The following is a 57,671-nucleotide window of genomic DNA, read 5'->3' as shown; positions in this document are numbered from 1 at the left end:
GCGTACCAACATCTGAAGGAATTAGTCGAGCAACTACCAATACAGTTGTTTATTCATCATTAGTTATTTTGGGGTTAGATTTTATTTTAACCGCATTAATGTTTAGTCATTGAGGTCATTAAACATGAGTCGTAAAGTCGAAATTACAGTTGGATTATTCATGGTACTAGTCATTTGCTCAGTACTATTTTTATGTTTTCGCGTTACCGATCCTACATCTTTTACTAGCCATAATTCATATCGAGTATACGCCGTATTTGACAATATTGGCGGATTAAAAGTTAGATCACCAATTAAAATTGGTGGGGTGGTAATTGGGCGAATAACCAATATTAGCTTAACATCATCAGGAAGTGATATTTATAAACCGTATGTAACAATGGATATCGATAGTCAGTACAATAAAATTCCAAGCTCCAGCTCACTATCAATCAAAACCTCAGGAATTTTAGGTGAACAATTTATTGATATCAATTTGGGGTTAGATCAATCGACCGAATTCGCCATTGACGCATTAGATGCTCCTGATGCCACTAATACAACGGCTCAAAAAAATGACAAACCACCTTATTTTCAAGAAGGATTTGTTGTTAGCAATACTAAACCAGCAATGGTGTTAGAAGATTTAATTGGTCAGTTTCTTTATAGTATGGGTGATTCATCAAATAAAGAAAAGAAACAAAATACGCAAGATACAAATGAACAGTAAGGAGTTGTCATTATGTTAACCAAATTTAAGCAAACTATTTTTTTAATTTTCGCTTTAGCAGTTAGTATGTCAGCTTTTGCTGATAATAATCCTTATGATGAAATGCAAGTGGCCGCTGACAAAATTTTTAGTACCATGAAAGCACAACAATCAGCAATTAAATCAAATCCTAATTTGCTCAAAGATATTGTGAGATCTGACCTATTGCCTTATGTACAAGTCAAATATGCGGGTGCGCTAATTCTAGGCAACGCCTATAAAGATGCGACCGATGCGCAACGTACAGCCTATTTTAATGCTTTTGAAAACTATCTCGTTCAAGCTTTTGCACAAGCACTATCTATGTATAATGGGCAATCTTACCAAGTTGAAAAAGCAAAAGATTTAACTGGAAAAACATTAATTTCTATTCGAGTATTATTAAATCAACCAGACAAAGGTCAACAACCATTACGTATTGATTTTCAATGGCGAAAGAACTCGGTGACGGGTGAATGGAAAGCTTACGATTTAATTGCCGAAGGGGTAAGTATGATTACTACCAAGCAAAATGAATGGTCAACTATTTTAAGACAAAATGGTATTGATGCATTAACGAAGCAATTAAATGACCTTTCCAATCGTAAAATAGACCCGAATCAAAAACCTAAAGGTTAACTTAACATGTCACGAATCACAACCGAAAAGCAACAAGATATATTATATCTAAAGGGTGAGCTTGATGCTCACTCCTTAAGTGATATATGGTCAATACAAAATACACTATTAAAAGAGGTGAAAAAAATTGATGTGGCACAGCTGATTCGTGTTGACTCTTCGGGACTTGCCACACTTGTCTATTTTTGTAATAAATATAATGTTACTTTAGACAGTGTGAATCCTCAGTTACTTACTTTAATTGCGCTTTATGATTTACAACCAGTGATACTAAAATAAGTTACACTCATCTTTAATCAAAAGACAAATTAAGATAATATGAATAATATTCAACATAAAATCACAAAAAATAATGAGTTTTAATAATGGACAAACAGCAAATAATAGATAAATTAAAAAGTTCACTTGATCTTGAGGAAGTGCATGTCATGACTAATGATGGTAGTCATTTTCAGGTCATTGCTATTGGTGAATTATTTGCAGATCTAAGCAGAGTAAAAAAGCAACAAGCTATTTATGCTCCTCTCGCAGAATTTATTAATGATAACCGTATTCATGCCTTATCAATTAAAACTTATACTCCAACAGAATGGCAACGTGAGCGGAAATTAATGGGATTATAGTGCCCTCTTCATCAAAACTAAATGAATGGCTATTTCCATAACCTGATGTTCTATAAAACAACAATATCATTGTACAAAGGTATCGCAACATGACAAACCCATTACTAAAAACTACACCACTTCCTTTATTTTCACAAATCAAGCCTGAACATGTTTTACCTGCAATTCAAGAGGCTTTGAAAAATTGTCGTCATACGATTGAAACAGTATTAACTAAAAATAGTCAATACACTTGGGATAATTTAATCCAACCCATTGATGAAATGGACGAAAAATTTAGTCGAGCATGGTCTCCTGTGAGCCATCTTAATTCTGTAAAAAATAGCCCTGAACTTAGAGAAGCCTATGAAGCTTGTTTGCCATTATTATCAGAATACAGCACATGGGTTGGACAGCATAAACCGCTTTATCAAGCCTATAAACAGATTAAAGAAAGTGAAGAGTATACCAAACTGACTAAAGCGCAAAAAAAGGTGATCGATAATGCATTACGTGACTTTGAGTTATCCGGAATCGGATTACCGGAAGATGAACAAAAGCGCTATGGTGAAATCGTTGCTAAACTTTCGGAACTCTCCTCTAAATATAGTAACAATGTTTTAGATGCGACCATGGGGTGGACAAAATTAATCACAAATTTAGATGACCTTACAGGCATGCCAGAAAGTGCATTAGCAGCAGCTAAAGAGCAAGCCAAAGCCAAAGGTCAAGAAGGCTGGTTACTCACCCTTGATATCCCAAGTTATTTACCTATTATGACTTACTGTGATAATCGTGATCTGCGTTTTGAGCTTTATCAAGCTTATAATACAAGAGCATCAGACCAAGGACCCAACGCGGGTAAATGGGATAATACTGAAATAATAAAACAAATTTTATCATTGCGTGATGAGCTAGCACATTTATTAGGCTTTGAGACTTATGCCGATAAATCCTTGGCAACTAAAATGGCTGAATCTACACAGCAAGTCATCGAATTTTTAACTGATTTAGCAAGTAAGGCAAAACCGCAAGGCGAAAAAGAACTCGCCGATTTAAAACGTTATGCTTACGAATTTTTTGGCGCTAGTGATATTAAACCTTGGGACATAGCTTATTACAGTGAAAAACAAAAACAATATCTTTATACCATCAATGATGAAGAGTTGCGCCCTTATTTCCCAGAGCAAACTGTTATAAATGGTCTATTTGAAGTTGTTCATCGTGTATTTGGCATTACAGCAAAACAACGACAAGGCGTCGAAGTTTGGGATCCTGAAGTTAAATTTTATGACCTCTATAATACAGATGGTGAATTAAAAGGTAGCTTTTACCTTGACTTATATGCTCGTGAACATAAACGAGGAGGCGCATGGATGGATGATTGTATTGGTCGTATGCGTTTTGCGGATGGTCACGTGCAAAAACCAGTTGCTTATTTAACCTGCAATTTTAACCGCCCTATTGGCGATAAACCTGCACTATTTACACATAATGAAGTCACAACGCTATTTCATGAGTTTGGACATGGACTTCATCATATGCTGACTGAAATTGATGTCTCTTCAGTTGCAGGAATCAATGGTGTGCCATGGGATGCAGTTGAATTACCAAGCCAATTTTTAGAAAACTGGTGCTGGGAACCCGAAGCATTAGCGTTTATTTCTGGACATTATGAAACAGGTGAACCTTTACCTGCTGAAATGCTTGAAAAAATGTTAGATGCTAAAAATTATCAAGCAGCGCTATTTATTTTACGTCAGTTAGAGTTTGGGCTGTTTGATTTTAAACTTCACAGTCAAAAAGATCCTGATATTTTAGAAACATTAAAGCAAGTTCGAGAGTTAGTTGCTGTGGTACCAACTGTTGAATGGGGGCGATTCCCTCATGCCTTTAGCCATATTTTTGCAGGGGGCTATGCCGCAGGTTATTACAGCTATCTCTGGGCTGAAGTATTATCAGCAGACGCCTTTTCTCGTTTTGAAGAAGAAGGCATTTTCAATACGAAAACGGGAAATGCTTTCCTTGATAATATTTTATCGCAAGGTGGAAGCGATGAACCTATGACACTGTTCAAAAACTTCCGAGGTCGTGAACCCCAACTAGAGGCTTTACTTCGTCACTATGGTATCCACTAGTACTTATTCTGCTCAGCTAAGCCAATTAGCTGAGCAGTGGTTATCCACACATGCAGATCTTCCTTTTGTCCTACTTAATCAAAATGATCAGCTAGCGCTACAAAAAACAGATGAGCCTAAATTAGGTGCCATCGCTGTTGATTTTACCTCTGGCGCCATGGCGCATCGCCGTCAATTTGGTGGAGGACGCGGTGAAGCGATAGCAAAAGCTGTTGGGGTAAAAGGTGATTACTTACCTACCGTCGTGGACGCAACGGCTGGGCTTGGACGTGATGCATTTGTATTAGCCGCTATAGGTTGTCATGTTACTATGTTTGAAAGACATCCTGTCGTTGCGGCTTTGTTAGACGATGGTCTACAACGTGCCTATCAAGATCCCAATATTGGTAGTTGGCTACAGCAGCATTTACATCTTATCTATCATTCGAGTATTACTGGACTTGATTCCTATCCAGATAAGCCAGATGTTGTCTATCTTGACCCGATGTTTCCACATCGTCAAAAAAGTGCGCTAGTCAAAAAAGAAATGCGCATTTTTCAACAATTGGTAGGGAGTGATAGTGATGCAGACAGTTTATTAGCACCGGCAAGGCGCTTAGCTAAAAAACGGGTTGTCGTAAAAAGACCGGATTCTGCACCTTTTCTCGCCAATGAAAAACCAACCGCTGAAATTAAAACCAAAAATCACCGATTTGATATATATACCCCTGTCAGTGCACTATAGGAATGATAAATATTATGCGATTAGATAAATTTCTCGCTCATCATTTAGGCATTAGCCGTACAATTGTTAATAAAGAATTAAAAGCGAAAAAAGTTACCGTGGATGGTGAAATCATAAAATCAGGAGCTTATCAACTTAGTCCAGAACAACTTGTCGAATACGATGGTTATGAAATCATACCCATCACACAAAACCGCTACTTTATGTTGAATAAACCTCAAGGCTATGTCTGCTCGACGGATGATCCTGATCATCCAACAATTCTCTATTTTATTGATGAACCCATGTCTGAAAAACTTCATGCAGCGGGACGATTGGATCTTGATACGACTGGACTTGTGTTATTAACCGATGACGGTCAGTGGTCACATCGCATTACGTCACCTAAACACCATTGCGAAAAAGTATATCAAGTGACGGTTGAACACCCATTAACCGATAATTTAATTGAAATATTTCACAATGGCATCCAGTTAAAAAGTGAAAAAACACTGACAAAACCGGCTAAACTGACAATTATCGATGAATTTCATGCGGAATTAATAATTAGTGAAGGACGTTATCATCAAGTTAAACGAATGTTTGCGGCGGTAAATAATCATGTTATTGCATTGCATCGCAAACAAATTGGCAATATTATTCTCGATGTTCCTGAAGGCGAATATCGTCCTCTTACGCAAGATGAGATTGAATCATTTTGTAAATAGCCAATATAAAACCGTCATTAATAAGTGAATTTAATGATCAAGCTAATTTAATCGAGCCATTATTATCAAAAAATGAAAAGTTAATAATTAATGAAAGCCAACAATCCATGAAGGAATCGCTACGTGCAGCCCTATGACAAACCAATAGAGATCAACATCTCGAAAAAAGCACTTATTTTTATTCTTGGATTATTATCTATGTTAATGCCACTATCCATAGATATGTACTTACCAAGTATGCCAACCATCGCCGAAAATTTTCATGTTTCTGATGCAACAGTACAACTCACCATTAGTTGTTATTTATTGGGATTTTCATTTGGTCAACTCATTTTTGGTCCTTTAACTGATAGCTATGGGCGCCGTTATGTCTTAATTTTTGGGTTAATTATTTTCATATTAGCTTCTATAAGTTGTGGAATTGCGGCCAACATTCATCAATTGATTACGGCTCGATTTTTTCATGGTATAGCTGCTGCTGCAACAGCTATCGTTGTGAACGCATTAATGAAAGACATTTATCGTGATCGTGATGAGTTTTCTAAAATGATGTCTTTTGTTATGTTAATCTCAAATGTCGCTCCGCTACTTGCACCGATTATTGGCGGATTTGTATTATATTGGTTTAATTGGCAAGCCAATTTTTTTGCCCTTGGATTAATTGCATTGTTGTGTTTGGTATTCGTTTTTACGGCTATTCCAGAAACATTAAGTCAATCTAAACGAGATAAATTTAGTTTAACGCGTATTCTCAGTAATTTCATAACGTTATTTCGGCATAGACAAGTATTGTCTTATATGATGATCGGGGCATTTTCAGGGGCTGGATTATTCTCATTTCTTAGTTTAGGGCCATTTGTCTATATGAACTTGCATGGTGTCGAATCAATCCATTTTGGTTATTATTTTGCGCTCAATATTACCGTAATGATTATAATGAATACGATTAATAGCCGTTTTGTTCGCCGTGTCGGTTCAATCAAAATGATGCAATTTGGGCTTTTAATTCAATTTATCATGGCTATCGCACTTACAGTGGTAACTATAACCAATTTAGGGTTTATCTATTTAGTTATCTGTGTAGCGGGTTATATTGGTTGTATATCAACCATTGGCGGAAATAGCATGGCGGTGGTGTTAGATTTTTATTCTCATATCGCAGGCACGGCATCTTCGCTGGCAGGCACGCTTCGATTTGCGGTAGCGGGGGCTATTGGTGTAATACTTTCTACGTTAGTCGCTGCTCATCCCCAGACAACCGTTAATCATAACATGAGCGAATGGCTCATGGTTGGTTCAATGGTAATCTGTAACTTTATTGCGGTCAGTTTATTTTTGCGTATAAAATCTTTCAGAAGGAATGAACAATGATCTATCAATTAGGTGATTTAAAACCACAAATTCATCAACGCTGTTTTATAGCAAATTCGGCGGATATCATTGGTAATGTAGTTTTAGAAGAAGGTGTTTCAATTTGGTTTAATGCCGTTTTACGAGGTGATATCGCACCTATTTTCATTGGTAAAAATAGCAATATACAAGATAATTCAACGATACATATTGAAACGAATATTCCGTGTATCGTAGGTGAAAATGTCACCGTTGGCCATAATGTTATTCTTCATAGCTGTACCATTGACAATAACGTTCTAATTGGCATGGGCAGTACCATATTGAATGGTGCTAAAATTGCCAAAAACTGTTTAGTCGGTGCTAATTCCCTTGTTACGCATAGCTTACCCTATGAAGAAGGTTGCTTAATTCTTGGCTCCCCAGCTAAAATCGTACGTAAATTAACGCAAGCAGAAATCGCAGCCAATATTGAAAATGCACAACATTATGTTCAAAATGGCGAAAGATTCAATAAAACGCTCAATCTTGTCGATTAATCGTAGCCCAATAAATTGTGATTTAAACATATTCACTCTGTGAGAGATTGCAATTTATGGTAAAATACCAACCATTTACTGCGATATTTTTAAGGTACATGTTTGAAAAAGCAAAAAATCACAGGAAAACAGATAATAATTGAACTTATTCTATTAGCGTTAATAGGATTATCCGTTTGCTTGTTTTTATCACTATCGACTTATAACTCATCGGATCCGGGTTGGTCACGTACGGCTTGGCATTATCCTGTCAGTAATTTTGGTGGTTTAATTGGTGCCTATGCTTCCGATATTTTGTTCCAATTTCTAGGCTATATTGCATTTAGTTTACCTGTCATTATTGCATTAATTTGTGTACAGTTAGTTGGTTATTTTTATCGACATGCTAACGAACCGATTAATTATTTCAGTGTCTCTTTTCGGATAATTGGTATTTTAGCCTTTGTTTTTAGTAGTACGGGTTTTTTTGCATTAAATATTAGTGATCCAAGCGAATTTGAAGCTGGTGGTTATCTTGGTTCAATCGTCATAGAAAATCTTTTACCTATGATGAATAACTTTGTTCTTTCTTTGATTCTTCTTGCTGTTTGTTTTGCTTGTGTAACTTTATTAACGGGGCTATCTTGGCTTTACATAATTGAAAAACTTGGTGCTTTTGTTATGGTTTTGCTTACACCAGTAAAATGGTTATTGCTATCCCGTCGTGTCAATCACGTTAATCAAATCGATACTGAACCCAAAAATCAAAAATTATCTCAAGACCAAGAACCTCAAATAACACTGTCAATCAATTCAAATAGTAGTCAATTAGATACTATGGATGATTTTCAAACAAATATAAGCAGTGAAAATAGCGAGACGTCATTAGAAACAAGCATTAATAAAACATCTGATAGTTCAACAACCTCTTTAACGGCTAACGAGAATGAACAACTCATAAAAACAGCAGCAGAGCTACTACAAACATTAGAAACATCAAAACAAACGCAATCATCCAAAAAAACATCGAGCAAAAAGAATAACACTGAACTTAATCAAAGTGATATCTTAGCTCGTATGGAATTGATTTTGAAAAACATCAATGAACAACAAAATCAAGACCAGATAATTCAAGCTGACGGTCAAGACTTTCAAGCTAAAAAGCTTGAAATAACAGAGCCTTTTGAAGAAGATAAATACACGATCACCGATGCACCGATCAAACCGTTATTTACCTTAACGCATAATGCGAACGAAACAAAACCCGATAGTCAAATCATTGCACCCCACGATGAAGCAACCAAAGAAATATCATCTTTTAAAGAAGTAGTTACACCTTTTACCACAAAAGTTGAAAATCAGAATCAATTTGAAGTTGAAAACCAAATAACACCACAATCCGAAGATGTCGATATTGATGTACTTAAACAAGAAAACCCAATCATCGATGATATATATCCAGAAGAGGTAAGGCTTGAGGAGACTCAAGTGCAAACTTTTGCTTTACGTGAAAATGACAGCGAAGAGGAAGAGAATGATGAGGGTGAAAGTTTGATTCACCCATTATTAAGACGTGATGATAAACCATTACCAAAACCAACCACACCACTGCCATCATTAAAGTTGCTTACTGCACCACCAACAACACGCATTGAAGTGGATCATGCAGCCTTAAATGCGATGTCAGAATTGATTGAAAAAAGCCTTTCTGACTATAGAGTCAAAGCGAAAGTTGTCGATTACATGCCTGGCCCAGTTATTACTCGCTTTGAAATTGAGCTTGCACCGGGTATCAAAGCTGCTCGTATTTCTACGCTAGATCGGGATTTGGCACGTTCGCTTTCAATGCCATCTGTACGTGTGGTAGAAGTCATTCCAGGCAAACCTTATGTTGGTATAGAGTTACCGAATAAAAATCGACAAACAGTCTATTTTAGAGAAGTCTTAGACAGCCCACAATTTAGAAATGCCCAATCGCCACTTACGGTTGTGTTAGGTAAAGATATCTCAGGGCAATCTGTAGTTGCCGATTTAGCAAAGATGCCACATTTATTGGTTGCCGGTACCACGGGGTCAGGTAAATCCGTTGGTGTCAATGCCATGATTTTAAGCATTTTATATAAATCATCGCCAGAAGATGTCCGGTTTATTATGATTGACCCTAAAATGCTTGAACTGTCAATTTACGAAGGGATCCCGCATCTATTAACACAAGTCGTGACCGATATGAAAGACGCCGCTAACGCCCTTAATTGGTGTGTTAATGAGATGGAAAAGCGTTACCGACTTATGTCAGTTTTAGGTGTACGCAATATTGCTGGTTATAATGAAAAAATTAAACAAGCAGAAGAAATGGGTAGACCGATTCCCGATCCACTTTGGAAACCAACCGACAGTATGGATCTCAATATGCCGACATTGGAAAAATTACCTTATATTGTCGTCATGGTTGATGAATTTGCCGATCTTATCATGGCGGTGGGTAAAAAAGTCGAAGAATTGATTGCAAGGCTTGCTCAAAAAGCACGGGCTGCTGGTATTCACCTTGTATTAGCCACGCAGCGTCCATCCGTAGATGTAATTACAGGTTTAATCAAAGCCAACATCCCTACGCGTATTGCTTTTACAGTTTCGAGTAAAATAGACTCACGCACTATTTTGGATCAAATGGGGGCAGAATCGTTACTTGGTATGGGAGATATGCTATATCTTGCACCTAATAGTTCAATTCCGATACGTGTTCATGGTGCATTTGTCCGTGATGAAGAAGTCCATGCGGTCGTTCAAGATTGGAAAGCGCGTGGTACGCCAAAATACATTGAAAATGTCACCGTAGCCACCGATGACGGCGAAAGCGGTAGTTCAGATAGTCTTGACGAAGAACTGGATCCCCTATTCGATCAGGTTGTGGAATTTGTTGTTGAAACTCGCCGAGCTTCAATTTCAAGCGTTCAGCGAAAATTTAGAATTGGTTACAACCGAGCAGCAAGAATTGTGGAGCAAATGGAAGTCGAAGGCATTATCAGTGCGCCAAGCCACAATGGAAATCGTGAAGTACTTGCTACATCATCGCATAATGATTACTAGTTATTCAATTACCAATCTATTTTTAAATAGATTGGTAATGTGCCAGTTAAATTCATTCAGTTACATTTTCTAACAATTTCAAAAAGACAAGCAAGTTTGACATTTCATATAGGTATTAATCAATAATGAACGATTATTCAAAGCAAGTGGCATTCATAGAATCAAAACTGATTAAAGATCAGCAATCTTTACCAGTACAATTTGCCATTAAAGCTTTAATCAGAGAGATATGCTTATCGCCCAAACCAGGGCTGGTTGATATGAATAATAACGGTGCGCACCATGATATGAATTTTCAAACTTTTATTGCCAGTATTGAGGCAATATCATGTTGGTTTGAACCCTTCTATCAGTATGGAATAGATTCAGCTAATAAAGATCCTCATCTTTTTTTAACTGATATAAGACCTATTGGGATACAGTGTGAACAAGCGATGTACCATGCTACACATCAAATTAATACCCATAAAGGTGGGATTTTTGCTTTTGGTTTGTTACTTGGCGCTATCGGTAGATTAACGAAACAACAACGACAAATCAATATTCAAAGTATCAACCACGAAGTGTCGACAATTTGCCAAGGCATTGTTGATCATGAGCTTAAACAAAATCATCAAATAAAATCCGTGGGTGAAAAGCTATTTAAACTACACAACCTATCTGGCGCACGAGGAGAAGCAGAATCAGGTTATGCTACAGCAATAAATATCTCACTCCCTATTTACAAACAGATGCAACATAATGGTTATAATGAAGAAGATTCCTTATTACAAGCATTGCTATACTTGCTTGCCTATAATCAGGATACCAATTTGGTATCAAGAGGTGGGCTTGAGGGTTTAAACTTTGTCAAACAACAGGCTAAGCAGATTATTTTGCAAGGTGGCATTACACACCCAGATGGCATTCAGCTATTAACTCAACTTGATGATAAGTTGATTGAACGCAATTTAAGCCCTGGTGGTTCTGCTGATCTTATTGCAATAACCTGGTTTTTATCTCATTACTAGCAAAAAATGATATTGATCAAAAAAAATTAAAAATAATATTGATTATCATTACTAATAATATATTATTTCACCCCCAAAGTATTAAATTAACTTAAAAAAACAATGAAATTGAAATCAATATCTTTATTAGTAATCAGTGCTTTTAGCGCCAATTGTGTACAAGCTTACAATCATGATGTGACTACAGACATCATTTTACCTTTCAACCAAATCGATGAACGTTATTTTTTAACAAATAGCAGCACTACACCAGTGAATATTATTGCAGAAAATGGTTTAACGATTAAAGATGATGCATCTTTCCATTTGGGTTTTAGTGGCAAAACAGCTACCGAATCCGCCTCAAATGCACAAGGTGACATTAACATGTTCATCAAAGGCAATTTTCAAATCTATAATGACACGTGGATTGGTAAATTTGATACCAAATTCTTTACCCAATATTTAGGATTACACAGTGATTTTCCTTTTGATCCTATAGAGCACGATATTAACGTTCATGTTTCGGGTGATATTAATGTTGAGTTAGGTGCAGATAAACAACGAGGTGGTTTGATGATTTTAGCCGGTAACGTAATGCGCACCGGCCCAAATTCTACAGGAAAAACAACGGTTATTGTTGACGGTGATACGAATATTCGCAGTGGCGATAATCATCTAGCTGGCACCGCCTCTGCCCCTGCAAGACTGACCACCCGTACCTTTAATTTAACGGGCGGAGACATTGAAATCATTGGTGCAAAAACAGTATTAGAAACGACAAATAAGGATTCTAATCGTTCTTCTGTTTTAATAGGTAAAACAGGCAAAATGATTGTCATGCGAGAGGGAACGGTTGACGTCAGCCGTGGTGGTAATTTCGATGTTGTAGATCAAGGAATCTTGAGTGCCAGCCGAGGTAATGGTTTTATAAAACTCGCACCAAATGGACAAGTAAATGTTGGTAAAAATGCGACAATCGAATCCTCTAAGGGTTCACTGTCAATTAGCGATCAAACCAATAAAACATCTCAACTCAATATTGATGGTATCGTTAGCTTTGGTATTTCTGATACCAAACAGGTCAATGTGATACGCGGTGATAACATCAATCTTTCATCTAATGCCAAATTTTCAGTAACAGATGACTTTATCAAAAATGGATTGAAATATACGACAACCGATGTAAATGCGACAGTTTTAGCCGCAAATAATAAATTAACGATACACTCTATTCAAGACGGTCAACTAAAACCACTTGTTCAAAATATTTATGGGGACTTGAACTTTAAGCAATCGGGAAATGAACTTGTATTTGTCAATGCGAGCAATGTCACCAATTTCGATGATGTAAAAAATGCACAAAATGCAGCTAAACGCCAAGTCTCACGTTATTATCAACAATCAGGTATTTCTTCAAAAAATGTCGCAAAACGATTGACCGATAATTTGGTAAAAGTCGCTTATGAATCAATGTATAACACAAATAATAATGAAATGATAAGTAAAACTAATACCAAAGCTGGGGAATTAAATTGGCAAATACTCAGCAATATGGCACGTGGTAATTTAGCCATTGAATCAAAAGGAACGACACTATTTTTTAATCAAAATATCGCTGGGCTTTATAATAACAATCATGGTTTACACTTAACTGAAATCGCAATGAATTCACTGAATGATACCAAAGCCATTTTAGATAAACGAGGTCACCAATTTCATCTAAACCAAGGTGAAGAAAATAATTTATGGGTTAACCTGACTCACCATTATGAAAATACCGATAATAATCAGGGCATTTCTGGATATAAATACACTTCTAATGGGTTTATGCTCGGGTTCGATAAAGAAGTTATCGATAATCTTTTAGTGGGTAGTGCCATTGGTTATTCCACTGGTAAATATAAGGATAAAGCGGCTTCATCAAATGATTCTGATATCCATCAATATCAAATTCAGTTATACAGCAGTTATAAATTTCCTAATAATATGCTTGGGTCTACATTCGCAGGCTATTCTTTCGGAAAAAATGATTTAAAAACTCACGATAGTTTTAATACTATCAAGGAAAAATTCAATAACAAAACATGGAATTTTGGCGGTGCTATTGGCTATCATTGGCAAAATACCGAAGAATTTGCAATGATTCCAAGTATTGGTTTAACTTATATTCATACCGAAAATAGTGCTCACAATGTTAGCTATAATCAAATCAACTTGGTTAAATATGGTCAAGCGACAAATTCTGCGGTATTGATGCCGCTTGATTTGACTGCAACTTATTCTTTCTTCAAAAATAAGGATAGTCAATTAACTTTAACGGGTCAAACCGGCTATACTTTTAATTTTAGTCGCAATAAATTTGATAGTGATATTACCCTTAATGGCATTAATGGATTATCTAAAATGCATAGCTATTCATCAAACAGAACGAAAAATCAATATAATTTAGGGGCTGGAATCGTTTATCAATATCAGTTGATAAATTTAAATCTTGATTATCAATACTTTGGTCAAAGTAAAAAGAATAGTCATTATTTTACAGCAAGTGCTAAGATAGATTTCTAAAATTTCAAACTTGATTGTATTAAAGTTCGCAATATAAAACTATGGTGGTAAAATGTATCACCTTAGTTTTATATTAAATAATATCTTTCAATCGTTCTTGATATTCAGTATCATTCGTAAACTGCCTTTTAATGATAAAAACGTACATTTATCACTGATGTCTTTAATAAAAATTAGCTATTTACTTATTTACTCTTCTGATTTTAGCACTTAACACTATTATCAAATATAAGGAATACGTTATGACAATCTTTGAAGAAAAAGCATTAGCATTAAGTACAAAACTGCAGTGTAAATTTCATCATGCTTTAGATAATCAGCCTCAATATATCACTTTAGCCATGGAAAAGGTTTTATTTCAGATCCAATACTGATGATAACCTTGCTTCTGAATCTATTTTACCGAATGCATTTGAATCCAAGTTTACTAACGTATTGATGAATAAGTCAACAATACAACCCATAGCCAAAAAATCATTAATTAAATCGATAGAGTATGGAGTCTGTAAATAGCGTATTTAATTAATAATTTTTATCTCATCTGCATTCATATTGTTGAACCATCAACTTTATTGCTGAAGAATAAAATATGAAATCTATGATTAATCAATTAACGCTTAAAACTAAGCTTATCAGTTTGATTTGCGCTGTATTTATATTTTCAGTTGTTGTTCAATATATTTATATTATCTATGTGATAAACAAAGAGTATTTTTATCTGTCTTCTCAACGATTTAAAAATATTGCCGAATTAGTATCAACTAATCATAATCTCATTGATCAAGTCAGTAATCCCACGTCAGACAATTTACAAGCAATCCAACATTATACCGAACAAGTTCGCCAACTTTCTTTAGTCGATTTTATTGTCATTTTTAATATGCAAGGTGTACGGTATTCGCATCCCGATATAAATAAAATAAGAGAACCTAGAGTAGGTGGCAATGAACAAAAAACGTTACAAGAAGCGCCCTATCAATCCTCATCAACAAGAACATTTGACGATTCAATTAGCGCAATGAGTCCGATATTCAATGATAAACGTCAACAAATTGGTATGGTTTTAGTTGGACAAACACGCCAAAAAATTAATTATCTGGCTTCAAAGTCAAGCCAACCAATCGGGTTATCATTATTTGTATCCTTTACGTTAGCTGTTATTTTAGCTTGTTTGTTATCGCGTCATATTTCGAAACGATTGTATGGATTTAAACCTACCCAAATGGCTCAACTTTTTGAAGAACATAATGCCATTATTAGAACCGTCAAAGAAGGCATAGTGGTGATTAACCGAAATGGATTAATTTCACAAATTAATGATGAAGCCGTTAGAATATTACATATGGATAAGAGTAAGGAAAACATTATCGGCAAGCCCATTAGCACCCTGATTCCTAATACACGTTTAAATGAAGTTATGAACAAGGGGATTGCTGAATATGATTGTGAGCAAAATATTGATGGTGTGGTAATTTTGATTAATCGTATTCCATTATATGTAAAAAATAAATTAGTTGGAGCCATTGCTTCTTTTCGTGATATAACTGAAATACGCCAGTTAACAGAGAAATTAAAAGACATTAATCGTAATGCCGACACATTACGTTCTCAATCACATGAATTTAGTAATAAATTGCATGTAATTTATGGGCTAGCCTATCAAGATAATAAAAAAGAATTAGTCAATTATCTAGAAGGTATTATTGGCAATAAACAACCAAAATTAGATGAGATTAGTCAGTACATTAAAGACCCCATTATTGCTGGCTTTCTTAATAGTAAATTGAGTCGAATAAAAGAATTAGGGGTATCGTTAACTTTTAACATTAATGGAATGCTCGCCCCTATTTCTAATCACTTAGTCATTCATAGTTTAATCACTATTCTTGGCAATCTAATCGATAATAGTTTAGATGCCGTTCATAGTTTAGCTGATAAAAAAATAGAGATAAATTTTACTGTCCAAAACGGCTATTTTTACATCGAAATCATTGATAACGGGATAGGTATTTCTGAAAAAGAGGTAAAGCATATCTTTCAAAAAGGCTATTCAACCAAAGGAGATAATCGTGGTATGGGATTATATTTGGTTTTATCTTGTGTTAATGAACTTGGCGGTAATATTCAGTTATTCAATCTTGGTAAGAAAAAAGGAACATGCTTTAAAATATCACTGCCATTAGCAGTCCTTTATCGAGAAGTATCATAATTGTAATGACCTGATAATTTATAAATATGTCTCATAAAAATGAAATTAAATAACATATAAGTTACCTAATTGTAGTTAACCGCAATTAGGCTTTAACATTTATTATTTATCTAACGTGATTTCATCCAACGATAAACTAAAACTTGGCACAAATATTTCTAAAAAATAATTCATTTCAGGACTTCCGCGTTCAGATAATGTCTTTTTCAAACGCTGCTCAGCCAATCTAAACTCATTATTACCGGCACTAAGCTCTTCAATCGTCTTAAGATAAGCACATAACGCATCAGCCTGTTTGACAATGTTTTTTTCTGTTTCATCATAAAAGTCATCATCAATGAGCGTTCTAAAATCATCTTGTAACTCTTGCGGTAACATATTAATTAGCTTGTTTTGTGCAATTTTTTCAATCTTTTTGTATTCTGTTGTAATTTGAGGATTATAGTATTTTGTCGGTGTAGGAAGGTCTCCAGTAATCACTTCAGATGCATCATGATACATAGCTAATAAAGCGATTCTTTCAGGATTAACTTTTCCATCAAAATGTTTGTTTTTGATGATTGCTAACGCATGTGCAACAAAAGCAACTTGAAGACTATGCTCAGATACATTTTCTGTTCTGACATTGCGCATTAACGGCCAACGATTAATTAATTTTAATCGTGAAAGATGAGCAAAAAAATGGCTTTTATTCATATCATCATCTCATTAGTTATAAAAACAAAAACGCTCCCATTAAAAAATGGAAGCGTTTAAATTCATTTTTAAAACAAATTGTTAAGCTAAAACAAGCTGTTTTGTACCCAATGCGAGCGGAACAGTTTGATCATCAGCAAATGTAACATATTCCCATGCACTTTGCTTAGCTAACAACGCTTGTAATAATTGATTATTTAATGCGTGTCCTGATTTGTAACAAATCACTTCACCTATCATGTTGTGACCACTCATATACAGATCGCCGATAGTATCTAGCATTTTATGGCGAACAAACTCATCCTCAAATCGTAAACCATCTTCATTGAGAACTTTATAATCATCCACCACAATGGCACAATCTAAACTACCACCTAAGCACAAACCTTTAGATTGTAATGCTTCGATATCTCGCATAAAACCAAACGTTCTCGCACGGCTAATCTGACGAATGAAAGATTCAGATGAAAAATCCAACTGATAACGTTGAGAACTATTATCAATTGCTGGGTGATGAAAATCGATTGTAAAATCCAATCTGAATCCACTATATGGTCTCACTTCAGCCCATTTATCCCCATTTTCAACACGTACCGTCTCTTTGATGCGTAAAAACTTTTTAAGCGCATTTTGTTCAACAATGCCAGCATCAAGCAGCAAATAGACAAACGGGCTTGCGCTACCATCCATAATAGGAATTTCTGGTGCATTAACCTCAATAATAATATTATCAATACCCAGTCCTGCTAATGCTGAATTGATGTGCTCAACCGTCGAAATACGCACATTATCTTCATTAACCAGACAGGTACAAAGCATTGTATCGCGAACCGATTTAGCATCCACAGGAAAATCAACATAAGGATTCAAATCAGTTCGACGATATATAACACCCGTATTTTCAGGAGCAGGACGCAACGTCAAAGTAACTTTTTTGCCAGTATGTAAACCGACACCAGTTGCTTGAATTGTCTTTTTTAATGTTCTTTGTTTCATTAGCACCTACTGTTTTTTTATTTGTTTCTATTGAACTATGACAATAAAAAATCAAATAAGTTCACTTTTAATTCGCTTGTTTACGAATAAAAGCAGGAATATCTAAAATCTTATTTTCTTCAAGCGGAGAAATTGCTTGTTCATTCACTACTTTAGCTAATTTCTCTTCTTGTTGACCCAAATTGTTATTTTGGCTAAACAATGAGTTTTGTTGAATTGGTTTGGTTATTTTCGCTTCAGGACGTTTATCCATACCAATACCCGTTGCAACCACAGTAACACGAATTTCATCTGACATATCTGGATCGAAAGTTGTACCAACAACTACTGTTGCATTATCAGAAGCAAAAGCTCTTACCGTGCTACCCACTGTTTCAAACTCTTCCAAACCAAGATCTAAACCAGCGGTTACATTAACTAATACACCACGCGCACCAGATAAGTCGATGTCTTCAAGTAGTGGACTTGAAATAGCCATTTCAGCCGCCTCTTCAGCTCGATTATCGCCACTTGCACGTCCAGAACCCATCATAGCATATCCCATCTCTGACATCACTGTTCTAACGTCAGCAAAGTCAACATTGATATGTCCTGGTTTGGTGATTAATTCTGCGATACCTTGCACAGCACCTTTTAATACGCCATTTGCTGCGGCAAATGCATCTAATAGTTTAACACCACGACCTAAAACTTTTAACAATTTATCATTTGGTATAGTAATAAGTGAATCGACGTGTTTTGCTAACTCAGCGATGCCTTGTTCAGCAAAAGCCATACGCTTTTTACCTTCAAATCCAAATGGTTTAGTCACAACAGCAACCGTCAAAATACCCAATTCTTTAGCAATTTCGGCAACAACTGGAGCAGCGCCCGTACCTGTGCCACCGCCCATACCAGCGGCAATAAACACCATATCAGCACCTTCAATTGCACTGCGGATGACCTCACGATCTTCCTCGGCAGAGTTTCTACCCACTTCCGGATTAGCACCTGCACCAAGACCTTTAGTCACATTCGTGCCGATTTGGATAGTTTGACCTACCTTAATTCTTTTCAATGCTTGCGCATCAGTATTTGCCGCAAAAAATTCAACACCTTCAATATGCTCAGCAATCATATGTTCGACAGCATTACCACCGCCACCACCGACACCAATAACTTTAATGACTGCTGCTGGTTCATCATCTGCAACCATAGGCTCAAACATAACTTATCTCCAAATATACGATCTAAGGACATTGTACATATAACCGCCAACAATGTCCACGAAGTTCTTGAAATATATTAGCTAAAATTCTTTTTTAAACCAACCGGTCAATCGTTTAGCTATCCCTTTTAATGATGACTTATGATTATCTTTGCCATCATCACTTAATAAACTTTGTTTCCCGTAATGTAATAATCCTACTGTCGTTGAACAATAAGGCTTTTGTACATAATCAGTTAATCCTGAAATATTTAACGGCTGTCCTACACGAACTTGATTTTGAAAAACTTTTTCAGCACACTCCACCATTCCTTTTATTTGTGCTGCACCACCAGTTAATACTATACCTGCAGCTAATTGATATTTTACATTTTGTTTTTTCAATTCATCTTGTAAAGATAATAATTCTTTTTGTACTAACGATAATAATTCTGAATAGCGAGGTTCAATTACGTCAGCCAGTGTTTGACGTTGTAAAGAACGGGACGGTCGACCACCGACACTTGGCACATCAATAACTTCATCTTTACCGATTAATGAACCAACAGCACATCCATAACGAATTTTGATATTTTCTGCATCCATTGGAGGAGCACCAAATGCATAAGCGATATCACTCGTCACGACATTTCCTGCATAAGGGATGACAACTGAATGGCGTAATGCTCCGCCTGTGTAAACTGTCACATCCATCGTTCCACCACCGATATCAATGACACAAACCCCTAACTCTTTTTCATCATCAGTTAATACTGCATAGCTTGATGCTAACCCCGAAAAAATAAGCTGATCAACTTTCAATCCACAACGTTCAACTGCTTTTACTATATTCCTTGCCATATCATTATGACAAGTGACTAAATGCACTTTCGCTTTCATCCGAACGCCAGATAATCCTATTGGATTTTTAATTCCTTCTTGCAAGTCAATGGAATATTCTTGCGCAATTACATGTAATATTCTGTGTTCATCTAGTATTCTTACTGATTTGGCAGTATGAACAACATTCTCAACATCTTCGGCAGTCACTTCTTCATCGGCAATTGGCACCATGCCTATCTCATTTTGACAACGTATGTGTTTGCCAGAAAGACTTAAATAAACAGAGGAAATCTGGCAATCAGCCATCAATTCAGCTTGATCAATTGCACGTTGGATTGATTTAACTACAGACTCAAGATCGTTTACACCACCTTTATCAACCCCCTTTGATGGGCAATGTCCAACGCCGATGATATTGACAATACCATCGGGAAGAACTTCGCCAACAAGAGCGAGTACTTTTGATGTACCTACTTCTAGTCCAACCACCAATTTTTTTTCTGTTGCTTTCATATTTCAGCCTTAAATTATTCCCTACTGAGCCATTTTTTCTCTTTGTACTGAAATGCCATTCTCATAACGTAAATCAGCGACCGTTATTCTTTCATCAGCTGGTATTCTTGATTGAATTTCAGGAAATAATTTGATAAATCGTTGATAACGTTGTTCGATATGTTCGTTACCTAACATCAATTTTATTTCATGATTTTCTTCACAAAAATCGGCTATACACTGTTTCACCATTAGCTGCCAAGCATTTCGCTCATCAGCTATCGCAGATTGAATATGCAAAGCTAATTGATTACTAGCTAATTTTTTTGAAAGATCATCTAATTTATAATACGTTTCTAATACTGGTTTTGCTTTACCTTCCGGACCATAAAGTCTGGGTAATTTTAACTCGCCAATACGATCTAGCGGCACACTAAATACATTTCCATTTTTATCTAGTAAAAATAAATCATTCCAATAAAAGACCGGTTTGTACTCTTCGACATAAACAATTAATTTATCTGGCCATTGCTTACGTACACTAACCTGCTTTACCCACGGAAATCTTAATATTTCTTGTTGTATATCATTTACATCTTGACCAATATAAGTATTAGGTAACCCTAATCCCAGAATCGCTTGTCTAAGGTCATCTTCGGTCGTATAAGTGTATTCGCCACTAAAATTTAATTGTGACAATACCATCTGCTCTGGATCATCCATCCAATTTTTAACACTTTGAATGACCCAAACGCTAATAACAATAATTGTTAGTAGAAACAAAAAGCCAATCAACTGCTCTTTGCTACTAAAAATAAGCAAGCGCCTAGTTTTTAGGTTTTCCCTTCTATGAGCGGCTTGCCGAATTTGTTTCATAAAATAAGGCCAGTTATATTGTTGCTGAATTCAAGATTCGACTAACAAGCTCTTTAAATGACCAGCCATATTGTTTTGCAGCCATGGGAACTAAACTATGATCTGTCATTCCTGGTGCGGTATTAACTTCTAACAAATAAGGGATTTGATTAGCATCAAACATAATATCAACTCGTCCCCAACCTCGGCAGCCAACCGCTTTATAAGCATCAAGTGCTAACTTACGGATCTCTTGCTCTTTTTCATCAGATAATCCACTTGGGCAAAAATACTGCGTAGAATCTGACAAATATTTTGCATCGTAATCATAAAACTTTGTCGCCGGTTTGATATGAATTGACGGTAAAACGTCTTCTCCAACAATAGCAACGGTAAATTCTGGGCCAGATAAAAATGATTCAACCATAACAGAATTATCATATTTAAAAGCATGTTCGAGAGCTGTCTTAAGCTCATTAGCATGATTAACTCGCGTCATTCCTACACTTGAACCTTCATGACTTGGTTTTACAAATAGAGGAAGCCCAAGCTTTTGCACAATGGCATCAGTATCAATTGAGCAGCTCTTTTCTACCATAACATAATCAGCAACTGGTAAACCTAGCGCTTTCCAAACTAATTTAGTTTTTAACTTGTCCATAGTTAGTGCAGACGATAAAACATCACTACCGGTATAAGGAATATTTTGATAAGTCAAAATTGCTTGAACAATACCATCTTCACCACCACGACCATGAAGAATGACAAATGCTTTAGTAAAGCCATCTTCTTTTAAGTTGGTAATTGGTTGATCTTTAGTATCTATAAGATGGGCATCAACTCCACTAGCCAATAATCCTGCTAGTACAGCTTGACCTGATTTAAGCGATACTTCCCGCTCTGCAGATGTTCCACCATACAATACCGCAACTTTATCAATCATTATAGACCTTCTCCTGAAAAAATTTGAGCATCGGCTAACTGACGTGCAATACGACCTACACTACCCGCGCCTTGAGTTAATAACAGATCTCCACCTTTTAAAATTTCTTTCATCATTTCAGGTAAGAGATCTAAATCTGAAACATAAATCGGATCCACTTTGCCCCGATTACGAATTGAACGGCACAAAGAACGACTATCTGCTCCGGCAATCGGTTGCTCACCAGCAGAATAGACGTCTAACATTACAAGCGCATCAACCTGAGATAGCACTTGAGCAAAATCATCAAATAAATCACGAGTACGTGTATATCGATGAGGTTGGAATAGCATAACTAAACGACGATCCGGCCAACCATTTTTAGCCGCTTGTATCGTTGCATTAACTTCACTTGGATGATGACCATAGTCATCAACCATCATAATGTCTTTACCATTAGCATGCGGAAAAACGCCTAGTAAATCAAAACGCCGACTTGTACCAGCAAATTTTGCCAATGCATTAATGATCGATTGATCATCTATGCCATCTTCAGTCGCTGCAATAATTGCGGCCGCTGAATTTAAAGCATTATGTTTACCGGGTGCATTTAATTCGATTTCTAAATCATTACGATCTGGACGACACACAGTGTAGTAACTGACGCCTCGTTCTTGGCGATAATTTTTAATTACCACATCCGCTTCTTCACTAAAACCGTAAGTAATAATTTTACGTCCAACAATCGGTAATAATTCACGATTAATTGGATCGTCATAACACATCACCGCTAGACCATAAAAAGGTAAATTACGCAAAAAAGAGATAAATGTTTGTTTAAGATTTTCCACACTACCTTGATAGGTGTCCATATGGTCTGGTTCAATATTGGTAACAATAGAAACCATAGGTTGTAAGTGTAAAAATGAAGCATCACTTTCATCTGCTTCAGCAATAAAATAACGGCTACTACCTAATTTAGCATGCGTGCCTGCCGCTTTAACTAAACCGCCATTAACGAACGTTGGATCAAGTTTCGCTTCGGCATAAATAGCGGTGACCATGGCGGTTGTCGTTGTTTTACCATGTGTACCCGCAATAGCGATACCATATCGGAAACGCATAAGCTCGGCTAACATTTCAGCCCGCTGTATAACAGGAATACGAGCTTCCCGCGCTGCTACAACTTCAATATTATCTTGTGAAATTGCGGAAGAGATTACGACAACGCTTGAATTAATCACATTTTCAGCTGCATGACCAATCACAATTTTCGCACCTAATTTTTTTAGATGCTCAGTAACAGCATTTTCTGCAATATCTGAGCCACTAATTTCGTAACCTTCATTAGCAAGAACTTCAGCAATTCCTCCCATACCTGCGCCACCAATACCCACAAAATGGATATGTTTGACACGTTTCATTTGAGGAATAATTGCTCTTAATTCTGCTAATTCCTTTGTATTCACAATCTAACTCCTAAATATTCTGTAGTTGAGTATTTTGTTTATTTTTTATTGAGCTTTTTTAATTTTGTAAAATTCTAATTATGCATTTAAAGCTATTATTATCTAAACATTGATCTAACCTGCAACATCTTGACACGATTATTACATAAAGTTATATCAAAAACTAATTATTTTATCACTGATTTTATCGTATCCGCCACTCTTTCGGTAGAATTTGTAATAGATAGACTTTTCGCCTTAACCGCCATTTCGATTAATTTATCTCTATTTAAATTTCTTAACACACTCATCAATGATTCGCTATTAAAGTCAGGTTGTTCAATAATCTTTGCAGCATCAATATCTGAAAGCGATTTAGCATTCCAAAATTGTTGGCGATCTTTATGCATAAAAGGGACAAAAATCGCACCAATGCCGACAACTTCGATTTCACTTACCGTTAATGCCCCACTGCGACAAATCACAATATCCGCCCAACGATAGGCTTCTGCTACATCAGTAATAAATTCAGTCACTTTATTTTTTGTCATATCACAATCTTGATAGGCTCGCATAACAGGTTCTAGCATGCCTTTTCCTGTTTGATGCCAAACAACAAATTTATCGGATAATTTTGTCATTACCTGAGGAACAACATCATTGAGTACTTTTGCCCCTTGACTTCCGCCCATTACTAAAACTCTAATTGGTTCTTGACGATTTTCAAAACGTTCGTTAGGTTCAGCAATAGTTAATAAATCGTCACGAACAGGATTTCCTACTACTTCAGCTTTTGGAAAAGCTGTCGGAAATGCTTGTAAAACTTTAGTTGCAATTTTTGCAAGCCACTTATTAGTTAACCCTGCTACACCATTTTGCTCATGTAATACGACAGGAATTCCTAATGTCTTCGCTGCAATGCCACCCGGCCCAGACACATACCCTCCCATACCAAGTACAACATCCGGTTGATAAGTTTTTAAGATTTTTCTGGCTTGTAGAACCGCTTTTAAGATTTTATAAGGTGCTTTTAGCATTGCAGCAATTCCTTTACCGCGTAGACCTGATATTTCTATAAAATCAATCTCGATACCATTTTCAGGGACTAAATGCGCTTCCATTCGATCTGCTGTGCCAAGCCATCTGACTTGCCAGCCTTGTTTCATTAAATAATGCGCAACGGCAATACCTGGAAAAACATGTCCACCTGTACCACCTGCCATAACTAATAATTTTTTCATTACTTTATTGACCTTATTCTTGCTTGGGCTTGTTGTTGTCTAAATTCAAAATCGATTCTAAGTAGGATCGCCACAGCCACACTCATTACAATTAAACTCGATCCACCATAGCTAATGAAAGGTAACGTTAATCCCTTAGTAGGTAACATTCCAGATGTTACCCCCACATTAACAAAGGTTTGAAAACCAAACCAAATACCGATTTGGCAAGCTAAATAGCCAGAAAATTGTAATCCTTCATTTAATGCTCGATACCCAATCGCCAATCCCTTAAAAGCCAGAGAAAAAAGTAATGTCAGCAGGAAAATGACGCCAAGATAACCAAATTCTTCCGAAATAATAGCGAAAATAAAATCGGTATGGCGTTCAGGTAAATAACCTAATTTCAGAATCGAGTTACCCATTCCTTGCCCAGCAAATCCTCCATTACCAATTGCTATTAATGAATTCACTAACTGGTAACCTACACCATTAGCATCTTCCCAAGGATTAAGAAATGTTAATAACCGTTTTAAACGGTATGACTCAAATAATATTAAACTGACAACCGCTGCAACACCTGTCGATAAAATAGCGATAAATTGCCACAACTTTGCACCAGCGATAAATAGAATTCCGATAGTAACAATAAATAATACAATTACTGTGCCTAGATCGGGTTGAAGTAATAGCAAAATGGAAAGCACAGCCATAACGACCATTGGCTTAAAAAAACCCCAAAATCCATTTTGTACTTCATCTGACTTTCGAGTCAAATAACTTGCTAAAAATACAAATAAAGCCAATTTAGCAAGCTCTGCCGGTTGAAAGTTAAAAACGCCTAGCGGAATCCATCTTGCAGCGCCATTAATGGAAGACCCCACGCCTAAAACAGCAACAAGCATGATAATTGTCATAATGAGTAATACTGTTCCAAATTGCTGCCAACGTTTCATTGGGATCGATAAGGTTATACACATTAAAACAAGTGAAATACCCAGCTGTATGAGTTCACGCTGAGTATAGAAAAAAGGATTATTATCATTCGATGACATTGACGCTGATGTCACCATAACTAATCCGAATATCATCAATCCAAATACCGTCCAAAGCAATTGATTATCAAAAGGGACGTGAGGATTAACTTGCTTTTTTATAGCCAACGAAATCATTTTTCACTCCTTTGCGCATATTGTTTAGCCAAAAGTGCAAATTGATTTCCTCGCTCTATATAGTTTTTAAATTGGTCTAAACTTGCACAAGCTGGTGAGAGTAAAACAATATCGTTAGCCTCTACTTTTTGAGCGATTATTTGCATAGCCTCAGCTAATGTCGCAGTCATTGTTGTGATTTTGGGTGCTAATTTTGCTAATAACTCACGATCTCGACCAAAACAAAAAATCTCAAGATGACTATTTTTTAGATATGGAATTAATGGAGAAAAATCAGCTGATTTTCCATCACCACCAAGCAATAAAAATAATTTTCCATGACATACGACACTTTTTAAAGCAGCTTCCGTACTACCTACATTGGTTGCTTTAGAATCATTAATCCATTTGACCCCATTTTGTTCCAAAACTAATTCAAAACGATGAGGTAAACCATGAAAGTTGGCTATTGTTGCTAAACTAGATTGTCGTGATATTGATAATTTATCTGCAATAGCTAATGCTGCTAACGCATTGAGATAATTGTGGCTTCCCGTTAGTTTCATTGTGTTAGTCGATAAAACGGGCTTTTCCTGCGCAATCAAATGTGCATAATCATCATCCAGATGATAATCGCCTGAATGTAAGCCAAATAACACATTATGACTATCTTTTTCTTTTGGAAAAGTTAGTTTATCATCATGATTTACAACACAGTATTTTGCATTCACATAAATTCGTTGTTTAGCCTCTACATATTGTTTGAGTCCTAAAGGATACCTATCCATATGATCTTCTGAGATATTCAAAATCGTTGCAACCGTTGCATGCAAACTGTGCGTGGTTTCAAGCTGAAAGCTAGACAGCTCAAGTACGTACACATCGCAATCTTGAGCCAGTAAAGATAGTGCAGGTTGACCTATATTGCCACCGACACCCACTTTGATACCTGCAGACTTAACAATTTCACCAACTAATGTCGTCACCGTCGTTTTGCCATTAGCGCCTGTGATTGCCACAATCTTTTTATTAGGTAGTTGATTAACTTCACGACAAAAAAGCTCTATATCGCCAATGATTTCGATACCTTTATCGGCAGCTTGTTTGAGTTCAGGGGTTGATAAAGCGATACCAGGGCTAACAATTATTAAATCAGCATCGAATAGCCAATCGACATTTAAATCGCCTAAATGATAGGCAACTCGTTGATCCAGTTGTTCTAATCCTGAAGGTAATAAACGAGTATCAATTACTTTAGGAATAACATTTTGCGCAAGAAAATAGTCAACACAAGAAAGCCCTGTGACACCTAACCCAATGATAACAACATTTTTACCCTGATAGCGAATCATGATTCAATCCTGTTTTAATTTAATTAACGTAATTTCAAGGTTAATAAACCAATTAAGACGAGCATTAACGAAATAATCCAAAAACGTACAATAACTCGAGGTTCTGGCCACCCTTTTAATTCATAATGATGATGAATTGGAGCCATTCTAAAAATTCGTTTGCCACGCAATTTAAATGAACCTACTTGTAAAATGACAGATAGGGTTTCAATAACAAATATTCCCCCCATAATGAGTAATAAAAATTCTTGGCGTAAAAGTACGGCGATAATTCCAAGTACTCCACCTAAAGCCAATGAACCGACATCACCCATAAATACCATTGCGGGATAAGTGTTAAACCATAAAAAGCCAAGCCCTGCACCAATGATAGCAGTACAGACAATCATTAATTCACCACTAAATTTGATATAAGGTATATGCAAATATTCTGCAATAATTGTATTCCCTGTCGCCCACGATACCAGCGCTAAGCCCGCTGCCACAAATACCGTTGGCATAATTGCAAGTCCATCAAGTCCATCCGTTAAATTAACAGCATTACCTGACCCAACAATCACAACATAAGTGAGTAAAATAAATACTAATCCCAACTGAGGCATGACATCTTTAAAAAAAGGGACAACCAACACGGTTACTGAGCTATCTTTTCCATATACATAAAGGCCAAAGGCAACAATAAATGCAATAACAGATTGCCAAAAATATTTCCATCTAGCGATAAGACCTGCCGTGTTTTTTCGAATAACTTTTAAGTAGTCATCAGTAAAGCCAATAATGGCATAACCAATCAGGACAAATAACGCCACCCAAACATAAGGATTACGTAAATCTGCCCAAAGAAATACTGATAACGAAATCGACGCAACGATTAGCGTCCCGCCCATTGTTGGCGTTCCTTTTTTGCTTAAATGGGATTCCGGTCCATCATTACGTATTACTTGTCCAATTTGTAATTTTTGTAACCAATCAATGACTTTTTGCCCCATTATTAACGATATCGTTAGCGAGGTTAATAGACCCAAAATAGCTCTTACGGTTAAATAAGAAAATACATTAAAAAAGGTAAAATATTTCACTAAATATTCTGATATCCAAACCAACATAATTTTAATCCTAATTTATTTTTTGTTGTTTAATTAGTTCTATAACGTCTTCCATTTTAGCACTGCGAGAACCTTTAACTAGCATGGTTAAGGTTGGATACTGACGCAATAACGTTATAAGGTAATCTGCTGCATCTTGTTTATTATAAAAATGATGACCGACTTCACTTGCTTGGCTAATGAATTGGCTCAATTTACCGACACTGACAACACAATCAAGTTTTTGTTGTTTAGCTAATGTGCCAATTTGTTGATGATATTTTTGAGCGTCTTGCCCTAATTCACCCATATCGCCAACGACGAAAACTTTATAGCCTGATTGTTTTGCCAGAACATTAATTGCAGCAGACATTGAACCCACATTGGCGTTATAAGTGTCATCCCAAATTAATTGATTTTGGTTTAATTTAATCGGGAAAAGCCTTCCTTTAACTGGTTTTAATGTTGATAATCCTTGTTGAATGCGATCTAAGCTTGCTCCGACAGAAATCGCTAAAGCTGAAGCTGCAATTGCATTTGAAACATTGTGTAACCCTATTAATGGTAATTGGATTTCGCATTCACCAAACGGTGTATGTAATTTAAATGTGGTCACATCTGCCATTTTAATATGACTTGCATAGAAATTGGCTAATGGATTCTCTAATGAAAAAGTCCAAACAGTTTTATCTGTTAATTGCTCAAACCATTTATCTGAACAGCTATCTAAATTGATGATAGCAATACCATCTTTAGTCAATCCTTCAAAAATTTCACCTTTCGCTGTAGCGACACCTTCAAGTGAACCAAAACCTTCAATATGCGCTTCTGCAATATTATTAATTAATGCTGTTTGTGGATGAACTAACTGAGTTGTATAAGCAATTTCACCAATATGATTAGCACCTAGTTCTATCACAGCAAATTGATCATCTTTTGTTAATCTCAATAGTGTTAATGGTACGCCAATGTCATTATTGTAATTACCTTGAGTATAAAGCGTTGTTCCACAATTTTGTAGAATGGCTGCCGTCATTTCTTTAACTGACGTTTTACCCGATGATCCGGTCAAGGCAACAATTTTAGCGGAACTTTGTTGCCGAATAAAACCGGCAATTTGCCCCAACGCTTGACGTGTGTCTTTAACCACTATTTGTGGAATAGAATTATCCTCAATTGGGTGATTTACGATTACGGCAACGGCACCATCTTTAATTGCTTGTTCGGCAAAATGATGACCATCAAAATTCTCACCAACAAGTGCAATAAAAAGCGATTGTTTTGTAATTTTACGTGTATCAGTACTAATAACATCAATCATAAAATTACCGTCATGAATATTTAATAATTCACCGTCTACAATTGTTCTGATTTGCTTAATATTTAATGGAATCATGATTGATTCTCTACCCCTAAAAGCTGTTTCACTGTTTCTTGGTCTGAATAGTGATGTTTCGTGTGACCCACGATTTGGTAATCTTCATGACCTTTACCCGCAATTAATATCACATCATTTGGTTTAGCTTCTGCGAGTGCTTTTTTGATTGCTTGTACTCTGTCAGTAATAATCTGAACATTTGAATTATTGATGATACCTTTCTGAATATCATCAATAATTTTTGTTTCATCTTCTGTTCGTGGGTTATCATTCGTCAAAATAATTTTGTCAGCATATTGCGCAGCGATTTCTCCCATTAAAGGTCTTTTGCCTACATCTCTATCACCACCGCAACCAAAAATAACCCATAATGCACCCTTACAGTGAATACGACTTGCTTGGAGTGCTTTTTGTAAAGCATCTGGCGTGTGAGCATAATCCACAATAAATGTCGGGCTATTATTGGCATGTAAAACCTCCATTCGCCCACAAATAGGTTTGAGAAATGAAGCCATATTCACAACAGCGAAAAATGGGAAATCAAGCGTTAATAGCGTCGCTACACATAATAATAAATTTGAGACATTAAACTCACCCAGTAAACGACTGTGTATAATGGTATCTCCCCAACTAGAATGCATATGAATTTTGGCACCCTTATCATGATACTCAATCATCGACACACCAACATAAGGTATATTTAAGTTTTTTAATTTACTTAACGATTTGGGTTGGCACGATACGGCTGTTACCTGAGAAAGCTTTTCAATCCAACGTTTCCCATAATTATCATCATAATTAATAATTGCTTTGCCTGCACTTTCGACTTGTCTTTCTTTATTATTAGGCGTAAATAACGACCATTTTGACTTAGCGTATTTACCCATTGTTTTGTGATAATCAAGATGATCTCGACTTAAATTAGTAAAAACTGTTGCAGCAAACGTAACACCTTTGACACGATTCATCACTAAACCATGCGAAGAAATTTCCATGGAAACCACTTTGACATGTTTTTTAACAAAATCGGCTAAATATGTTTGAATTTCAACGGATGAAGCCGTTGTATTGTTTGACGGTTGAAGATGATTATAGATCCCATTTCCAATCGTTCCTAAAAGTGCAACTTTCTGATTTAACAGATTAACGCATTGGGCAATAAGCTGAGTGACTGTCGTTTTACCATTAGTACCTGTCACACCAATAACAGATAATTTTTTAGAAGGTGAATGATAAAAATGATCGGCAATGCTAGAAAGTTTTTTAGATAGTTGAAAAACTTTAACCTGAGGAATATTTCTTTTTCCATGCTTAATATAATTGATACGTAAATCATCAGATTTTCTATTTGTTTCAATTAATATAGTCACCGCCCCAGCTTCTAAAGCTTGAGGAATGAATGATTTACCATCAACGACATTTCCCTTGATAGCGACAAACACATCATTTTTATTGACCATACGGCTATCAATACATATATGATTGAGCGAAAAATCTTTGATCGCTTGATCTTTGTTTCCACCTAATAAACTAAATAAAGTTTTAAATGTGCATGTAGCCATTAATACCACCTATCAATAAATAATCATTTGGCCATCAACTTGGCGATCTGGTTTGACATTCATAGTTCTTAAAACTCCCCCCATAATTCGGCTGAAAACAGGTGCTGATACAGAGCCACCGTAATACTGACCCGCTTTAGGATTATCAATCACAACAACCAGAGAATATTTTGGTGCTGTTGCTGGCGCAATGCCTGCTGTATAGGCTAAATATTGATTAACATAGCGCCCACCAGATAATTTTTTTGCCGTACCAGTTTTAACAGCAACACTATAGCCTGGTACAGAAGCTTTTGTACCACCACCAGTGACAGCAACAGCTTCCATTAATTGGACAACCGTTTTAGCAATTTTTTCGGGTACAACTCGTTCACCTTGCACTGGTTCAGTGACTTTTAATATCGAAACAGGTCGATAAATCCCATAATTCCCGATAGTTGCGTACGCTCTTGCTAATTGTAATGGCGTGACACTTAAACCATAACCAAAAGAAAAGGTAGCTCGTTCAATATCCGCCCATTTTCGTGCTCTATCTGCTGCAATTGAACCACTGACTTCACCGCCTAAACCCAGTGATGTGGGTTGTCCCAACCCGAAACGACTATAATATTCAACTAGTTCGGCGGGTTGCATTTGTAATGCGAGTTTACTGACACCAACATTACTTGATTTTTCTAAAATTCCTGCCAAATTCAGGGATTTTTGATATGACACATCTTTGATTTCATAGCGATTGACATAAAAAGGTCTGGTATCAACAATCGTATTAAGATCTGCAATCTTTTTTTCTAAAGCGGCCATTACAACCAGCGGTTTTACGGTCGAACCCGGTTCAAATGCATCAGTAACCGCACGATTTCGCAATGAATTATAATTAATTGATGATCGATTATTTGGGTTATACGATGGACTTGTTGCCATCGCTAAAATCTCTCCTGTATGAACATCAACTAAGACCGCAGTACCACTGTCAGCTTTGTTAAACTCAACAGCCTGACTAAGCTCGCTGTAAACCAAAGACTGTAAGCGTTCATCAATACTTAATACTAAATCCGATGCCTTTTCACTCTCAGTGCGCTCTAATTCCTCAATGACTCGTCCAAATCTATCTCGTCTTATTATTCGTTGACCCGATTCACCGGTTAACCATTTGTTATAACTTTTTTCAATCCCTTCTGAGCCTTTCTCATTACGGTTTTCATCGGTATCCGTTAAACCGATTAATTGGGCAATATTTTCAGCTGCCGGGTAAAAACGCTTCGAGGTCTTAGCAAATGCAACTCCCGGTAACTTTAACTTTTTCAAATAATCCGATATTGTTGGCGTAACTTGTCTGGATAAATAAACAAATCGCATCGATGGATTACTTAATTTTTGCTCCAGTATGGCTATTGGTATATTTAATGCTTTTGCTAATCCTTGCCATCTTGCATCATTCGTATTCACGCCACCTTTTTGAATAACTAATTTTGGATCAGCCCAAACATCATACATCGGTACACTCACGGCCAATGCTCGCCCGTTACGATCAGTTATCATAGCCCTTGGTGCATCCATATCCTGACGACGTAAAGAACGTTTATTACCTTCAGCAATCAGTTTATCAGGATGTATGATTTGTAAAATTGCCATTTGAATAATAAGCGCAATAATGGCAGCAATAATTAAACTGTAGACAACATAAAATCGCCCGGGTGCAAAAAACTGCTTTTTACTATTCAATTTATTAGTTTTAACCGCTTTCTTGTTTTTAGTGAGAATTTTCATTATTTACTCTTTATCACTATCACGGTTTCATTTTCAGGAGTCACGTAAGACATCCCTAGTTGATTTTTAGCTTTAGCTTCTACGCGTTTTGGATCGGCAAGTACATTTTCTTCGATAACTAAATTACGCCATTCACTTTCTAATACATCTTGCTCTAACAAAAGTTGCTCACGTTCAAATAACTGCTTGCGAACTTGTTGCGTTGTAATTAGTACTGCACCAGCTGATACGACAATCAGTAACAATAGAAATAAGGACATTTTTTGATGACCAAATAAATCACCAATAATTAAGCCAAACAAGCTTTTATTCGGTTTTCTTTGACTATCTACTTCAACGTAGATATTGTCTTGATAACTTTCACTGTTTGGGTTAGTGTTCATTTTTCTTTTCTGCTATCCTCAGTATTGCGCTTCGAGCACGTGGATTATGATCAATTTCATTAGGACTTGGTTTAACTTTTCCAAGTGACTTTAATTTAGCGCTGCCATATTGTTTTATTTGTTGCTCTGTTAGTGGCAATCCCGCTGGTAAAACAGGACCTTTACTTTGTTTATTTATAAACTGTTTCACAATTCTATCTTCTAAAGAATGAAAGCTAATCACAGCAAGTCTTCCTTCATTCGCAAGAATTGACAGACTATTATTTAACGCATGTTCTACTTCTTCTAATTCGCTATTAATATAGATACGAATTGCCTGAAAGCTACGTGTTGCAGGATGTTTATTTTTATCTTTTCTTGGTGTCGCTTTTTCAATGATATTCGCCAATTCCAATGTTCGGGTTATAGGCGAAAGTTTATTCTGTTCAACAATTGCTTTTGCTATTCGTTTCGCAAATTTTTCTTCGCCAAAAGTTTTTAACACCCAAGCTATATCATCTTCATCACTTTTAAGTAACCATTCACTTGCGGTCAAACCCTGATGAATATTCATACGCATATCGAGAGGGCCATCACGCATAAAAGAAAAACCCCGTTCAGGGTCATCCAGTTGTGGCGAAGATACCCCCAAATCTAATAAAAAACCATCTATCTGACCTAATAGACTTAAATTATCAATGTATTGATATACATTGGAAAATTCTCCTCGAATAAAAGTAAATCTAGGGTCAACAATTTTTTTTGCTGCTAATTCAGCTCGTTCATCACGGTCAATAGCGATTAATCTACCTTGTTCGCCAAGTTGTTCAAGTATGAGACGTGAATGTCCACCTCGTCCAAAGGTTCCATCAACATAGATGCCATCTTTTTTAATATTTAGTGCGTCTATCGCTTCGTTCAATAAAACTGTAGTATGTTGATAATCCATCAATTTTTACTCATATTAAATTGTTAAACTTTTCAAATTACTGGATAAGTTTTCCATATCGGTTGGCAAAGCGGCAATGTCCTCACCAATTTGTTGATACCATATTCCTTCATCCCAGATTTCAAATTTATTGGATTGTCCAACAAACATTGTCAGTTTTTCTAGCTTAGCGTAGGTACGTAACGTTTGTGGTAATAATATTCGACCTGAATTATCCATTGAACACTCAGTTGCATAACCTAATAATAGGCGTTTGATCCTTCGTTCCGCTTCGACAATAGAGGATAAAGTCGAAAGTTGTTGTTCAATCATTTTCCACTCAGTCATCGAATAAAGGGCAAGACAAGGATGATATAAACCAATTGTGCATACCATGCCTTCAGACAATAATTCCCGATAGCGAGTGGGGATAGCCATTCGCCCTTTACTATCGATATTGACTGAAATTGCACCACTAAACATTCAAGCGCCCTTATTCATGAAAATTTTTCTAATTTTTATTTGTTATAAATCAAAATATTAAATAATTTGTACTTTATTACCACTTTATCCCACTTTTTACCACAAAAATTTACAAAATAATAGATATTTAATTAATTAATTTTTTAATAATTGCAGTTGGATTTTTTCATTAGCGTGTTGCGAATTAACTATCGGTTTTATATTAAGTTAATTAAAAAAAGGTCATCACTCTGTAAAATTTAAGATTATTTCAATGTTCAACTAAACTTATCTTTGCTAACCAAGATTATTAACATGTATAAAATGTAAACATTGCAGATATTAAGAAAGGTAAAACAGTATTGATGACAATAAACAGATAACAACTTTGATTAAAAAATTAAATTCACAGCAGCTAGTTGTGTATTAATTTAATTAAAATCAAAGTAATATTAAAGATAGATATTTGCCAACCTGTTGGTTGGCAAACAAAATTTAATTAGCGAGGAGCCCAAAATCCTATCACATTAACGTTGTCTTGCTGTATAACTGCCCTTATTGGCATCTGGTTAAAATCGGTACCTTGTTCAGCTTGTTCTAACACATTAATTTTACTTTCACCGACTAAATGTAAGTAAATATTTTTACTGCTTAATATTATAGGCAGTGTTAGAGTGATACGGTCAAGTGGTGCCGTTAAAGGAGTCATACCAATCACTTTTCGATTTGAGTGCATATCCAAGCCCAATTTTAAATTATCAGCTCCCGGAAACAGCGAAGCAGTATGACCATCTTCACCCATTCCCAAGATCAAAACATCAAAAGGCATCGGTACTTTATCTAAAAGCTGTTCTGTAACTTCAGCACCATCAAACGGATTATCACAACTATTTTTTAAACCAACAAAATTTGCAAGTTTTGCTTTATTTTGTAATAAATAAGTCATGACTAATTTTTCATTACTGGCATCATCCGTATCATCGACCCATCTATCATCAACCAAAGTGATATAAACGCGATTCCATGCTAAGTCTTGTTGACTGAGCAAAGTAAATAAAGGAATTGGCGTTTTACCACCCGAAACCGCAATAGATGCATGGCCTTTTTGTTCAATAGCCTGCTTAAGATTATTCACTATACGAGCAGTAAGTTCTTCATTTAAAACCTGACTATTTGCATATCTATTAAGTGTAAACATATTGATGTTCCTTTATTCAAATTCGTGCCAAGAATGCCCATCTTTTGTAATTAAAGCAACAGAAGCAACCGGTCCCCAAGTACCAGCTTGGTAAGTTTTCGGCGGCTCTTTTTCTGAATTCCAAGCACTAATAATAGAGTCTACCCATTTCCAAGCCGCTTCTACTTCATCACGATGAACAAACAATGCTTGGCGACCTCGCATTACTTCAAGCAATAGTCGTTCATAAGCATCGGCACTATGCTGTTGAAAAGCCTCATTAAAGCTTAAATCAAGTTTAGTCGTTTGTAAATTATGTGTGCTATCTAAACCCGGTACTTTGTTCAGAATTTCAATGTCCAAGCCTTCATCAGGTTGCAAGCGAATGGTTAATTTATTTTGTGGTAATGCAGGATAGGATTCACTAAATATATTCAAAGGCAATGATTTAAAATAAACCACGACTTCCGCACATTTGCTCGCTAAGCGTTTACCTGTACGTAAATAGAAAGGCACACCAGCCCAACGCCAATTGTCAATATCAACTCGAATAGCAACGAATGTTTCTGTGCTGCTTTCTTTATTAGCGCCATCTTCTTCTAGATAACCCGGTACGTTTATTCCATTAACAAATCCTGATGTATATTGACCACGAACAACTTTATCATGAAGGTTTGTCTTATCAATAGGTCTTAGCGCATTGAGCACCGCTATTTTTTCATTACGCAAACTTTCATCTTTCAAATTAGCCGGTGGAGACATCGCAATCATTGTCAAAATTTGTAACAAATGATTTTGAACCATATCACGCATTTGACCCGCTTTATCAAAGTAACCCCATCGACCTTCAATGCCAACTTGTTCAGCAACGGTAATTTCGACATGATCGATAGAATTACGGTTCCATAAAGAGGCAAAAACCGGATTAGCAAAACGTAAAGCTAAAAGGTTTAAAACCGATTCTTTTCCTAAATAATGGTCGATACGATAAACCTGCGATTCATCGAAAAATTGTGCAACAGAATCATTAATATCACGAGATGATTGCAAATCCGTACCAAGGGGTTTTTCCATTACAATTCGATTGTGTTTTTGGTTTAATCCAGCGTGCGCTAAACCTTTACAAATTGTACCGAAAGTCCCCGGATGCATTGCAAAATAAAAAATTGCTGTACGATTCTGCTCGAGTTTATTTTTTAAATCGTTGAAACCAGCGATATCATTAACATCTAACTTATGAAAATTAAGACGTTGGCTAAATCGTTGCCAAATATCTTCATCTAATGGTTCTGACATAAATGTTGTAAGTGCTTCTTTAGCCACTTCACTGTAAGCAGATTTATCCCAATCTGCACGACCAACCCCTAATATTTTGGTTTCTTCAGGCAGTTTTCCATACTTTTCTAATTGATATAAAGATGGTAATAATTTACGCCTTGTCAAATCCCCTTTAGCGCCAAAAATGACTAAATTGCAAACTGGGACATCAGACATGGTTTTCTCCTAACTAAAATGATATCAATATGTTTTATTCTATTATGTTGAGTTGTCAGTGTCACCCAGTTAATGCTATAAATCATAACAATAGGCATTTGCCTAATTTAATCTAACACAAAAACAAAAAGGTCACCGTCTGGGTGACCTTTTGTTAGAAGCATTATTGGATGATACACCAATGCGTGAATCTAAACGCGCACAAAGTCCATATGAACTAATTTAGGCTTGAATGGATGACGTTGTACAGCTTGTACTTTTGCTTTAACCGCTTTACCGTCAACTTCAATAGTGAGCACTTCAGAATAAAATTCTGGTTTTTCTTGCATATTGAAAATATGATTGTGATCAAGCACAACAGATATTGCAGGTTCAGTTCCACCATAAATAATAGCTGGGAATTGACCAGCGTGACGCAGGCGGCGGCTCGCACCCTTACCATGCTCTTTTCTAACTTCTGCTTTTAATGTAAACATGTTTATTTCTCTATGTTATTTAAATAAAAAACCAATTACAGGCGACCCAGTAGTTGGTTATGAAATTGGCGCTTTAAAAAGCTTGAGGATTATAAAGCGTTATGCTTGTAAACGCAAACAATTAATCAATTGGTCAATAGAATTGATTGCGTTTAAACATAACTCGCTATGCAATATTAGACCAATTTAATTTTAAAGCCATATGACGTTTTTTGTGTTGGTGATAATTTAAGTGTTTGATTAATACACGCACTTTCAACACACACCATCTTTTTATATTCTTGGTCATCAAAATCAGCCATCGCTTTAGCTTTATCTGTCCATGGATTCCATGTAACAACATCACTAGCATTAATGTTTGTGAGCTCAATTGTTCGACTAGTATCATTTATGGTTAGGGTGTTTTCAGCATGGGTATAAATACGATCGACTTCTTGATTAAAGGTTAATTGTCCATTAATTGTTGGTTTATTTTCAACAGACAAACGATCTTGATAAGTATTACCTAACCCTTTAACAGTCACATCATCGATATCACTAATACCAAAATAAGTATGTAATGCACTTGTTGCCTCAAAATCACCTTGACAACTTAATGTAACTTCACAGCTCTTGCCGACATGAATCGTTAACCAAATTTTAAAAGGTTTGGCAAAATAGGATTCAGTTTGGGGATTATTCGTTAATGACAAGATGATATCGACACCATTAGCATCTTCCTTGCATGAGTCTAACGTCCATTCAACAATACGTGCAAAACCGTGTGAAGGATTACCTAATTGCCCAAACCAAGGCCAACAAATGGGTACACCGCCACGAATAGCCGTTCCTTTTTTAAAAAAGGTTTTTTCACTTAACCAAATAACTGGGGACGTTTCGGTTGAAGGTTGCCAAAATAATAAATGCGCACCTTGTAGTGATATCGCTGCCGTGCATGTTTTATGGTTAACCGTTAAAATGGGTAATTCACCAAAATGCGATTGTTTTACTGAAGGGCTTATTGACGCTGCTGACAAACCATTATCCAAGATATCGTTAACAATACTCATACTTTCTCCTACAAAAAATAGTCTAATCGATAATTAATATCGAAAATTAATCGTGATTGTACGCTCTTTACACGAAATTTAAAAATACCAAAATAGTAAAAAAAGCTTTTTTTCATGAATTGAAGTAAAATAGTGCAACATTTATATAACCATTCATCAACCGCTATTAAGTTTCAGGATAGGCAGATGTTTTCATATAAAATTCCACTTAGCTTATATATACATATGCCTTGGTGTGTACAAAAATGTCCTTATTGTGATTTCAATTCTCATACCATCAAAAAAACACCTGATTATCGTGCTTATATTGATCATTTGATTAAAGATTTACAGCAAGATATAGCTCTTTGTCCTGAACGCTCGATCCATTCGATTTTTATCGGCGGTGGTACGCCAAGTTTATTTTCAGCCGAATTGATTGATCATCTGTTAACCAAAATTAATGAACTAATTCCAATTGAAAAACAGGCCGAAATCACCATCGAAGCTAATCCAAATTCTGTTGATGCAGAAAGATTTACAGGCTATCAACAAGCAGGAATAAATCGTATTTCAATTGGAGTTCAAAGTTTTCAAACTGATAAACTCATCAGATTAGGACGCGTTCACAATCCCCAAGAAGCAATCAATGCCGGGAAATTAGCACATAAACTAAAATTGGACAGTTTTAATTTAGATCTAATGCATGGACTTCCCAATCAAAGTTTAGATGATGCCTTGTTTGATCTTAAACAAGCCATAGCCATTAATCCTCCCCATTTATCTTGGTATCAATTAACCATTGAGCCTAATACACTTTTTGGCTCTAAACCACCTGTCCTTCCTGATGATGATAAACTTTGGGAAATTTATCAAGTTGGACACCAATTGTTAACTCAACATGGTTATCAACAATATGAAACGTCGGCTTATGCAAAACCGGAATTGAAATGCCAGCATAATTTAAATTATTGGCGATTTGGTGACTATTTAGGGATTGGGTGTGGTGCACATGGTAAAATAACCCAACCTAATGGGGACATTATTCGTACCGTAAAAACACGTCATCCCAAAGGGTATCTTGAAGGGCGTTATATCGAAAAATTTTATACCGTACCAAAGGAAGATCTTGCATTCGAATTTTTTATGAATCGTTTTAGATTATTTGAAGCAACACCTAAAATTGAATTTGAGCAACGGACTTTTTTACCTTTACAAACAATTGACAGGCAAATTAATTTAGCAATTGAAAAAAATTACCTTACTGAGGATAAAGAATATTGGAAAATAACTGAACAAGGAAAATTATTTTTAAATTCTTTACTTGAGATTTTTTTATAAATATTTAGTTGATTTATAATAATTATTTTGAATTTTACGCAAATTTAACATTATAAATACAAACATTTTAGAAAAAAATTTACATCGAGTTACATACATTTACTAAAAAATAGTGCATAATATATCCGACAATGTATTTATTTCATTGTTTTCCTATTCCTTATGTTTTCCCAATAACCTAGTTATTGGGACTTTTTTTATCTGCCACCCACATTAAAAAAGTTTACGATATTTAATTAACTTTGGAATTAAAAATAAATCTTTCTAATTCTGTTAAGGTAGAGGTGCCTTCCATTGGACCTTTTTGTGAAACGGCTAATGCACCACTTGCATTTGCATATTGCAAAGCTTTTTCAACACTAAATCCCGCAAGCATTAAACTGACAAATGTTGCTGCAAAACAATCTCCTGCGCCTGTTGGATCGATTGATTTTGTTGTAAAACTATCGACATGAATCTTTTTAATCGTATTTTGTTCATCATAACCATAATAAGTTGCCCCCTTCGCTCCACATTTCACAACAATATGTTTGATCCCTTTTTGAAGCAATTTTATTATGGTTTCTTGTTCGTTTTCATTATTATGGTCGGCAAAATAATTCACTTCACTTTCACTAGGTAAAAAGATATCAGTATATTCCATGATATAACCAAAAGATTGCTCCATCTCTTGAATATTAAACATTTCTTTGCGTAAATTTGGGTCGAAAGAAATAGTTCCTCCTTTTCGTTTGATGATATCTAATGCTTTGCGCACTGCATCAATTGCTCGAAACGAATACAACGATGAGCCCATAACATGTAAATGAGTACAATCTTTCAACAAGTTTTCGTTGATATGGTTGAATGAAAGAAGACCGCAGGCACTATTAGGAATATTGAAAATAAAATCTCTTTCATTAGAATTGCGGTATGATACGAAGGCGCTACCCGTATTAGCTTTATTATGAAAAGTGATGCCATCCGTAATGACACCATCTTGTTTAAGCCGATTAACACACATTTTGCCAAAGGTATCTTTACCAACACAGCTAAAAAACACGACCGGAAACCCTAACTTTGCCACTTGGTCAGCAAATATAGCTGGCGCACCACTCGGAAAAGGGCCTATAAATTCGCCTGTTTGATCAAAACGCTGATTTTGTTCCTTTGCTAAAAATTCAACTAGTAGCTCCCCGATAGAACAAATCTTAAAATTCACATTATGCTCCTAATTCATTTTGGTAAATGACACTAAATTTATTTGCGGCAAATTGTTTGAAACTAGAATCTAATAATTGCTGATGATATTCGGTTACAGCCGGTCGGGATAAGATCATCACATCCATATTTTTTAGCTTTCCAATGCTATGATCATCATTATAAACAACACGCTGAGGTAAAATACCAATGATGTGATGAGCTTTTTTGATTAATTGTTGATATATACTGATTTGCTCAGTATCTTCAATTATTATTTGGTTATCATGATTAATGGCGGTTAATTCAACAATAAAATGTGAAATCGAATAATCATCTAAAATTGAATCGCTGATATCATTATGCAAAATATTATTTTTTAATAATACACCACCAGTAAGCACAATATTAGCATCGGTGAACTCTTTCGCTAATTGTGCATTATTAATATCATTCATGATTAATTTTAATGATTTTTTAACATGCAAATAGGGAATAAGCTTTCTTGTAAGTCTGCCATGACTTAAAAAAATGGTATCGCCATCATTAATATAATTTAAGCAATTCTTCACTAAATCAATATCATAAATATCATCAACAAGTAATGAATTATTCGCCGCTACAATATGCGTTTTATTATTTGTACCTTCTGGTGACAAATAAATTGCCCCACCAAAAGAACGCTTTAAATATCCTTGTTGTTCTAAATAGGTTAAATCTTGACGAATAGTAACAGTTGAAACTTGAAGCATGTATGATAACTCTTCAACTTTGATTTCACCTTTTTTTCTTACTATTTCCGCAATATCCAATCTACGTTTCAAAAGGGCTGAAGACACTTTAGCCAATTTTAATGTCCTGTATTACATAAAACGAATTAAGATTAATGATAATAGAATTTATCATACAAGTGGTCAACAATAATTAATAAGTTATGTTTTATCGAAGATACCACATCTTAACATTATCAAAATCACAGGGTTACATGTTAACCATTTAAATTTATCTTTATCAATTTAAATTACTTTTACTGTTGAATAAATGTTCAGTTTTGTGATCCAACTCACGGTAATGACACTGGCATAACTTTCGTTTTGCAATCATAATTTAATAAAAATACTTTCATTTTAAAATTTAGTTCTGGTTGCAAATCAATTTAAGGGGTTGTCATATGTCGATCATTTCAAGTCATAATATGTTAAAAAAAGCACAGCATGAACATTATGCCGTTCCAGCTTTTAACATACATAATTTAGAAACCATGCAAGTTATTGTTGAAACGGTTGCCGAATTACAGTCCCCTGTAATATTAGCCGGTACGCCTGGTACATACTGTTATGCCGGTACAGAAAATATTATTGCCATTGCCGAAGCGCTATCTAAAAAACACAAAGTACCGTTAGCCATCCATCTCGATCATCATGAAGAATATGATGATATCGTTGAAAAAATTAATTCAGGAATACGCTCAGTCATGATTGATGGCTCTCATTTCTCTTTTGAAGAAAATATTGCGTTAGTAAAACGCGTTGTTGATTATGCTCACCGCTATGATGTGAGTGTTGAAGCTGAATTAGGTAGGCTTGGTGGCGTTGAAGATGATCTTGTGGTGGATGCTAAAGATGCTTTATATACCAATCCTAAACAAGCAGTTGAATTTATTGAACGAACAGGAATTGATTCACTTGCCATTGCAATTGGGACTGCTCACGGTCTATATAAATCAGAACCTAAATTAGATTTTGATCGACTTTCTGAAATTCGTTCTATGGTTGATATCCCACTGGTATTACATGGCGCTTCAGGTGTTCCGGACAAAGATGTTCGTGAATGCATTCAACGTGGTATTTGCAAAGTCAATGTTGCAACGGAACTCAAAATCGCCTTTTCTGATGCGCTAAAACACTATTTTATCGAAAATCCAAATGCCAATGATCCTCGACATTACATGAAACCAGCAAAAGCAGCAATGAAAGAAGTGGTTAAAAAAATCATTACAACATGTGGATGTGCCGGTAAACTCTAAGAGGTCAATCCTATGATCTATACTTTAACACTTAATACGGCAATTGATATGAATATCCGTTGCCAAGGTCTTAATCCCAATGCAGTGAATCGTACTTCACATACAGAATATAGTCCCAATGGTAAAGCTGTTAACGTTTCAATTGTTTTGAAAAAATTTAATAAATCGACATGTGCATTGGGCTTTTTTGGTGGATTTTCAGGAAAATATATTATTGATGAACTCACCAAAATGCAGATTGAAATCAAACCTTGTTTTATCGATGATATCACTCGCATTAACGTTTTTATTAATGATGGACAAAATGAATATAAGTTAGTGGGGAAAGGGCCTTTTGTGCCAGATAAAAAGAAAGCTGAAATGCTAAACATCATTGATTCTCTTGATCACAATAGCTATTTAGTCATCAGTGGTAGCCTACCTAAAAACATCGAGCCTGAATATTATCAATCTGTTTTAGATATATGCCAAACCAAAAATATTCAAGTTATTTTAGATATTAGTCATCCTAAACTCGCTCAATTACTTACTTATAAACCGCTATTAATCAAACCCAATAATGATGAACTGAAAGACATTTTTGGATTAGAAACCCAAACAACGGAACAAGTCATTGCATCGTTATCAACGGTACATTCACTTGGTGCTCAAAATATTTTATTAACTATGGGGGAAAAAGGTCTTTACTTTTCAGATGGTCAGCATGTTTGGTTTTGTAATGCCGTACCAATCAATTTGATCAGTTCTGCTTGTGCAGGCGATGCGTCACTTGCTGCATTTCTTAGTGAATGGCTACCAACACAAGAACACGTTGAAAAAGCAATGAAAAAAGCCTCTGCAACAGGGGCTAATGTTGCAGAATCAGATGGATTAGGTCTACTCGATAAAATCAGTACCTATATGGAGAAACTTGTAGTTACCCAAATTAAATAAAGGGGGCATTATGAAGAAGATACTTGCTGTAACAGGCTGCCCAACCGGTATCGCACATACCTATATGGCAGAAGAAGCGCTAAAATCAGCTGCGCAAAAAGCAGGAATTGAAATTAAAGTAGAAACCAATGGTGCAAGTGGTGTTGATAATGCAATTACCGAAGCTGATATGGCAAATGCCATTGGGGTGATTATTGCGGCAGATAAAGATGTTAATCCTGATCGCTTTAATGGTTTACCTGTTATTGAAGTTCCCGTTAAAGAGGGTATACACAAAGCTGTAGCATTAATAGAGCAGATTACTTCAGGGACAGTTCCTATTCGTAAAGGCGTACAGAATAGTGTTAATAATGCGATCTTAAAGCAAGTGGAAGTCAAAGAATCGATTGGACGCCAGCTCTATAAACACTTAATGAGTGGTGTGTCAAACATGCTGCCTTTCGTTGTCGCTGGTGGTGTACTCATAGCTTTATCATTTTTATGGGGTATTTATTCCGCAGATCCTAATAATGAACAATATAATGAATTTGCAGCAATGCTTAAACAAATCGGTGGAAAAGCATTTGACATTATGGTGCCTATTTTCACCGCTTTTATAGCCAATTCCATTGCAGGTAAGCAAGGGATGGTTGCTGGTTTTGTAGGTGGATTAATGGCTACGGCTACTGGAGCAGGTTTTTTAGGCGGTATTCTCGCTGGATTTGCTGCTGGTTATCTGATGCTGTATCTCAAAAAATGGTTAGATCATCTACCTCGCTCTTTCGAAGGACTGAAATCAATTTTTATTATGCCATTAATCGGTGTATTTGTTATTGGTGCAGGGATGTATTATCTGGGTAAACCCATCGCCATAGCGAATAACACAATGGCTGTATGGCTTGGTTCATTACAACATACTAATCCAATTTTACTCGGTATTGTTATTGGTGCTATGTGTTCCTTTGATTTTGGTGGTCCTATTAATAAAGCAGCTTATGTAACAGGTACTATGTTATTGGGTGAAGGAAATTACTATTTTATGGCTGGGGTTTCAGCTGCTTGCATTGCACCGCCTTTTGTTATCGCCTTCTCGACGACCATTTTCCGTCATAAAGCCTTTACAGAAGAAGAACGTGCTGCAGGTATTGTCAATTATGTTCTCGGTTCCACACATATTACCGAAGGCGCAATTCCATTTGCGGCAAAAGATCCTTTGCGGGTCATTCCAATCATGATGTTATCGTCGGCAATTGCATCCGTATTGACATTTCTATGCCAAATTCAAGTGCCTGCTCCACATGGTGGCTTTTTAGTACTGCCACTGGTTAATAAACCATTTTTATGGGTAGCGTGCATTTTTATTGGTGCACTGGTTGGCGCTGTGTTACTGGGTTTACTGCGTATGCATGAGAAAAGAAAATCAAAATCGATAACAATGCGTTAATTAATTAACAATTAGTTAGACATTAAACAATTATTCAGGATAATTTTTAAACAGGAACGCCATATGAGTAATTTAACCTTATCAATCAATGATATCTCGATTTTAAATGGTAACTATTCCAAACAAGAAGCCATTAAGTTAGTCGCTGATAGTATGATAGCATCCAATTTAGTCACCAATGACTATACTCAAGCAATGTATGATAGAGATGCACAAATATCGACTTTTTTAGGTAATGGTATTGCCATTCCTCATGGTACCACCGATAAACGTGATAGCGTATTAAAAACAGGTTTGAAGATTATCTATTTTCCGAAAGGCATTCACTGGGATGAAGATGATAATATTGCTTATGTTGTCGTAGGCATTGCAGCAAAAGCTAATGAGCATCTAAATATACTGCGTCAACTTACTCAAGCGGTGATTGCTGAAAATACCTTAGCACGCATACATGCCGTTCAAACTCCCGAAGAGTTATTGGCTATTTTACAAGGGTAATTAATATTTATCCTCCTATGAGTGTGGATCACCTTAGCTCATAGGAGATAATCACAATCTAGTGGAATTGTGATAACTATTGAGTTCCATAAATTTGCATTTATCAGACTTGCAAATAGTCACTATAACTTGCATCTTTGTTAAACCTATTTAAATGAATATTGGAAATGAAGACTATTTTCGTTTAAGAATAACTCTCAAATCTTCGTCAATCATTTCAACTGACTCAAAGTGAAATTGTGGTGCGAATGCAAGTTTTTGCAGATTGGGCAATATACACATATTTAACGCATTATGTCCCAATAATTTAGGGGCATAATAGATAACAAGTTCATCCACTAAATCTTGTTCAATTAATGCACCTGCCAGATGAGCGCCAGCTTCAACCCAAACCGTATTCATCTGTTTTTCAGCCAATAGCGAAAATAATTTAGATAAATCTATTTGCTTGCAATGCGTTGGTTCAATAATTATTTTGATATTTGGCTTTTCTATGGGAGTATCGTTTTTTCGTATCACCCATGTTTCACCAGATTGATTAAAAATATTTTCAGTTCCTGTTAACTCATCTTGACTGTCGATAATGACTCGAATTGGTTGTCTGACATCTTCTAATGAATATATTTTTTGTACGTCATCCGGCAATTCATTATATCTAACCGTTAAACTTGCATTATCTGCTTGTACCGTCGCCCGAGTACTTAAAATACAACTGGCTTGAGCACGAAACTGTTGTACATCTTCTCTTGCCTTGTTTGAAGTTATCCACTTGCTTTCACCCGATGCCATAGCGATTTTTCCGTCTAACGAAGCCGCCAGTTTAAGTTGGACAAAAGGCAAGCCTGTGCGCATGCGTTTTAAAAAACCTTTATTAATCGCTTCCGCTTGGTCAGCTAAAACCCCTTGGGTTACCTCAATACCAGCATCTTGTAAACGTTTAATGCCCTTACCTGAAACATTAGGGTTGGGATCTTGCATTGCGATAACGACACGTCTAACCCCTGATTGAATTAATGCATCGGCACAAGGTGGCGTTCGACCAAAATGACTACAAGGCTCTAAAGTAACATAAGCGGTTGCACCTTTTGCTTGTTGTCCCGCCATTTGTAGGGCATAAACTTCTGCATGTGGTTGACCCGCTTTTTGATGATAACCAGTACCAATAACTTGATTATCTTTAACGATGACACACCCGACATTAGGATTAGGCGTTGTCGTGAAACGACCCAGTTTTGCAAGCTCAATCGCTTGATGCATGTAAACGTGATCTTGATCAGAAATTGTTGTCATATTATTAATTATTTTTGTTGTAATTTAGCAATTTCATTACTAAATTGTTCAATATCATCAAAACTAAAATAGACAGAAGCAAAACGAATATAAGCAATTTTGTCTAAATTTTTAAGCTCCTCTATGACATAGTCACCAATTAATTTTGCAGGAACTTCTCGCTCACCCGTTGCTCTCAGTTTAGACTTAATACGTGTAATGGCATCTTCAATAGCATCAAAACTAACAGGACGCTTTTCAAGTGCACGCTTAATGCCATTACGGAGCTTTTCTTCGTTAAATGGTTCACGAACTTTATTGCTTTTGATGACATTAGGCATGATTAATTCAGCAACTTCAAATGTGGTGAAACGTTCATTACATTCCACACATTGACGACGGCGACGGACTTGGTAGCCTTCTCCAACCAAACGAGAATCAATGACTTTAGTATCTTCAGCATTACAAAACGGACAGTACATAAAACATCTCTATAATGACATAATATACATTACAATATCTGAAAATGTTAATTTAAACAAGGTTTACCTTAATAAAGTCAATTTGTTTTTGAAAATTAGCCTGAACACTTAAATATCCAGCCAAACAGACCGTCGCCAATTCAGCGACGGAAAACGAATTACCAATCTAACTGAATCAAAAAATCACGTAATTTGACAAAATCATCAGGCATATTATGCGAAAGTAACGGCATATCTGCACGCTCAGCTAATGCTTTAGGTAATGGAATGGTTCGCCCCAAAATATCTTCAACCACTTCTTTGAATTTTGCAGGGTGTGCAGTACCTAAAAATAATCCATATTCACCGGTTTGCAGTTGGTCACGAAGCGCACGATAAGCAATAGCGCCATGCGGTTCAGATAAATAACCTTTTTTATCCAGTTCACGAACGGCTTGTTTAGAAACTTCATCGGAAATAGCGGCATGTCCAAGTGTTTTTAAAACCCAACCTTCACGGTGATAAATTTCTTCTATACGTGGCCAGTTATTAGGTTGGCTCACATCCATTGCATTAGATAGCGTGGCAATAGTAGGATGAGGTTCCCATTTGCCCGTCTCTAAATAACGAGGAACGGTATCATTAGCATTAGTCGCGGCTATAAAGCGTTTGATCGGTAACCCCATCGTCTTGGCTAATAATCCGGCAGTTAAGTCACCAAAATTACCACTTGGCACCGAAATGACCAACTGTTCTCGTTGCTTTGGCGTGAGCTGGGCATAGGCTTCAAAATAGTAACAAATTTGGGCGAGTAACCGGCTAATATTAATTGAATTTGCTGAATTTAAACCAATTGCTGTCTTTAACTCTTCATCATCAAAGGCTTTTTTAACCAAAGCTTGGCAGGCATCAAAATCACTTTGAATAGCAATAGTATGAATATTATCGCCCAATGTACAAAAGAGTTTTTCTTGTAGAGGGCTGATTTTTCCTTGTGGATATAAAATTATCACCCGAATATTAGGTAGATGATAGAAAGCATGGGCAACGGCAGCACCAGTATCACCTGATGTCGCCGTTAAAATAGTGATTTTATCATCGGCAGCAACTTGAACTAATGCTTGCGCCATAAAGCGCCCACCAAAATCTTTAAAAGCAAGTGTTGGGCCGTGATATAACTCTAAAGTACCAATATCATTTTCAACTGCTGTGACTGGCGCAGGAAATTGAAAGGCATTATTAACTAAACGTTGCATATCTTGATGACTGATTTCATCGCCAATAAATGCGGATAAGATTTTGGCACTTCGCGTTACAAAATCGAGTTTTAATAATGATTCAATTTCGTTTGCAGAAAATTTTGGCAATATTTCTGGAAAAAAAAGCCCTTGGTTTCGTCCTAATCCTTGCTTAACGGCCTGAGCAAAGCTAACTTGCTGAGCGTGATCTTTTAAATTATACAATTTCATGATATTTTCCGATAATCTTTATGCTTTAATTGGTTACACTTTTTGACAACCTTTTTAGCGGTTAGTCAGTCATAAATTAGAATAGGTTTAAGTTTAACTCACGTTTCAAAAATGGATAAACTTAAATTACTCTTGCCCCTTGTTGATCAATTTTACAAATATGCGTAAACCCATCACTATTTTGTAAATAGCGACTTTTAAGAAGTAGTTCGATTTGCTGCGCAGTCTCTAATTTATCCGCAATAACAAACATGGTTGGTCCAGAACCTGAAATGCCTGAAGCTAATGCACCAAGTTGTTTTACACGTTGCTGTGTTTCATCAAAGTTTGGTAACAACTGTTTGCGATAAGGTTCAGCAATATTATCGATCAGCATGGCAGCGGCTAATTTAGATTGCTGGGTATAACAGGCATGCACAAAACCTCCTACATAACGACCATGAGCGACACAATCTGATTTTTGATATTGTGCAGGTAAAATAGCCCGTGCTTCAGCTGTTGAGACTTTGATTCCCGGATAAGACATAACCCAATACCAATCTTCAAAATGAGGAATAGATTCACTGATTATGCCCATTTCATCCAGAATCAGTTGCATGCCACCTAAATAGCAAGGCGCAACGTTATCATAATGCACACTACCCGAAATTCGTCCTTCCAATTCACCCATCATTTTAAGCATTTCAATTTGATTAAAAGGTTGACCAAAATACTCATTTAAGGCAACTAACGCACCCACGACTGAACACGCACTTGACCCTAAACCTGAACCAATAGGCATATTTTTTTCAAGTGTGATACTCACCGGTAACGTTTTACCCATTGCTTTACAAAAACGCTGCCAACATTGATAAACAATGTTGTATTTAGGGTCTCGTGGCAATTTTTTAACAAACTGACCTTTACTAACCAGTTTAAATTCTGTTGATGATTCAACAGTGATACAATCACCCAGCATCGTTCCACTTATTGGGCTAATCGCTGCACCTAAAATATCAAATCCCACACTGATATTCGCCATTGATGCAGGAGCATAAACTGTTATGGATTGATGTGTCATTTAACCTCCGATTTTTCCTGAAGTTGTACGCAAAATATCGGCAAACACACCCGCTGCAGTGACATCATTACCTGCACCATAACCTCGCAAGACTAATGGGATTGGCTGATAGTAGCGAGTATAAAATGCTAAAGCATTTTCACCATTTTTAACTTTATAAAGTGGGTCTTCACTATCGACGGCTTCAATTTTAACACTACATTGTCCGCCCTCAATGCTGCCTACATAACGCAATACTTTCCCTTCTTGTATCGCTTTTTCGGATTTTGCTTTAAATTCAGCATCCAGTTGCGGTAATTTTGTCATAAACTCTTCGATACTTCCTTGCGCATATTCTTTGGGTAACACCGATTCCACTTTGATCTGATCTAACTCAAGTTGTAATCCTGCTTCACGGGCTAAGATTAATAGTTTTCGAGCAACATCTGTCCCTGATAAATCATCTCTTGGATCTGGTTCAGTAAAGCCTTTCTCTTTTGCTAGCTTCGTCGCCTCTGATAACGACATGCCTTCATCGAGTTTACCGAAAATAAAAGAAAGCGAACCCGACAAAATACCCGAAAATTTAATGAGTTCATCACCGGCATTGAGTAAATTTTGTAGATTTTCAATAACGGGTAACCCTGCCCCCACATTGGTATCATATTGGAACTTACGTTTACTTTTTTCAGCTTCTTGTCGTAAACGTAAATAATAAGCCATTGAACTGGTATTCGCTTTCTTATTAGGGGTAACCACATGGAAACCATTGGCTAAAAAGTCTGCATATTTATCAGCCACTTCACTACTAGAAGTACAATCAACCAAAATTGGATTGAGAAGACGATTATTTTTAGCAAATTCAATTATGCTTTCTAAGGTATAAGAAATGTCAGATTGTTTAATCTGTTCTCGCCAATTTTTTAGATCAATGCCATCACGATTTAATAAACTGTGTTTAGAATTAAACAGACCGCAGACCCGCAGATCAATCTGTTTATTTTTAAGCCATCTTTGTTGGCGTCCTATCTGATCAACCAGTGCTCCCCCTACACCACCAACACCAACGACAAAGACATCTAACATTTTGTCGGTGCCAAATAGCATTTGATGAGTAACACGCACACCCATTACGGCGACATCATTATCCACAACGACCGAAATTGAGCGTTCAGATGAACCTTGAGCAATAGCCACAATATTAATATTGGCTCGCGCCAAAGCAGTAAAGAAATTAGCTGATAGACCTCGTAGCGTGCGCATACCATCACCAACCACCGAGATAATAGCAAGCTTATCAATTACTTCAATCGGCTCCAGTAATCCATCTTTTAATTCTAAATAAAATTCATCATTTAATGCTTCTTGAGCTCGATATAATTCTGTTTGAGGAATACAAAAGCTAATACTATATTCTGATGAAGATTGCGTAATGAGTACTACCGAAATACCGGCATAAGACATGGCAGCAAAGACCCGTGCCGACATGCCGACCATTCCTTTCAAACCAGGGCCAGATACATTAATCATAGCCATGTTATTGAGATTAGTTATGCCTTTTACTGGTGTTGTTGAGTCAACGACATTGGCACCGATCAATGTTCCCGGCGCATCAGGATTATTGGTATTTTTGATAAGACAAGGTATTTGGAACTGAGCAATAGGTAAAATAGTTCTTGGATGAAGCACTTTGGCACCAAAATAAGATAGCTCCATGGCTTCTTGATAAGACATAGTCTTGAGTAATTTAGCATCCGGTACAATACGAGGATCACAAGTATAAACGCCATCGACATCCGTCCAAATCTCGCAACAACTAGCTTGTAAACAAGCCGCTAACACGGAAGCGGAATAGTCAGAGCCATTACGCCCAAGCACAACGAGTTCCCCTTTATCATTTCCGGCGGTAAAACCAGGCATCAATATTATATGGTCTTCAGGGATATGCATATCACTGATTCGATGTGTGGATTGAGCAATATCAACCGTTGATTCCAAGTAGTCACCTTCTGCAATTAACATTGCCACTGGATCAATAACCGTGACTAAATGCCCTTTTGCTTTAAGCAGAGCTTGCATAATGGCAATAGAGAGTTTTTCACCTCGACAAATGATAGAAGCATTGATGCTATCGGGGCATTGTCCTAATAAACGAATACCTTCAAGTAGCTGTTTGATATGATTTAACTCATTTAATGCAAAATGTTTCATGGCTTCGTAAGCAAAATTTGGTTGTGCTTTTGAAAGACCTTCTAACAAATCCGCAAAGATTTTTTCCGCTTCATAAAGGTTATTTTTAATATCTTGCCCATCAACCGTTTTCTCAACCATCGCTACTAAATGGTTAGTGATTTTTGCCGGCGCCGATAATACTGTCGCTGTTTGCTCTTGTTTAGCATTATTCTCAATAATTTCTGCTATTCGCAAAAAACGTTCTGCATTAGCGACAGATGTTCCTCCAAATTTTAATACTTTCATATCACACCTACCCTTACTATCCTAAGTTATGTCATTGACCATCCAAAATACCATTGAGCCAAAACGTCTGATAAAAACTCATTGCAGTTAAATAAGATTTTTTTCTTATCTTGCCTGAAGTCGTTTCATCTTATAAGAAATTTTGAACCTCATATCTTCAATACAAAATAAAAACCCGCCTTTTTTGGCGGGTTTTCTTATATTTTTTAGAAAAATATCAACCCGCCCTAGATCGCATAATGGTGCCTAAGGTGATAATAATGCCTGTGATTGTCATTATTATGTTCATGATATTCCCTACTCTGTTTTTATTGCTATACAAAATAAAACAGCCCGACATTTTCATGTCGGGCTGCTATATCAAAATACTTTTTTGCTATTTTCGTATTCATTGACCACTTTGTTCAATGCTTGATATATGCTTTGTGCATCTTGTTTTTTCAATGCTTCATCAAGGATATTTAAATACGATAACATCAATTTTTGATTATCTTCGGCAAACTGGGGTGATACTTCCTGATCTTCATACAACATGACATAAGTTCGCGCAAACCCAAAAATCAAAAAATACACGGCAGCATTTTTTGGATCGTCTTGAATTAATGAGCGCATAGCTTTACGCAGTTTGACATAACTATCTGTGCCCGGCAAACTTGTCGCAAATGTTTTTGTTACTTCAGAGAAAGTCATTGCCATAAACCTTAATCAAAATTATAGGATAAAAGAATAGCAATCCATTAGCTTAAGTGCAAGTCTATTTTGTTTACTAAACTTAATTTTTTACTATTCTAAAAAACAATTAATTTATTTTGTTTTACTCTTTAAATACTGATAATCCTGCTTGAGCTTGAGCCACAGGCATGATTTCTATCGAAGTCACATTAAAATGTGGTGGTGTATTGACTAACCATGAAATGGTATTGGCAATATCGTCAGGTGTAATATAATCCACACCTTTATAAACAGCAGCGGCTTGTTCATTATTACCATGAAATCGCACATTAGAAAATTCAGTTCCGCCACATAATCCCGGTTCAATATTGGTCACTCTAATTTTTTTACCCAGTAGATCTGTTCGTAAATTGGCACTAAATTGTTTTACAAAAGCTTTAGATGCACCGTACACATTACCACCTTTATAGGCATAACTCCCCGCAACCGATCCAAGATTAATGATATAACCAAAATTACGTTCAACCATTCCCGGTAAGATTTGATGAGTTAAATGCACTAACCCAATAATATTTGTTTCAATCATTGTTTCCCAATCGTCATAATTAGCTTGATAGGCAGGTTCGAGCCCTAACGCCAAGCCAGCATTATTAATGAGGATATCAATGGGTTGAAATTCTTTAGGAAGTTGTAACAATAGGGATTCTACCGCATCATTTTTGGTCACATCTAAAACCAATGGTAAAAAATTGCACCCCAGTTCGCTGGCAAGACTTTTTAATTTATCTTCTCGCCTAGCAGTTCCGATAACTTTGTAACCATCAGCAATCAACTTACGACACGTTGCTTGACCAAAACCTGAAGATGCCCCTGTCACTAATGCAATATTCATCGTAAATCTCCTTATTGATTAATTTATACCTTTGAGTATAGCCCTGAAAACGTCAACATGCCTTATCAAAAAATGGCAAAGTAGTCATGTTACACTCATCTAACTTAAGAAATAAGAATCGGTAGTATTTTATAGTAACGTGTAAAGAATAAAAAACCCGCTATTTAAGCGGGTTGATCATTAACTTTTCCTTTGGCGGTTTGTTCAGCGGGTTCTTCATCTTTTAATGGAACAATCAAAGTATCAATATGCGTATTATTGATAAGTTGACGAGCGGAAGACATTAATTTACTCCAGAAATCTTGATGATGACCACATACAACAAGATCGACGTTGAATTCATGAATAGCTTCAATCAATACCTGACCAAACTCCCCATTGCCTGATAATGTATGAGCAATAGGATAACCAGCATCATCGGCTAATTTATTTAAAGCAATATGGGCATCTTCGGTAATTTTATCCTTCATATCATTCATATTAATATCAACTAAACCTGTGTAAAGATCAGAATAATTAATACCAACATGAATCAATGAGACTTGAGCATTATAAGGTCTTGCCATCGATACCGCTTTTTCAACAAGCACTTCACTTTCAGGTGATAAATCCACTGCGACTAATATATGTTTATAAGCCATTGTTCTTTACTCCTTTCTTTTTTGGCGCTCAGATTAAAAGTAAAATTAATATCTTCTTTTTTACTACTAAATTAATTTTTGAGCAAGCCAAAAAAGTGATCCAGATAGCAAAATTGAAATTGGCAATGTTAAAATCCAAGTTAATGCAATATTTTTTATCGTTTTGCTTTGTACCCCACCACCATCAACAATCATGGTACCGGCAACCGATGAAGAAAGAACCTGTGTTGTTGATACAGGCATTCCTGTATAACTGGCGATACCAATTGATAATGCGGTTGTAATTTGCGCTGACACACCTTGTGCATAAGTCATCCCTTTTTTACCAATCTTTTCACCAATAGTGATTGCAACACGTCGCCAACCAATCATAGTGCCTAATGCCAGTGCTGAGGCAACAGCAATAATAATCCAAACAGGTGCATACTCAACGGTTTTGAGTAAATCATTATTTAAAGATTTTAAATATTGTTTATCTTCAGTGGAAACATTAGGTTGTTTTGCAACATGCGATACGGTATCGGATAAACAAAGTAAAATACGTCTTGCTTGTGAACGTTGATCGACCGTTAATGCTTCATAATCATTAAGTTTATTAAATAATGAATTAGCAATACCGATCGTCATAAATGAACGAGAGTAGTCGCAGTGATATTGATTAATATCGGTTGTTGGAATTGTTGAATCGATAGCTGGTTGATGACCAATTACGCTGGTTAAATCTTTTTGATGTGAAACAAAATACTCTTCAATATTGTGAATTGCATTACGCGTATTAGTGATGTCATAAGTAGACGCACTCATATTAACAATAAAGCCTGCTGGTGCAATTCCCATTAAAACTAACATTAACAAACCAATGCCTTTTTGCCCATCATTCGCACCATGTGAAAAGCTAACACCGGCTGCTGATATAATTAACATGATACGGATCCAAAAAGGTGGTTTCTTTTTACCATAGAGCTTTTCACGCTGTTCTGGCGTCATAAAAATACGTTCTCTTTTTTTACTGCTTTTTTTACTTTGACCTTTACGAGTCCAATATTTACGCAATAAAAATATCATTAAACCCGCAATGATTAACCCAACCAGAGGGGAAACAATTAATGATAGGAAAATTTGAATCATTTTAGGAATATTAAGCGCTTCAATAATTGAAGTATCCATGATAAATGCATTAGCAAGCGCAACCCCAATAATTGAACCAATTAAGGTGTGCGAACTTGATGCAGGAATACCGACATACCATGTCCCTAAATTCCAAATAATGGCAGCAAATAAAATTGAAAAGACCATTGCCAGTCCATGCGCTGAACTAACATTGAGTAATAAATCGGTTGGTAAAAGGTGAACGATTGCGTAAGCAACACTTAACCCACCCAAAAGTACACCAAAAAAATTAAACACGCCAGCCATAAAAACAGCGAGTTGTTCTTTCAATGCTCTTGTATAAATAACAGTTGCCACAGCATTAGCGGTGTCATGAAATCCATTAATTGCTTCGTAAAAAAGGACAAAAAGCAATGCAAAGACTAATAATATAATTGTTGAAAATTCTAAATCAGCAAATAGATGAAACATAATATATCTTTCTGTAGTTAATGGCGGCTCTATTATCCTTGAGAATAAGGCAATGAGCAAAATAATTTTTATATTTTTCGCTTCGCATAACGAGCAGCTAAAAAGGCACAAATCATCAATTGAATTTGGTGAAAAATCATTAAAGGTAAAATCATTATTCCTATAATCGAGATAGGAAAAATCACACTTGCCATGGGAATACCACTAGCAAGACTCTTTTTTGACCCACAAAATACAATGGTGATTTCATCTTCTTTATTAAACCCTAATAATCTTGCACTATAGGTAGTAAACAATAATACAAGAATTAATAATAAAATAGAAAAAAAGATAACACTCAATAGTGATAACACGCCAACTTGTGACCAAATTCCATTTACAACCGCATCACTAAATGCCACATAAACCACTAAAAGAATAGATAAACGATCGGTTTTAGAAATGATATTTTTATATTTGTCTACCCATTTGCCAATATACCGTCTGGATAAATGACCAATAATAAAGGGTAACATTAATTTGAGCATAATTGAGCTAATGGCATCCATGATATTCATGGATGCAACAGCCTGTGTATGCATCAATAAACCAACTAATACAGGCGTGATAAAGACACCTAATAAAGTGGATG

The 57,671-nt window shown here is 36.1% G+C and carries 53 protein-coding genes (2 of these 53 running past the window's edge); 20 read left to right on the top strand and 33 right to left on the bottom strand.

Features of this window, described 5'->3' with window-relative positions; genetic code table 11:
• From mlaE to J3U14_RS06280, 15 genes are all read left to right on the top strand, one after another.
• Positions 1-113, top strand: partial view of a lipid asymmetry maintenance ABC transporter permease subunit MlaE gene (gene mlaE / locus J3U14_RS06355; protein WP_065558871.1) — the 3' portion only. Its footprint begins 667 nt before the window's first position; only the last 113 of its 780 coding nucleotides appear in the window; its start codon lies off the left edge, out of view; it ends in the stop codon at positions 111-113.
• A gap of 11 nt (positions 114-124) precedes the next feature.
• Positions 125-709: an outer membrane lipid asymmetry maintenance protein MlaD gene (gene mlaD, locus J3U14_RS06350; protein WP_267352325.1), complete on the top strand. Its 585-nt coding sequence runs from the start codon at positions 125-127 to the stop codon at positions 707-709.
• 12 nt (positions 710-721) lie between these two features.
• On the top strand, positions 722-1,366 hold the full coding sequence (mlaC, locus tag J3U14_RS06345; RefSeq protein ID WP_267352326.1) for a phospholipid-binding protein MlaC: 645 nt from the start codon (positions 722-724) through the stop codon (positions 1,364-1,366).
• Between the two features lie 6 nt (positions 1,367-1,372).
• Entirely contained in the window at positions 1,373-1,645 is a 273-nt protein-coding gene (locus J3U14_RS06340; RefSeq protein ID WP_065558874.1) for an STAS domain-containing protein, read from the top strand.
• Between the two features lie 86 nt (positions 1,646-1,731).
• A complete protein-coding gene (locus J3U14_RS06335; RefSeq protein WP_220216609.1) occupies positions 1,732-1,989 on the top strand; it encodes a BolA family protein in 258 nt (85 codons plus the stop codon).
• An 89-nt stretch (positions 1,990-2,078) separates the two neighbouring features.
• The gene (prlC, locus tag J3U14_RS06330) at positions 2,079-4,106 is read left to right on the top strand and encodes an oligopeptidase A (protein ID WP_267352327.1); all 2,028 of its coding nucleotides are present in this window, start codon (positions 2,079-2,081) and stop codon (positions 4,104-4,106) included.
• The gene (locus tag J3U14_RS06325; protein WP_267352328.1) at positions 4,093-4,830 is read left to right on the top strand and encodes a class I SAM-dependent methyltransferase; all 738 of its coding nucleotides are present in this window, start codon (positions 4,093-4,095) and stop codon (positions 4,828-4,830) included. The genes prlC and J3U14_RS06325 overlap by 14 nt, the downstream gene beginning before the upstream one ends.
• 14 nt (positions 4,831-4,844) lie before the next feature.
• A complete protein-coding gene (gene rsuA, locus J3U14_RS06320) occupies positions 4,845-5,537 on the top strand; it encodes a 16S rRNA pseudouridine(516) synthase RsuA (protein WP_267352329.1) in 693 nt (230 codons plus the stop codon).
• A gap of 123 nt (positions 5,538-5,660) precedes the next feature.
• Positions 5,661-6,908 (top strand): Bcr/CflA family multidrug efflux MFS transporter, encoded by a 1,248-nt coding sequence (locus tag J3U14_RS06315; RefSeq protein ID WP_267352330.1) that lies wholly within the window; start codon positions 5,661-5,663, stop codon positions 6,906-6,908.
• Positions 6,905-7,426, top strand: coding sequence for a gamma carbonic anhydrase family protein (locus J3U14_RS06310; RefSeq protein ID WP_267352331.1), 522 nt, complete (start codon positions 6,905-6,907; stop codon positions 7,424-7,426). Before J3U14_RS06315 ends, J3U14_RS06310 begins: the two co-directional genes overlap by 4 nt.
• A 102-nt stretch (positions 7,427-7,528) precedes the next feature.
• Positions 7,529-10,492, top strand: a complete 2,964-nt coding sequence (locus tag J3U14_RS11725) for a DNA translocase FtsK 4TM domain-containing protein (protein WP_416380170.1) — start codon at positions 7,529-7,531, stop codon at positions 10,490-10,492.
• A 125-nt stretch (positions 10,493-10,617) separates the two neighbouring features.
• Positions 10,618-11,502 carry a triphosphoribosyl-dephospho-CoA synthase CitG gene (gene citG, locus J3U14_RS06295; protein WP_267352332.1) on the top strand — a complete coding sequence of 295 codons (885 nt, stop codon included), beginning with the start codon at positions 10,618-10,620 and terminating at the stop codon, positions 11,500-11,502.
• 102 nt (positions 11,503-11,604) lie between these two features.
• Positions 11,605-14,049, top strand: a complete 2,445-nt coding sequence (locus J3U14_RS06290; protein ID WP_267352333.1) for an autotransporter outer membrane beta-barrel domain-containing protein — start codon at positions 11,605-11,607, stop codon at positions 14,047-14,049.
• A 242-nt stretch (positions 14,050-14,291) separates the two neighbouring features.
• Entirely contained in the window at positions 14,292-14,423 is a 132-nt protein-coding gene (locus J3U14_RS06285; RefSeq protein ID WP_267352334.1) for a hypothetical protein, read from the top strand.
• A gap of 215 nt (positions 14,424-14,638) precedes the next feature.
• Positions 14,639-16,258 (top strand): ATP-binding protein, encoded by a 1,620-nt coding sequence (locus J3U14_RS06280; protein ID WP_267352335.1) that lies wholly within the window; start codon positions 14,639-14,641, stop codon positions 16,256-16,258.
• 102 nt (positions 16,259-16,360) lie between these two features.
• Here J3U14_RS06280 and yfbR read toward each other — a convergent pair whose 3' ends face one another.
• The 21 genes from yfbR to J3U14_RS06175 form a co-directional block, all read right to left on the bottom strand.
• Positions 16,361-16,954, bottom strand: coding sequence for a 5'-deoxynucleotidase (gene yfbR, locus J3U14_RS06275; protein WP_267352336.1), 594 nt, complete (start codon positions 16,952-16,954; stop codon positions 16,361-16,363).
• A gap of 81 nt (positions 16,955-17,035) precedes the next feature.
• Positions 17,036-17,950, bottom strand: a complete 915-nt coding sequence (lpxC, locus tag J3U14_RS06270) for a UDP-3-O-acyl-N-acetylglucosamine deacetylase (protein ID WP_267352337.1) — start codon at positions 17,948-17,950, stop codon at positions 17,036-17,038.
• A gap of 67 nt (positions 17,951-18,017) precedes the next feature.
• Positions 18,018-19,157, bottom strand: coding sequence for a cell division protein FtsZ (gene ftsZ, locus J3U14_RS06265; RefSeq protein ID WP_065558885.1), 1,140 nt, complete (start codon positions 19,155-19,157; stop codon positions 18,018-18,020).
• Positions 19,158-19,238: 81 nt separating this feature from the next.
• The gene (gene ftsA, locus J3U14_RS06260; RefSeq protein ID WP_065558886.1) at positions 19,239-20,492 is read right to left on the bottom strand and encodes a cell division protein FtsA; all 1,254 of its coding nucleotides are present in this window, start codon (positions 20,490-20,492) and stop codon (positions 19,239-19,241) included.
• Positions 20,493-20,513: 21 nt separating this feature from the next.
• Positions 20,514-21,347 (bottom strand): FtsQ-type POTRA domain-containing protein, encoded by an 834-nt coding sequence (locus J3U14_RS06255; protein ID WP_065558887.1) that lies wholly within the window; start codon positions 21,345-21,347, stop codon positions 20,514-20,516.
• A 13-nt stretch (positions 21,348-21,360) separates the two neighbouring features.
• The gene (locus tag J3U14_RS06250) at positions 21,361-22,269 is read right to left on the bottom strand and encodes a D-alanine--D-alanine ligase (RefSeq protein WP_267352338.1); all 909 of its coding nucleotides are present in this window, start codon (positions 22,267-22,269) and stop codon (positions 21,361-21,363) included.
• A complete protein-coding gene (gene murC, locus J3U14_RS06245) occupies positions 22,269-23,717 on the bottom strand; it encodes a UDP-N-acetylmuramate--L-alanine ligase (protein ID WP_411589921.1) in 1,449 nt (482 codons plus the stop codon). The genes J3U14_RS06250 and murC overlap by 1 nt, the downstream gene beginning before the upstream one ends.
• A 167-nt stretch (positions 23,718-23,884) precedes the next feature.
• Positions 23,885-24,937: an undecaprenyldiphospho-muramoylpentapeptide beta-N-acetylglucosaminyltransferase gene (gene murG, locus J3U14_RS06240; protein WP_267352339.1), complete on the bottom strand. Its 1,053-nt coding sequence runs from the start codon at positions 24,935-24,937 to the stop codon at positions 23,885-23,887.
• On the bottom strand, positions 24,937-26,088 hold the full coding sequence (ftsW, locus tag J3U14_RS06235) for a cell division protein FtsW (protein WP_267352340.1): 1,152 nt from the start codon (positions 26,086-26,088) through the stop codon (positions 24,937-24,939). Before ftsW ends, murG begins: the two co-directional genes overlap by 1 nt.
• Complete coding sequence (gene murD, locus J3U14_RS06230; protein ID WP_267352341.1) at positions 26,085-27,419, bottom strand: UDP-N-acetylmuramoyl-L-alanine--D-glutamate ligase; 1,335 nt, start codon at positions 27,417-27,419, stop codon at positions 26,085-26,087. Before murD ends, ftsW begins: the two co-directional genes overlap by 4 nt.
• 23 nt (positions 27,420-27,442) lie before the next feature.
• Complete coding sequence (gene mraY, locus J3U14_RS06225; RefSeq protein WP_267352342.1) at positions 27,443-28,525, bottom strand: phospho-N-acetylmuramoyl-pentapeptide-transferase; 1,083 nt, start codon at positions 28,523-28,525, stop codon at positions 27,443-27,445.
• 10 nt (positions 28,526-28,535) lie between these two features.
• Positions 28,536-29,900 (bottom strand): UDP-N-acetylmuramoyl-tripeptide--D-alanyl-D-alanine ligase, encoded by a 1,365-nt coding sequence (gene murF, locus J3U14_RS06220; RefSeq protein ID WP_267352343.1) that lies wholly within the window; start codon positions 29,898-29,900, stop codon positions 28,536-28,538.
• Positions 29,897-31,444, bottom strand: a complete 1,548-nt coding sequence (gene murE, locus J3U14_RS06215) for a UDP-N-acetylmuramoyl-L-alanyl-D-glutamate--2,6-diaminopimelate ligase (RefSeq protein WP_267352344.1) — start codon at positions 31,442-31,444, stop codon at positions 29,897-29,899. Before murE ends, murF begins: the two co-directional genes overlap by 4 nt.
• A 12-nt stretch (positions 31,445-31,456) precedes the next feature.
• Complete coding sequence (ftsI, locus tag J3U14_RS06210) at positions 31,457-33,211, bottom strand: peptidoglycan glycosyltransferase FtsI (RefSeq protein WP_267352345.1); 1,755 nt, start codon at positions 33,209-33,211, stop codon at positions 31,457-31,459.
• A complete protein-coding gene (ftsL, locus tag J3U14_RS06205) occupies positions 33,211-33,594 on the bottom strand; it encodes a cell division protein FtsL (protein WP_267352346.1) in 384 nt (127 codons plus the stop codon). The genes ftsI and ftsL overlap by 1 nt, the downstream gene beginning before the upstream one ends.
• Positions 33,584-34,522, bottom strand: a complete 939-nt coding sequence (gene rsmH / locus J3U14_RS06200; protein WP_267352347.1) for a 16S rRNA (cytosine(1402)-N(4))-methyltransferase RsmH — start codon at positions 34,520-34,522, stop codon at positions 33,584-33,586. Before rsmH ends, ftsL begins: the two co-directional genes overlap by 11 nt.
• Positions 34,523-34,537: 15 nt before the next feature.
• The gene (gene mraZ, locus J3U14_RS06195; protein ID WP_065558897.1) at positions 34,538-34,984 is read right to left on the bottom strand and encodes a division/cell wall cluster transcriptional repressor MraZ; all 447 of its coding nucleotides are present in this window, start codon (positions 34,982-34,984) and stop codon (positions 34,538-34,540) included.
• Positions 34,985-35,462: 478 nt separating this feature from the next.
• Positions 35,463-36,161, bottom strand: coding sequence for a 6-phosphogluconolactonase (gene pgl / locus J3U14_RS06190; RefSeq protein WP_267352348.1), 699 nt, complete (start codon positions 36,159-36,161; stop codon positions 35,463-35,465).
• 12 nt (positions 36,162-36,173) lie between these two features.
• Positions 36,174-37,634 carry a glucose-6-phosphate dehydrogenase gene (gene zwf, locus J3U14_RS06185; protein ID WP_267352349.1) on the bottom strand — a complete coding sequence of 487 codons (1,461 nt, stop codon included), beginning with the start codon at positions 37,632-37,634 and terminating at the stop codon, positions 36,174-36,176.
• A gap of 191 nt (positions 37,635-37,825) precedes the next feature.
• Positions 37,826-38,110: a 50S ribosomal protein L25 gene (rplY, locus tag J3U14_RS06180; RefSeq protein ID WP_065558900.1), complete on the bottom strand. Its 285-nt coding sequence runs from the start codon at positions 38,108-38,110 to the stop codon at positions 37,826-37,828.
• Positions 38,111-38,286: 176 nt separating this feature from the next.
• Positions 38,287-39,159, bottom strand: coding sequence for a D-hexose-6-phosphate mutarotase (locus J3U14_RS06175; RefSeq protein WP_267352350.1), 873 nt, complete (start codon positions 39,157-39,159; stop codon positions 38,287-38,289).
• 186 nt (positions 39,160-39,345) lie between these two features.
• On the opposite strand from J3U14_RS06175, the gene hemW reads away from it, so the two are divergent.
• Complete coding sequence (gene hemW, locus J3U14_RS06170; protein WP_267352351.1) at positions 39,346-40,479, top strand: radical SAM family heme chaperone HemW; 1,134 nt, start codon at positions 39,346-39,348, stop codon at positions 40,477-40,479.
• A 232-nt stretch (positions 40,480-40,711) separates the two neighbouring features.
• Here hemW and J3U14_RS06165 read toward each other — a convergent pair whose 3' ends face one another.
• Together J3U14_RS06165 and J3U14_RS06160 are read right to left on the bottom strand one after the other, a co-directional pair.
• Entirely contained in the window at positions 40,712-41,680 is a 969-nt protein-coding gene (locus tag J3U14_RS06165; RefSeq protein WP_267352352.1) for a sugar kinase, read from the bottom strand.
• Between the two features lies 1 nt (position 41,681).
• Positions 41,682-42,497 (bottom strand): DeoR/GlpR family DNA-binding transcription regulator, encoded by an 816-nt coding sequence (locus J3U14_RS06160; RefSeq protein ID WP_267352428.1) that lies wholly within the window; start codon positions 42,495-42,497, stop codon positions 41,682-41,684.
• A 332-nt stretch (positions 42,498-42,829) separates the two neighbouring features.
• Here J3U14_RS06160 and J3U14_RS06155 point away from each other — a divergent pair, with 332 nt between their 5' ends.
• The 4 genes from J3U14_RS06155 to J3U14_RS06140 all read left to right on the top strand — a co-directional run bounded on the left by J3U14_RS06155 (position 42,830) and on the right by J3U14_RS06140 (position 46,538).
• Positions 42,830-43,684, top strand: coding sequence for a tagatose bisphosphate family class II aldolase (locus J3U14_RS06155; RefSeq protein WP_267352353.1), 855 nt, complete (start codon positions 42,830-42,832; stop codon positions 43,682-43,684).
• Between the two features lie 12 nt (positions 43,685-43,696).
• Entirely contained in the window at positions 43,697-44,617 is a 921-nt protein-coding gene (locus J3U14_RS06150) for a 1-phosphofructokinase family hexose kinase (protein ID WP_267352354.1), read from the top strand.
• 10 nt (positions 44,618-44,627) lie between these two features.
• On the top strand, positions 44,628-46,040 hold the full coding sequence (locus tag J3U14_RS06145) for a PTS fructose transporter subunit IIC (RefSeq protein WP_267352355.1): 1,413 nt from the start codon (positions 44,628-44,630) through the stop codon (positions 46,038-46,040).
• Between the two features lie 63 nt (positions 46,041-46,103).
• A complete protein-coding gene (locus J3U14_RS06140) occupies positions 46,104-46,538 on the top strand; it encodes a PTS sugar transporter subunit IIA (RefSeq protein ID WP_267352356.1) in 435 nt (144 codons plus the stop codon).
• A 174-nt stretch (positions 46,539-46,712) separates the two neighbouring features.
• Here J3U14_RS06140 and ribD read toward each other — a convergent pair whose 3' ends face one another.
• From ribD to J3U14_RS06090, 10 genes are all read right to left on the bottom strand, one after another.
• Positions 46,713-47,828: a bifunctional diaminohydroxyphosphoribosylaminopyrimidine deaminase/5-amino-6-(5-phosphoribosylamino)uracil reductase RibD gene (gene ribD, locus J3U14_RS06135; protein WP_267352357.1), complete on the bottom strand. Its 1,116-nt coding sequence runs from the start codon at positions 47,826-47,828 to the stop codon at positions 46,713-46,715.
• Between the two features lie 8 nt (positions 47,829-47,836).
• A complete protein-coding gene (gene nrdR, locus J3U14_RS06130) occupies positions 47,837-48,289 on the bottom strand; it encodes a transcriptional regulator NrdR (RefSeq protein ID WP_065558910.1) in 453 nt (150 codons plus the stop codon).
• 158 nt (positions 48,290-48,447) lie between these two features.
• Positions 48,448-49,737, bottom strand: a complete 1,290-nt coding sequence (gene thrC, locus J3U14_RS06125; protein ID WP_267352358.1) for a threonine synthase — start codon at positions 49,735-49,737, stop codon at positions 48,448-48,450.
• 121 nt (positions 49,738-49,858) lie between these two features.
• Positions 49,859-50,797, bottom strand: coding sequence for a homoserine kinase (gene thrB / locus J3U14_RS06120; RefSeq protein ID WP_267352359.1), 939 nt, complete (start codon positions 50,795-50,797; stop codon positions 49,859-49,861).
• Complete coding sequence (thrA, locus tag J3U14_RS06115; protein WP_267352360.1) at positions 50,798-53,254, bottom strand: bifunctional aspartate kinase/homoserine dehydrogenase I; 2,457 nt, start codon at positions 53,252-53,254, stop codon at positions 50,798-50,800.
• Between the two features lie 360 nt (positions 53,255-53,614).
• Entirely contained in the window at positions 53,615-53,944 is a 330-nt protein-coding gene (locus J3U14_RS06110; protein ID WP_065558914.1) for a hypothetical protein, read from the bottom strand.
• A gap of 124 nt (positions 53,945-54,068) precedes the next feature.
• Positions 54,069-54,818: an SDR family oxidoreductase gene (locus tag J3U14_RS06105; RefSeq protein ID WP_267352361.1), complete on the bottom strand. Its 750-nt coding sequence runs from the start codon at positions 54,816-54,818 to the stop codon at positions 54,069-54,071.
• A gap of 164 nt (positions 54,819-54,982) precedes the next feature.
• The gene (gene uspA / locus J3U14_RS06100; RefSeq protein ID WP_065558916.1) at positions 54,983-55,459 is read right to left on the bottom strand and encodes a universal stress protein UspA; all 477 of its coding nucleotides are present in this window, start codon (positions 55,457-55,459) and stop codon (positions 54,983-54,985) included.
• A gap of 66 nt (positions 55,460-55,525) precedes the next feature.
• The gene (pitA, locus tag J3U14_RS06095) at positions 55,526-57,040 is read right to left on the bottom strand and encodes an inorganic phosphate transporter PitA (RefSeq protein ID WP_267352362.1); all 1,515 of its coding nucleotides are present in this window, start codon (positions 57,038-57,040) and stop codon (positions 55,526-55,528) included.
• Between the two features lie 68 nt (positions 57,041-57,108).
• Positions 57,109-57,671 carry the 3' portion of a bile acid:sodium symporter family protein gene (locus tag J3U14_RS06090; RefSeq protein ID WP_267352363.1) on the bottom strand. Its footprint extends 409 nt past the window's final position, so the window shows 563 of its 972 coding nt (coding positions 410-972); its start codon lies beyond the right edge, outside the window; its stop codon occupies positions 57,109-57,111.

The organism is Gilliamella sp. B3801, assembly GCF_026536645.1.
Lineage (GTDB): Bacteria > Pseudomonadota > Gammaproteobacteria > Enterobacterales > Orbaceae > Gilliamella > Gilliamella apicola_I.
This window is presented reverse-complemented; position numbering and strand designations above follow the sequence as displayed.

What these genes read in the sequence shown, in the direction of transcription:
- J3U14_RS06335 (WP_220216609.1), top strand. Translation starts at nt 1,732, where the DNA reads ATGGACAAACAGCAAATAATAGATAAATTAAAAAGTTCACTTGATCTT.
- hemW (WP_267352351.1), top strand. Translation starts at nt 39,346, where the DNA reads ATGTTTTCATATAAAATTCCACTTAGCTTATATATACATATGCCTTGG.
- J3U14_RS06325 (WP_267352328.1), top strand. Translation starts at nt 4,093, where the DNA reads ATGGTATCCACTAGTACTTATTCTGCTCAGCTAAGCCAATTAGCTGAG.
- rplY (WP_065558900.1), bottom strand. Translation starts at nt 38,110, where the DNA reads ATGTTTACATTAAAAGCAGAAGTTAGAAAAGAGCATGGTAAGGGTGCG.
- murF (WP_267352343.1), bottom strand. Translation starts at nt 29,900, where the DNA reads ATGATTCCATTAAATATTAAGCAAATCAGAACAATTGTAGACGGTGAA.
- J3U14_RS06110 (WP_065558914.1), bottom strand. Translation starts at nt 53,944, where the DNA reads ATGACTTTCTCTGAAGTAACAAAAACATTTGCGACAAGTTTGCCGGGC.
- ribD (WP_267352357.1), bottom strand. Translation starts at nt 47,828, where the DNA reads ATGACAACAATTTCTGATCAAGATCACGTTTACATGCATCAAGCGATT.
- uspA (WP_065558916.1), bottom strand. Translation starts at nt 55,459, where the DNA reads ATGGCTTATAAACATATATTAGTCGCAGTGGATTTATCACCTGAAAGT.
- J3U14_RS06280 (WP_267352335.1), top strand. Translation starts at nt 14,639, where the DNA reads ATGAAATCTATGATTAATCAATTAACGCTTAAAACTAAGCTTATCAGT.
- J3U14_RS06150 (WP_267352354.1), top strand. Translation starts at nt 43,697, where the DNA reads ATGATCTATACTTTAACACTTAATACGGCAATTGATATGAATATCCGT.
- J3U14_RS06285 (WP_267352334.1), top strand. Translation starts at nt 14,292, where the DNA reads ATGACAATCTTTGAAGAAAAAGCATTAGCATTAAGTACAAAACTGCAG.
- J3U14_RS06250 (WP_267352338.1), bottom strand. Translation starts at nt 22,269, where the DNA reads ATGATTGATAAAGTTGCGGTATTGTATGGTGGAACATCTGCAGAGCGG.
- pgl (WP_267352348.1), bottom strand. Translation starts at nt 36,161, where the DNA reads ATGTTTACACTTAATAGATATGCAAATAGTCAGGTTTTAAATGAAGAA.
- ftsA (WP_065558886.1), bottom strand. Translation starts at nt 20,492, where the DNA reads ATGAAAGCAACAGAAAAAAAATTGGTGGTTGGACTAGAAGTAGGTACA.
- J3U14_RS06290 (WP_267352333.1), top strand. Translation starts at nt 11,605, where the DNA reads ATGAAATTGAAATCAATATCTTTATTAGTAATCAGTGCTTTTAGCGCC.
- J3U14_RS06255 (WP_065558887.1), bottom strand. Translation starts at nt 21,347, where the DNA reads ATGAAACAAATTCGGCAAGCCGCTCATAGAAGGGAAAACCTAAAAACT.
- J3U14_RS06340 (WP_065558874.1), top strand. Translation starts at nt 1,373, where the DNA reads ATGTCACGAATCACAACCGAAAAGCAACAAGATATATTATATCTAAAG.
- thrC (WP_267352358.1), bottom strand. Translation starts at nt 49,737, where the DNA reads ATGAAATTGTATAATTTAAAAGATCACGCTCAGCAAGTTAGCTTTGCT.
- ftsZ (WP_065558885.1), bottom strand. Translation starts at nt 19,157, where the DNA reads ATGTTTGAGCCTATGGTTGCAGATGATGAACCAGCAGCAGTCATTAAA.
- thrA (WP_267352360.1), bottom strand. Translation starts at nt 53,254, where the DNA reads ATGAAAGTATTAAAATTTGGAGGAACATCTGTCGCTAATGCAGAACGT.
- J3U14_RS06145 (WP_267352355.1), top strand. Translation starts at nt 44,628, where the DNA reads ATGAAGAAGATACTTGCTGTAACAGGCTGCCCAACCGGTATCGCACAT.
- zwf (WP_267352349.1), bottom strand. Translation starts at nt 37,634, where the DNA reads ATGTCTGATGTCCCAGTTTGCAATTTAGTCATTTTTGGCGCTAAAGGG.
- ftsL (WP_267352346.1), bottom strand. Translation starts at nt 33,594, where the DNA reads ATGAACACTAACCCAAACAGTGAAAGTTATCAAGACAATATCTACGTT.
- murD (WP_267352341.1), bottom strand. Translation starts at nt 27,419, where the DNA reads ATGATTCGCTATCAGGGTAAAAATGTTGTTATCATTGGGTTAGGTGTC.
- rsmH (WP_267352347.1), bottom strand. Translation starts at nt 34,522, where the DNA reads ATGGATTATCAACATACTACAGTTTTATTGAACGAAGCGATAGACGCA.
- nrdR (WP_065558910.1), bottom strand. Translation starts at nt 48,289, where the DNA reads ATGTACTGTCCGTTTTGTAATGCTGAAGATACTAAAGTCATTGATTCT.
- lpxC (WP_267352337.1), bottom strand. Translation starts at nt 17,950, where the DNA reads ATGAAACAAAGAACATTAAAAAAGACAATTCAAGCAACTGGTGTCGGT.
- ftsI (WP_267352345.1), bottom strand. Translation starts at nt 33,211, where the DNA reads ATGAAAATTCTCACTAAAAACAAGAAAGCGGTTAAAACTAATAAATTG.
- rsuA (WP_267352329.1), top strand. Translation starts at nt 4,845, where the DNA reads ATGCGATTAGATAAATTTCTCGCTCATCATTTAGGCATTAGCCGTACA.
- mlaC (WP_267352326.1), top strand. Translation starts at nt 722, where the DNA reads ATGTTAACCAAATTTAAGCAAACTATTTTTTTAATTTTCGCTTTAGCA.
- ftsW (WP_267352340.1), bottom strand. Translation starts at nt 26,088, where the DNA reads ATGATTTCGTTGGCTATAAAAAAGCAAGTTAATCCTCACGTCCCTTTT.
- J3U14_RS06310 (WP_267352331.1), top strand. Translation starts at nt 6,905, where the DNA reads ATGATCTATCAATTAGGTGATTTAAAACCACAAATTCATCAACGCTGT.
- murG (WP_267352339.1), bottom strand. Translation starts at nt 24,937, where the DNA reads ATGAAAAAATTATTAGTTATGGCAGGTGGTACAGGTGGACATGTTTTT.
- mraZ (WP_065558897.1), bottom strand. Translation starts at nt 34,984, where the DNA reads ATGTTTAGTGGTGCAATTTCAGTCAATATCGATAGTAAAGGGCGAATG.
- mlaD (WP_267352325.1), top strand. Translation starts at nt 125, where the DNA reads ATGAGTCGTAAAGTCGAAATTACAGTTGGATTATTCATGGTACTAGTC.
- murE (WP_267352344.1), bottom strand. Translation starts at nt 31,444, where the DNA reads ATGGCTACATGCACATTTAAAACTTTATTTAGTTTATTAGGTGGAAAC.
- thrB (WP_267352359.1), bottom strand. Translation starts at nt 50,797, where the DNA reads ATGACACATCAATCCATAACAGTTTATGCTCCTGCATCAATGGCGAAT.
- yfbR (WP_267352336.1), bottom strand. Translation starts at nt 16,954, where the DNA reads ATGAATAAAAGCCATTTTTTTGCTCATCTTTCACGATTAAAATTAATT.
- mraY (WP_267352342.1), bottom strand. Translation starts at nt 28,525, where the DNA reads ATGTTGGTTTGGATATCAGAATATTTAGTGAAATATTTTACCTTTTTT.
- J3U14_RS06155 (WP_267352353.1), top strand. Translation starts at nt 42,830, where the DNA reads ATGTCGATCATTTCAAGTCATAATATGTTAAAAAAAGCACAGCATGAA.
- pitA (WP_267352362.1), bottom strand. Translation starts at nt 57,040, where the DNA reads ATGTTTCATCTATTTGCTGATTTAGAATTTTCAACAATTATATTATTA.
- J3U14_RS06175 (WP_267352350.1), bottom strand. Translation starts at nt 39,159, where the DNA reads ATGAGTATTGTTAACGATATCTTGGATAATGGTTTGTCAGCAGCGTCA.
- J3U14_RS06140 (WP_267352356.1), top strand. Translation starts at nt 46,104, where the DNA reads ATGAGTAATTTAACCTTATCAATCAATGATATCTCGATTTTAAATGGT.
- J3U14_RS06105 (WP_267352361.1), bottom strand. Translation starts at nt 54,818, where the DNA reads ATGAATATTGCATTAGTGACAGGGGCATCTTCAGGTTTTGGTCAAGCA.
- citG (WP_267352332.1), top strand. Translation starts at nt 10,618, where the DNA reads ATGAACGATTATTCAAAGCAAGTGGCATTCATAGAATCAAAACTGATT.
- prlC (WP_267352327.1), top strand. Translation starts at nt 2,079, where the DNA reads ATGACAAACCCATTACTAAAAACTACACCACTTCCTTTATTTTCACAA.